Raw genomic sequence first — 54949 nt, 5'->3', positions numbered from 1 at the left:
GTGAGGGCGCCGTGCAGCAGCTCCTCCAGCGCGTCCTCGCCCATGTCGCGCATCCAGTCCGGGTGGGAGCGGGCCAGGTAGGCGCCGTACCCGGCGGCGATGTGCAGGCCGCAGGCGCGGGACAGGGCGGGCAGTTCGGCATAGCGGGGGCCCAGCCCCCAGGAGGTCAGGTCGACGACGCAGGACTGCCCGAGGGCGTGGGCGGGGCGCAGTTCCTCGGCCGCCGCCGTCGGGTCGTCGAGGACGAGGTTGTCCTGCAGGGCGAGCAGGTTCCAGCGGACGAAGCCGAGGTTCTCGATGGTCACCCGCCGGTCGGGTGGCAGGGGCTCGCGGGGCGGTCGGTGCAGGACGCGGCTGTCGCTGAGCAGGTGCTCGTGCATGGAGGTGGGCCCGACGGCCTGCGCCGGCACCGGTCCCAGGACGGTCTGGATCATGCGGGCTCCAGGACGGCCGCGCCGGCCGGGGCGTCGGTCTCGGGCGGGATGACGTGCACGGCCTTCGGGTCCCGGCAGCCGAGTCGTACGGGCGAGCCCTCGGCCAGCGCCGACACGTCGGTGTGCGGCGGTACGTGGGCGATGAGCGTGCCGAGGGCGGGGTGTTGCGCCTCCAGCCGGATCCGGGTGCCCTGGAAGCTTTTGAGCGTCAGCCGCCCTTCGACACATCCGCCGGACTCGTCGGCGTCGAGCAGCGTCAGGTCCTCGGGCCGCAGGACGGCCGTCCCGGCGGGCCGGCCGGCGGCGGTGCCGAAGCCGTCAAGACGGCCCTGCTGTACGGGGATCAGGTTGGCGTCGCCGAGGAAACGGGCCACGAAGGTGCTGGCCGGGGCACGGTAGAGGGCTTCGGGGGCGTCGTACTGGTCGATGCGTCCGTCCCGCATGACGGCGACGCGGTCGGACATGGTCAGTGCCTCGGTCTGGTCGTGGGTCACCGCGATCGTGGTGATGCCCACCTGCCGCTGGAGCCTGCGGATCTCGGTCTGCATCGACTCCCGCAGCTGCTTGTCCAGCGCCGCCATGGGCTCGTCGAGCAGCAGCAGCCGGGGGTCGGCGGCCAGCGCCCGGGCCAGTGCCACGCGCTGCTGCTGGCCGCCGGACAGCGCCGCAACTTTCCGGCTCTCCAGGTCGGGCAGCTGGACGAGCTCCAGCATCTTGCGTACGGTCTCGCGGCGTTCGGCCTTGGGCCGGTGGCGCGTGAGCAGCGGGAAGGCGATGTTCTCGCCGACCGTCATGTGCGGGAAGAGCGCGTACGACTGGAAGACCACCCCGATCCCGCGGTCCTGCGGCGGCACGCTTGCGACCTCGGCGCCGTCGAAGAGGACATGCCCGGCGCTGACCCGCTCCAGCCCGGCCACGACGTTGAGCGTGGTGGACTTGCCGCTGCCGCTCGGCCCGAGCAGGGTCACGAACTCGCCCGCCCGGACGTCCAGGCTCACCCCGCGCAGGACCTGGTTGCGGCCGAGTTCGACATGGACGTCCTCGATGGTGAGGGCAACGGTCATCGGGCGGTTCCCTTCCTGCGTACGGTCCGCCGGGCCAGCCCCGGCGCGCTCAGGACCACCACGGCGAGCAGCGACACCAGCGTCGAGGCGGCGGTGAGCTGGGGCGAGATCGCCTCGCGTGAGGCGTTGAGCATCTGCAGCGGCAGCGTCGTGTGGCCCACCGGCAGGACGAACACCGACAGCACGACCTCGTCGAAGGCGGAGTTGAACGCGAACAGCGCCCCGGCCGCGATCGAGCCGGTCAGCAGCGGCAGTTCGACCCGCCACACCGTCGTGAACCAGCCGGCGCCCAGCGTCGCCGCCGCCGGCCGCAGCCTCGGGTCCTGCCGGGCCAGGGCGCCGCTGACCACGACGAAGACCAGCGGGAAGGCGAGCAGCGCCTCGCCCAGGACCACGGGCAGGTACGTCAGCTGCAGGAACGGCAGCCGCTGGGTGAGGCCGTAGAGTCCCAGCGCGTACGAGATGTACGGGACCGCCAGCGGCAGCACGAACAGTCCGCGCACCAGCCGCCCCGACCGGGCGGCGCGCAGCCGGGACAGGCCGAGCGCGGCGGAGGTGCCCAGCACGGTGGCGATGAGGGCGGAGGCCGCCGACAGCCACAGGGAGAGCTGGAAGGCGTCGGTCCAGTCGCTGTCCGACAGCAGCGATGTGTACCAGCGCAGCGAGAACCCCTGCGGCGGGACGGTGAGGAATGCTCCGTTGGTCCATGAGGTGGAGACGAGCACCAGCAGCGGCAGCAGGAACAACAGGCCCAGCGCGGTGGTGAGGATGACCACCGGGCGGCGCGAGCGGCCGAGGGCCGCCGGCAGATCGTTGGTGGTGGCGGCCATGCTCATCCCCACCTTTCGCTGACGTTCAGCAGCCGGTCGGCCACGAGGTAGAGGATCAGGACGGCGGCGAGCAGCACCAGGCTCATGGCGGCGGCCGTGCCGGGTTCGTTGGCGGAGCTGAACTCCAGGTCGATCAGGCCCGCGACGGTCAGGTTGGAGGGGGAGCCGAGCAGTACGGGAGTGACGTAGAAGCCCAGCGACATCAGGAACACCAGCACCCCGCCGGACACTATTGAGGACCGCAGCTGCGGCAGCACCACCTTGCGCAGCACGACCGGGGTGGATGCCCCGAACAGCCGGGCCGCGCGGATCTGCAGCCCGTCCAGCCGGCCGATGGCGACGTGCACCGGCAGCACCGCGAACGGCAGCATCACCTGCACCATCGCCGGGTAGGGGGCCAGCGTGGTCTGGTAGATGTTCAGCGGCTCGTCGCGCAGGCCGACCGCGTGCAGCAGCTGGTACAGCGCGCCGGTGGGCAGTTCCAGCAGCACCCAGCCGAAGCTGCGCACCAGCACCGAGGTCCACAGGGTCAGGAACAGTGCCCCGAGGAGCAGGCCGGCCGCCCACCGGGGCGCTGCTGCCACGCCGATCGCGTACAGGGTCCCCAGCACGGTCGTGGCGGCCGTGACCACGCCCGCCATCAGCACCGTACGGGTGATGGCGGGCACGAACAGCCCGTCGCCGGACACCGAGCCGATCCCGCCCGTGCCGGTCACCGCGGTCATCGCCAGCAGCACCACCGGCACGGCCAGGAACGAGGCCAGGAACAGCAGGGGAGCCAGCAGCAGCCAGCCGGCGCCGGAGCCACCGCCCCACCGGCGCGCGGTGGGCTTCGAGGTGGCGGGAAGGTGTGCCGTCAGCCCTTGCTGAGCCATGCCGCGTACTTCTTGACGTAGTCGCTGTAGACCTTCGCCAACGCGGTGTTGTCCGGCGAGATGGTCTTGTCCTTGTTGGCGGGGCCGTTGGGGAGGGTGGCCAGCACCTTGTCGCTGATGTGCTCGAACGCCGACTCGTTGCCCGGCCCGTAGCCGGTCAGCGAGGCGAACGTGGCCTGCCGCTTGCCGTCGGTGCACCACTGGGCCAGCGCCCAGGCGCCGTCCTTGTGGGCGGCCTTCTTCGTGGTGACGCTGATGTTGGGCGACAGGAAGGCCTCGTTGAAGACGATCGTGACGTCCGTGCCCTGGTTCTGCAGTGCCCGGAACAGTCCGTTCGGGCCGACGGCGACCGCGGCGGTCTTGGAGGTCAGGAACTGCTGGATCTGCGGGTACGAGGTGAAGAAGACCATGTGCGAACGCAGTTCGTCGAGTTTGGCGAAGCCCCGCTCGAAGTCCAGCGGATACAGGTCCTCCGGCGCGACACCGTCGGCGAGCAGCGCCCGCTCGATCGAGTAGTCCGCGGATCCGGCCGTGCCGGGCCACGCGCGCTTGCCCGGGAACTTCTTGACGTCCCAGAACTCCGCCCACGTCTGCGGGCCGCGCCCGTCGAAGGTGCCGGGCAGATACGCCTGGGTGTTGGCGATGACGAAAGACGCCCACGCGTAGGGCTGGGCCCGCTTCTCCACCTGGTCGTTGCGCGTCACATCGGACGGCAGAGTGGCCATCGAGTCGTGCTCCAGGGCCCCGTACAGCTCGTACTGGCCCACCGGCAGCTCGTCGTACGGGCCGTCCTCGCCGTCCTCCATCGCGTACATCTTGGCGTCGGCCGGGATGGTCGTGACGACCTTGACCCCGGTCTCCTTGGTGAAGGAGTCGAAGTAGGCCGTCTGCCGGGCCGCCCGGGTCGTACCGCCGAAGTCCGCGAAGACGAGCGACTTGCTCTTGATCCGGGACAGTGGTCCGCTGGAGGCAGCGGCGGACGCGCTGCCCGTGGCCTCCGAGGCACACGCGCTGAGCAGGCCTGGGGCGAGCAGCGCTCCTGCGGTGATTCCGGCATTCCGCAGGAGAAGTCGTCTGGACAGCGGACTGGTGTCGGTCATGGTGCGCCCCATCTCGTGTCGCTCTCGTCGCCAGGCTTAACCCCCGCTTCGGATCCAGACATTAGCAATGTGGATCCAATCTTGGGTTTCGGTTGTGTCACGCACCGATGACACCCGCGCTTCCCGTTCGCCCGTCACGAGGCGCCGCCGTGAGGCGGTGGCGTGGCCTGAGGACCAGGTTCCTGGTCTTCACCGGGCGAGAGTGATCTGATCCAGCGCGGTGGCGAGTTCCACCTGATCGCCGTCTGCGAGGTACCCCAGAGCCCGCTCATCGAGGCCCCGTCCGGGTTCATCGGCGTGGACCTGGGGATCGTCAACATCGCTGCCACTTCCACCGGGCACCGTGCCGCGGGGCGCGGCCTGAACCGGCACTGCAAGCTGTCGTCGCGGCGAGGATGTCGGCCACCTCGTTGTCGCTGCCACCGGGGCCCTCTCCGGCGAGGGCCCCGTGCGTCGGATGACATCGGTTCGGACGATACGCCGCAGGGGAGACGGGAGCCGTCCCCCCTTCCTTCTCCTTCAGCTGCTGATCCGGCCGATCAGCGTGCCGACCGCGTAGGTCTCCTCGGGCTTGCCGATGATTTCGAGGGTGCCGGAGGCCGGGGACTCGATCTCGGTCTCCGTCTTGTCGGTGGCCAGGATGTACAGCACCTGCCCCTCCTCCACGGTCTCGCCGGAGGCCACCAGCCACTCGGTGATCTCGCCCTCCGTCATCGTCACACCGAGCTGGGGGATCTGCAGTTCGTGACTCATGTGCTCCGCTTTCTCGTTCTCAGGTCTCCGGGCCTCTTCGCCGGTCCTGCCTAGGACTTGGTCAGGCGCCGGACCGCGGCCTCGATACGGGCCGGTCCGGGAAGGAAGGCCTCCTCCAGCGACTTCGCGTACGGGACCGGGGTGTCCGGCGCGGTGACGCGGAGCACCGGCCCGGCCAGTTCGCCGAACAGCTCCTGCTGGATGATCGCCGCGAGTTCGGCGCCGAAGCCGTTGCGGCGTACCGCCTCGTGCACGACCACGGCGCGCTTCGTCTTTGCCACCGAACCGAGTACGGCGTCGGTGTCCAGGGGATTGAGGGTGCGCAGGTCCACGACCTCGGCGTTGATGCCGTCGGCCGCGAGTGTCTCGGCGACCGTCAGGCAGTCGCCGACCTGCCGTCCGTAGGTGAGCAGCGTGATGTCCGAGCCCGGGCGGGCGATCCGGGCCTTGCCCAGCGGAACACGGTAGTCACCCTCGGGGACCTCGCCCTTGCCGGCGAAGTACAGCTGACTCATCTCGACGAACACGCACGGGTCGTCGTCGAAGATGCACGACAGCAACAGGCCCTTCGCGTCTGCCGGATTGCTGGGGACGACCACCTTCAGGCCTGCGGCGTGAACCAGTTGGGCCTCCAGCATGTCCGAGTGCTGGGCGCCGAACCCGCCGCCCGTCCCGGTCGCGGTGCGCACGGTGAGCGGCACCGGGGTGCGCCCGCCGGACATGTAGCGCAACTTGGCCGCGTGGTTGATGAGTTGGTCCGCGCACACGTGCACGAAGTTCATCAGCATGATCTCGGCGACCGGGCGCATCCCGGAGATCGCCGCGCCGACGGCCGCGCCCATGATGGCCTGCTCGGAGATCGGAGTGTGGCGGACCCGGGTGGTGCCGTACTTGTTGCCCAGGCCCTTGTGGACCCCGAACCCCCCGCCATTGGGTTCCTGGATGTCCTCGCCGAGGAGGAAGACCGAAGGATCGACGCCGAGCGCGATGTCCAGCGCCTCGTTGAGGGCCTGGACCTGCCCCATCGTGCGGGTGCCCGTCGCTGTCCCTGTCGCCTTGAGCTGAGTAACCGTCATCAGACCGCCACCTCCGAGGAATTGGGCCAGGCGGAGCCTGCCGGTGAGGGGTGGTGGTCGGGCGACGGGTGGGAGTACACGTCCGTTGTGAGTTCGGCGATGTCCGGATAATCGGCGGCCAGCGCGTACGCGGCTGCGTCCGCGACCTCGTCAGCGGCCTGCTCCTCGATGGCCGCCAGTTCGGCCTCGGTCGCCACCTCGTCGGCGATCAGCCGGGCCCGGAAGCGCGGCACCGGGTCGGCCGCCATCGCCTCCTTGAGGAGCTCCTTGGGCATGTATTTCTGCTGGTCGCCCACCAGGTGGCCGTTGAAGCGGAAGGTGTTGGCCTCCAGGAGAGTGGGGCCCTCCCCTCGCCGGGCCCGGTCCACGGCCCGCCCTGCGGCCTGCCACATGGCGACCGGGTCGTTGCCGTCCACGCTCTCGCCGGGCATGCCGTAGGCGGCGGCGCGGTCGGCGATGCGTGCCACCGAGGTGCCCTCGCTCAGCGGGGTGTACTCGGCGAACTGGTTGTTCTGGCAGACGAAGATCACGGGCAGTTTCCACACGGAGGCCAGGTTGAGCGCCTCGTGGAAGGCCCCGATGTTGGACGCGCCGTCGCCGAAGTTCGTCACCGCCACCTGGTCGGTACCGCGCATCTGGGCGGACAGCGCGAGTCCGTTGGCGATCGGGATGCCGGAGCCCACCACGCCGGTGGTGACCATGAGCCCGTGCTCGGGCGAGGTGACGTGCATGGGCCCGCCCTTGCCCTTGCAGCTGCCGACCGCCTTGCCCAGGTACTCGGCCCACAGGTCGCGCAGCGGCACCCCCTTGGCGATCTGGTCGTGCAGACCGCGGTAGATGGTGACGACGTAGTCGTCGGGGCGCAGATGCTGGGCCACGGACACAGCCGCGAACTCCTGGCCGCGCGGCGAGTAGTACATCCCGCCGATCTGCCCCGCCTTCATCAGCGAGAGGTACTTCTCGTCGAAGAGCTTGATGCGGGTGGCGGTGGCGAAGAGTTCGACCAGAACCTTCGCGTCCGGTTCGACGGCCGGCTCGGTAACCTGCGCGGTCATGCGGTGCGCTCCTTCTTGTGCGCCCCGGCCGCAGCCCCGGCCCCGGAGCGAGCCACGCCCGCCGCGTGCTCGCCTGCGCGTCGTCCGGAGAAGACGGCGTCGGCCAGGGAGAGGCCCGACACGTAGCTGTTGCTGCAGATCCCGACCGCGGCGCGCCCGGCGGCGTACAAGCCGGGGATGGTCTCTCCGCTCTCGCGGACGGTCCCGCCGGTCCCCTCGTCCACGACGAGTCCGCCGAGGGTGATGTAGGGGAGCGGGTAGAAGGTCCGTGAGGCGTCCGTGCCGATGTTCACGGCGTAGTACGGTCCCTGGCCGAGGGAGTGCCGGAACTCGTCGTTCTTTCCGTACGCGTCGGGCTCGCCTGCGGCGAGGGCGGCGTCGTGCTCGGCGGCTGTCCTGATCAGCCCGGCGGGGTCGATCTGGCAGGATCGGGCGAGCTTCTCCAGGGTGTTCGCCTTGTGGTGGCCGAACGGGCTGAAGACATAGGCGAGTTGCGGTTTGTGGAAGAAGGCGGACTGGGTGCGGATCTGGCCCCGCGCCTTGCGCCAGGTGGCCGCGTCGGTGATGACGAACCCGCGACCGCCGTGCTCCTCGATCAGCGGCTTGGTCATCGTCGCGCCGTAGAGCTGCTCGTTGGCGAAGCGCTGTCCCGCGGCGTCCACCGCGACGCCTTCCATGAAGGCCGACGGCGGGCAGATGAAGCGCCATCCCGATATGGAGTCCATCCGGTCGGTGGCCGCTTCGACCTGCGCTCCGAGCTTGACGGCGGAGCCGTTCTCACCGCCCGGGCCGAGCGCGTTCAAGCCCGAGTACTGCGGCGCGTACGTGCTCATCAGCTCCTTGTCGAAGCCGAACCCGCCGGTGGCGAGGATGACTCCGCCGCGGGACCGGGCGCGGTGGACCCGGCTGCGGCGGCGCTGGATCGAGTCGGAGAGCTTGGTCATCCGGCTGCCGACCGGCCGGTAGTAGATCATCATCTTCCCGGCCGTCTTGGCGAGCTTCTCGTGCCAGCCCCCCGGTTCCCGGCCCTGTTCAGGGGCCGCGAACTCGACTCCCACGACGGCGCCGTCCTCGACGATCAGACGGCGCACGTCGGCCAGCGGGCGGACGGTGACACCTTTGCGGAGTGCCGCTTCGCGCAGCCGGGCGTAGAAGACGGCGCCCGTGAAGTTTTTGGCGTGGACCCGGTGGCCGCGCGCCGCCGGGCGGGCCACCGCGGCCGCCGCCGCGGTCAGTTCGTTGCCCGAGTAGTAGAGGTAGTGGCGGTTGGTGGGATACGACGTCTTGTAGTCGCAGAGGCTGCCGTCGAACTCCAGGCCCTGCGCGCGCAGCCAGTCGATCATCTTCGGGCTGCCCTCGGCGAACGTCCGCAGGGTCTCGTCCGAGACGACGCCCCCGCTCTCCTGCTTCAGATACGCGAGCATCTCCTCGGGGGAGTCGGAGACCCCCGCGGACTGCTGGACGTCGGTGCCTCCACCGGCGTAGACGACGCCGCCGGAGTGGGCGGTGGAGCCGCCGCCGTACGACCGTTCCAGAACGAGTACGGACGCTCCCGCATCCGCGGCCGCGATGGCGGCGCAGGCGCCCGCGCCGCCGAAACCGACGACGATCACGTCGTAGGTCTCGTCCGCGGGCACCCGGGTGTGCTGATGTGCCATGGTGTGGTTCCTAGCTACTGGTTCGGCGGCGGCTGCCGCTCGACGGGTTACCGGGAGCTCTCGTTCACCGGCTACGGAACGTGGCTCCAACGGCCACTGACATGCGGGGATCCTTCGTACGTCGACTACTGGACTCCCGGGGACGCCTCGCCCGGCGGCTTGACGCCCTTCTTCTCGACCGTGACCTCGCCGGTCACGGTCAGCCGGCAGGCCAGCCGGACGTTGCGGACGGAGCCCCGGCGGCGCTGCCCCAGCTGCCGCAGCACCGCCTGCTCCTCGGGCCCCGGCGGATCGGTCGCGGGGTGTCCGTCGGTCACCCGGAGCGCGCAGGCGGTGCAACGGGCCTGGCCGTAGCAGATGGTGGGCCAGCTCAGGCCCGCCCGAAGCGCCGCCTGGAAGACGGTTTCGCCGGCCCTTGGCGAGAGTTCGACGCCTCCGGGATCGACTCGTACGCGCCCCACCACGTCAGTCCCCACTGAGGTAGCGGTCGATGGTGAGATGGTTGTTGATGATCATCGCCTCGTAGCGCTCGGACATGATGAGGTCGTCGATGCCCGAGCCGCGCACGCCCTTCTGCTGGCCGATGACGTTCTGGAAGTCCTCGCGGAAGATCTGCGGCCATTCCTCGACGGGAATGGGGCCCTCCAGTACGGGGCGCTCGGGCTCACCCGCGTCGGCGCCGGGTATCTGCACGGCCCAGACCTCGAAGATGCAGCTCTGCGGGTCGTCCCCGTTCGGCCGGGACCGGTAGATGATGTTGTTGCCGTAGCCCGGCAGGAAGGTGAGGTTCGGGAAGATGTGCCCGTACCCGGTCGTCTCCGTCGTGGGCGGAGGCAGCGGAATCCCGGCTCCCTGCGCGTACGCGTACAGCGCCTCGAAGAACTTGGCGGGAAACTCCTCGTCCGGTATGTCCTTTTCCAGCAATCCCTGCTGGATGAACATCTCCCGCTCGGTCGTGAAGGCGTCGGTGCCGAAGTACAGCGCGTTGTTGAACTGGATGAAGTAGTCCGCCCAGGACATCCCCTTGACCGGGACTTCGCTGGTGGTGGGGGGCCGCGAGTGTGCGTGGCCGCCCTCGAAGCACTCGAAGTTGCTGGCGAGCGAGTCGACGTTGTAGTCGTCGTCGGCCGCCCCCATGGCGAGTGAGGGGTGCGCCTGCATGACGTGATAGGCCTCAAGGAAGGCCTCCTGCGCCATCTTCCAGTTGCACGGCAGGATCACGTGCCGCCACCAGCGCACCCGCATACGCTCGAAGGCGATGGGGTCCAGCACCTTGGCGATGCCGTCGAGGTACTGCTCCAGCGGTGGCGCTTCGGCGTCCATGTTGACGAAGACCATGCCGCCCCAGGTGTCGACCTGGACCTCGCGCAACCGCAGCTTGTCCTTGTCCAGACAGGCCGGCGTGAACCCTTGCTGGGCAGCGTAGACGTAGGTGTTCTCTCCGTTGAGGTCCCAACGCCATCCGTGATACGGGCAGACGATCTGACGCCCGTGGAAGGTCCCGGCGCCGTTCCCGAGGGCTGTGGCTCGGTGCCGACAGGCGTTGTAGTACGCCTTGATGCGGGAGTCGGACTCCCGGACGACCAGGATGGACTGGTCGTTGATCTCGTACTCGATGTAGTCCCCGGTCTCGGGAAGGTCCTCAAGCCGACAGGCGACCTGCCAGACGTGCTGCCACAGCTTCTCCTTCTCCAGCTGGGCGAAGTCGGCCGAGTAGTAGCGCTGGGCGGGGACTCGTTTGGGGTCGGTGATCGCATAGGGATGCGAGGCCAGGGCTGCTAGGTCAGGTGTGAGTGACACGTCGCTACCTCCTTTGGCGCAACGTAAATAACTGATCAGTTATTTAATTTAGGCAGTCCGACACTCCTGGTCAATAGTCGTGCTCGGGTAATTCCCCGGCTCCGGGCGGCCGCGGTGGCGGAGCGGTTCCCGGACCTTGTCAGCCGCTGCGCGGGAGCAGGGATCCGCTGGCGAGCAGGCCTTCCACCTGGCGGATAGCGGCGGCATGGCGCGCTCGGGGCACGGTCGCCCCGAGGCGGGTGAGCCCCCAGATGAGCGAGGTGAGCATGTCGGCGATCGCCTGCCGGTCCGCGTCGGCGGGAAGCTCGCCGCGCCGGATCGCGTCGTCGACGAGCCGCGTGTAGATCTCCTCCTCGGTGCGCACCCGACCGTCGATGACCGCGTGGAACTCCGGGATCCGCGCCGACTCCAAGTGAACGGCCTCGCTCAGCCGCGCGGCCGCCGGATGGTCACGGGTGCAGGCCAGCGACTCCTCCAGCAGGGAGACGAAGCGCTCCTGAAGGGTTCCCGGGACCTGCGTCGCCCGCTCCAGGCGGCCCATGATCTCCTGGACCAGCTCGTCGAAAATGACGCCCACCAGCTCCTGCTTGGTGGGGAAGTACCGGTAGATGGCCGCACTCGTCAGTCCGGCGCGCTCGGCGATGGTCTTCATGGTCGCGTTGCCGTAACCCACCTCGGCCACGTGCTCGGTCGCCGCGGCCATGATGCGGCGCCGCGTCTGCTCGCCGTCCACCCCCGCCGGACGCCCTAGCCGGGCTGCCTGTGCCATCCCGTACACCCTCCCGACTTCGCCGCTTGCCGGGACATCGTCCCATGACGTCCCGACCGGTTCTGCGGAGAGCGACTCCTTCTCTCGATGTCCGGTGGGCGTCCGTACGGACCGCATGCGTACGGACGACGCTGCTGCCGGCCGGGCGCAGCCCGAGCGCCCGCGGTGGACCACCAGCCCCCGGCACGGCGTCATGCGGACCAGGCCGGCCTCCGGGTCCTCGCAGGCCACACGCCAGGGTACGCGCAGCAGGCAGAGATCGGATTCGTCGCCCGGCCCGACGGCGGGGCGGGCGGCGAATCCGGCATTGCCGGAGTGCCGGGGCGTCCCGGCACTCGATGTTCCGCCGGTGCTCTCCCGGACTGGGCCGCTTCCGGGGCGCCGGCGCTGACCGTGCTCCACCGCAGGCGGTGGCGAACGCGCCTGGAACTGTCCACCGCGCTCTTCGAGTACCTGGAAATCCTTCACAACCGACAGCGCAGGCACTACGCGCCGGCGCTGGGCATGCTCAGCCTGATGGAGTACGAACTCCGCACCGTGGATACGAGACAGCAAACGGCCGGCGGCGGGGGTGTTGCCGTCGCCGAGGTACCAAGTGGAGCCCTCGTGGCCGCGCGCGAACCGCAGTCGGCGCAGCGTCAGGACGGTCTCGTAGGCGTTGCGAAGGGTCTGCCGGTAGATACCGGCTTCCTCGGCGGGCTGCCGTTCGCCGGCGTGGTGCGGACGACCACCCGCTGTTTTCGGCGACGTTCAGGTGTGCCCGGGGGACCCGCAGGGCGCTGCGGCCGCGTTCGCCGAACCAGGGAGTGGTCTCGATGCGGCCGCGCAGTGCGGCAAGGTCTTCGTGCGAGTGGCGGCGGGATTCCACCGTCACGGTGGTGCTGACCGCGGCGGTGACGCTGGTCCACACTCGGCGCCCGTAGTCGCGGACCCGGGCCTGGCCGGAGCGCAGGTCGATGCCACGGGCGTGCTGTCGGCCCTGGGCGGCCCGGTCGGGGAGCCGCTGCCGCGGCTTGAGGGAAGCGAGCAGCTGGTCTCGAACTGTTCACTGTCGAGGGGCTCGCCCCGCTTGTCCACGAGGCGTCGACGCAGTGCCGCGACCGGGGCGATGCCTGGAAGCGGATGCGCTCGAACGGTAACAAGTTCGGGGTCGCCGGCTGGGTGTTGAAGCCGGCCGGGGAGGTGAACACCCGGCCGGGCAGGAACGACGTCTCCAGGTAGCCGTTGACCCGCTCGACGCGATCACCTTCGGTGGAAACCGGAAGCGCCATGTACGACGGCGGCGCAACGGTGTCCACGAGCAAGCACTCCCAGAGACGAACAACCCAAAGATCATCCCGGGCAGCCACGATCACCAACCCGACAGTGCTCTGACATCCCTCAGGCCAGCCCGCGCGACTCCGCAGTGCGCCGCGCCAAGGAGTCGAATGCCACCGCGGCGAGCAGGACCCCACCGGTGATCATGAACTGGATCGGGGTGTCGACTCCCACCAGCGCCATGCCCGAAGCGATCGACTGGATGATGAGCACCCCCAGCAGCGCGGACCAGGTCGAGCCGCGTCCGCCGAACAGACTGGTGCCGCCGATGATGGCAGCGGCGATGGCGTTGATCAGCAGCATGCCGGACCCTGAGTCCTGGCTCGCCGAGGTGAGCCGCGACGCGATGAACAGGCCGCCGACCGCGGCCAGGGTCCCCGACACCGTGAACACCGAGATCCGCACGCGCGCCACATAGACGCCGGCCCGCCGGGCTGCCTCCACACCGCCGCCCAGCGCGAGGACCTGCCGGCCGTAGGGCGTGCGGCGCAGGAAGAGGTCCGAGGCGACGATGACTCCGAGGAAGATCAGGAGCGCCAGCGGCAGGCCCTGGAACCGGCCCAGCACGTAGACGGTGGCAAACGTGACCACTGCGAGGAGGGCCGTACGCGCCCAGATCCCGACCGCCGGGCGGTACGGCATCCCCGCGGCGCTGCGGCGCCTGCGGTCGCGGTAGGAGACCAGGAGGTACGCGGCCGTGCCGAGCCCCGCCAGGCCGTAGGTGGCGACGGCGTGGCTGAAGTAGCGGCTGGTCAGCGTGGCGACCAGCCCCTCCTCGCTGAAATTGATGGAGCTGTCCGGCCCCAGCAGGTAGAGCATCAGGCCGTTCCAGGCCAGCAGACCCGAGAGGGTGACGGCGAACGCGGGTACGCCGATCCTGGCGAAGAAGAACCCCTGGACGGCCCCGGCGGCCGCACAGCAGATCACCGCGATGATCACGGCGAGCCATTCCGGCATTCCGAGGTTCACGTTCAGCGCCGCGAACAGAGCGCCCGCCAGGCCGGCGAGCGAGCCCACCGACAGGTCGATCTCGCCGATCAGCAGCACGAAGACGATGCCGACGGCGACCATGCCGGTTCCGACGATGTCCACGCTGAGGACGGACAGGTTGCGCGGCGAGAGGAAGTTGTCGTTGAGGCCCTGGAAGACCATCCAGATCACGGCGAGAGCGAGCAGGGCCGGGCCCGGGCCGAGTTCACCTTCGTGCAGTGTGCGGCGCACCGCGCCGGCGTACGCCCTGAGACGTCCGGCGTACCACCCGCGTCCGCCGCAGCGCTGGCCGGCGGCGGACGCGGCATCGGCGGCGCGCGCCTGGCTCCCCCTCCTCCTCACGGCCATACCTCATCCGGATCGGTCGCACGGTGGGCCACGGCGTTGTCCGACGCGCCGGTGATGGCGGAGACGATCTGTTCCTGGGAGGTGATGTTCACGTCGAAGAGGCCGTTGTTGCGACCGAGGCGCAGGACGGCGACCCGGTCGGCGACGGCCTTGATGTCACCCATGTTGTGGCTGATGAGGAGCACCCCGAGGCCCCGGTCGCGCAGCTGTTCGATGAGGTCGAGGAGCTGACGGGTCTGCTCGACGCCCAGAGAGGCGGTGGGCTCGTCGAGCAGGAGCAGCTTGGGCGCTCCGAGGAACGAGCGGGTGATCGCGACGACCTGCCGCTGGCCGCCGGACAGCGCGGCGAGTGGCACGCGCACGTCGGGGATGCGGATGGACAGGGTATGCAGCAGTTCGCGGGTGCGGCGCTCCATCTCCACCTCGTCGAGAACGCCGAGCCGGTGGATTTCCCGGCCGAGGAAGAGATTGCCGACGACATCGAGGTTGCCGCACATCGCGAGGTCCTGGTAGACGGTCGCGATCCCCAGGACCTGGGCGTCCTGGGGACGCTTGATCTGGACGGCACCGCCCTGCCACTCGATGAGGCCCCGGTCGGCGGGACCGACCCCCGAGATCACCTTGACCAGGGTGGACTTGCCGGCGGCGTTGTCGCCCACCAGGGCGACCACCTCCCCGGCCCTGATCTCCAGCTCAACGTCCACCAGCGCCTGGACGGCAGCGAATCGCTTGGAGACGCCGCGCAACGCCAGCAGGGGCTGAACCGGCACGGGGCCACCTCCTTCCGCCTGTGAGGAAAGTTCATCGGGTGAGTCCGGCCTTGTCGCAGGCGGACCGGAGTTCCGGGGTACAGATCTGGTCGACTGTGTACATACCATCCTTTACTACAGTGTCCTTGATGTTGCCGACAGTCACCGAGACCGACTCGAGCAGGACGGCCGGGATGTTCTTGGTGGTGGCGTTGTCGACGGTGCCGGTGGCGATGGACTCGACCGACTTGCCGTGCCCCAGGGCGACGGCCATCTCGGCGGCGGCGTCGGCCGCGGGCTTGAAGGGCTTGTAGACGGTCATGTACTGGTCGCCGCTGATGAGGCGCCGCACGCCCGCGAGGTCGGCGTCCTGGCCGGTGACCGGGGGCAGTGGCCTGACCTCGGCGGCGTTGAGGGCGGAGACCACGGCGCCAGCGAGGCTGTCATTGGCAGCCAGAACGCCGTCGATGTTTCCCGCGCCCAGGCCGGCGACGGCGCTCTTCATGTTGACGAAGGCGTTCTCCGGCCGCCATCCGACGGTGTCGTACGACTTGCCGATCTTCACCTTGCCCTCGAGGACGGAGAGTGCTCCCCGCTTGAACCAGCCGGCATTGGGGTCGGTCGTGGCGCCGTTCATCATGACGATCTGGCCGCCGTGCGCCTTCGCGCCCATGGCCTTCAGGAGCGCCTCGCCCTGAAGCCTGCCGACCTTCGCACCGTCGAAGGTGACGTAACCGGAGATGGGGCCTTGCGCGAGCCGGTCATAGGCGACGACCGGGATACCGGCCCGGTGCGCGGCCTCGACCGACGGGCGCATCAACTGGGGGTCGACGGCGGCGAGGATCAGCACATCAACACCCCTGGTGATCATGGACTCGAGCTGCTGCTGCTGAACCGCCGGGTCAGGCGTGGCAGCGACGGTCGCTGCCGGGCAGTGCCGGCACAACTGCTTCAGCTTCCCCTCGATCAGGGGCCCGTCGAATTGTCCGAAACGAGAGGCCCCGCCGCCCGGGAGCAGCACGCCGACAGTGAGGCTGTCGCCTCCGCCTCCGCCGCCCCCGCTGCAGGCCCCGGCCAGGACCAGGCCGAAGGCAACCGCAATCGCCGCAGACGCACGGGCGAGGGACCTGTGCTTCACGGCCGGAAGCCCGGCACCGAGACCCATCTTCGGTTCCTTAGAGATTTGTCAGATATGCCCCGTAATAGGTGCTTAACGCCAAGCGTAGTCACGTCATCGGTGTCCCGTTCGGGCCCGGCCGCCCGCTTGACAGCGCGCCCTTCACCGGGCGAGTCCGACTCTGTCGCAGGCGGGCCGGAACTCCCGGGTGCAGATCTGGTCGATGGTGTACACGCCGTTCTTTACGAGTGTCTGCTCGATGTTGCCGACCGTCACCGCGCTCGGAGTGAGCAGGACGGAGGGGATGTGCCGTGTGGTGGGGCTGTCAGTCGTCGTAGTGACGACGGCGCCGAGATCCCCACCGCGCCCCAGGGCGACGGCCATGGCGGCAGCCGCTTCGGCCTCCGCCCCGAAAGGTTTGTACACCGTCATGTACTGCTCGCCCTTGACGATGCGTTGCACGGCGTCGAGGTCGGCGTCCTGGCCGGTGACGGGAGGGAGCTCCCTGACACGGGCGCTCTTGAGAGCGGAGATGACGCCTGCGGCGATGGCGTCGTTGGCCGCCAGGACGCCGCCGATCCGGTCCGGGCCCAGGGCCGCGATGGCAGCTGACATATTGGCGTGGGCGTTCTCCGTGCTCCAGCCCGGGGTGTCGTACGACCTGGCGACCTTCACCTTGCCTGTGATGACGGACAGCGTGCCCCTCCTGTACCACGCGGCGTTGGGGCTGGTCGGATCGCCGTTCATCATCACGACATTCCCACCGTTCGCCTTGTCGCCCATGGCCTTCAGGAGCGCCTCGCCCTGGAGCCTGCCGATCTGCGCACCGTCGAAACTGACATAGCCCGAGACCGGGCCTTCGGCGAGCCGGTCATAGGCGACGACGGGGACACCGGCCTTGTGCGCCTCCTGGATCGAGGAGCGGAGCGCCCTGGTGTCGGTGGCGTCGAGGATCAGGACCCTGACCCCCTTGGTGATCATGGAGATCATCTGTTGCCGCTGCCTCGTCGTATCGCCCTCGGCGTTGGCGTACTCCACGGTGCAGTGCGGACACAGCTTCTTCAGCCGCATTTCGATCAGCGGCTTGTCGGAATGCTCCCAGCGGGGGACCGTGCGGCTCGGAAGCAGAAGGCCGACGGCGAAGCTGTCCGTGCCGGACGTGTGGCCTCCTCCGCAGGCGGCCAGGGACAACATCATGAGCCCCGCGACGAGCGCCGCGATGACATGGCACGTACGGGGCCTCATCGCAGACCCCCTCGTTCCGTTCGGGGCCCCGAGCCTGCGGGAGCCGGCTCACGCTGCGGCACAACGATCTCGCTCCACACCTGCTTGCCGCCGGCCACCGGCACCGAGCCGGAGGATTCCGACATGGCTTCGACCAGAAGCAGGCCCCGGCCGCCGGTCGCCTCCCAGTCCACGAGTGGCAGCGCAGCGAGAGACGTCTCCGCTCGCAGCGGCGTCGGCACGCCTTCGGAGTAGGCGGCGAGCGCCGCGGGATCCAGCCACACTGGCCGGTCGGTGCGCAAGGCGTGCGTCGCCGCAGGTGAGCTGCGGGACAACAGCAATCGCTCCGTCAGCCCGAACTCGGACGTCGCGCATCCGGCAGTTTCCGCCAATCGAACGGCCTCCGGCACGGGAGCCCGCAGCGAACCGGTGTCCGCGGCGCCGGCCCCTGATGCCGGTGGCACCGAGACTCCGGTCCGGTCACGGCCGTCAGGAGGCATGTCCACGACGTACCTCCCGTCGATGCAGTGGATGCCGACAGGTCCAGATCAACCATCCCGTACCAGACTCGCACATATGGGACGGTTGGGTCCCCTGGGGTGGTGCAGCCGGGGGCTGAGGTGATTCTCGTGATGTGCACACACCTGACAACGGATCTTGTTGATCCTGGAAGGTTTGAAGTGCTCTCCCGGCTGAAGCCGGGAGATTCCTGCTTACCTTGCGGCAGCGGGTTTGGCGCGCTTCGCGCGCCTGACGACTGCCCTCCCGGCAGCCGGGATGAGCGCGAGGCCCATCCGGTACAGGTGCAAGACGTTCCGGGCCGCGTTGTGGTCGGCGTTGCCCGACCAGCCGCAGTCCGGGTTCTTGCACACGAACACGGCCTGGGATTCCCGGCTGCCGGGCGTGGTGAAGCCGCACGCCGAGCAGCGCCTGGAGGTGCCGGGAGCAGGGACCTTGACCAAGGTGCCGCCGAGCTGGGCGGTCTTGTACGCCAGCATGGTGACTGTGCGGCCCCATGCCTCCCCACTGATGGAGCGGTTCAGCCCGGATTTCTGGCCGACGTTCTTCCCCGGCTCTTCAACCGTTCCCTTGGCGGACTTGACCATGTTCGTGATGGTGAGTGCTTCGACCACTACGGTGCCGTAGGTGCGGGCGATGTCGGTGGTGGTCTTGTGCTGCCAGTCCAGGGCCCGGCGCTTGGCTTTCGCGCGCAGTCCTGCGATCTGGTCGTAGGTGCGGTGCAGCCGGCGGCTGGTGCGCTCGCCGGGCTTGCGGTGCCGCTTACGCTGCGCGGCGCGCTGCTCCAGGCGCACAAGCCTGGCCTTCTCCTTGTCGGTCAGCCATTCGCCGTGCTCGTACGTTTCACCGTCCGAGAGAGCTATGGGCACGATGACGCCCACGTCGATGCCGACGTCCGGCCCCTGGTGGGGATCGGGCTTGACCTCCAAGGTCTGAACACGGAAGGCGATGTGCCAGCCGAGCGCGTCCTTGATCAATCGTGCCCCGGTGATCCGGTTCTCCGCGTCGGCACGCTTGCCGACCGGAAGGTCTTTGGTCCACCGGAAGCGGACCCGGCCCACCTTGGGAATGTTGACCATGCCCCAGCGGCGGTGCACGCGGGTGATGTTCAGGTCCCGGCCCTGGGGGATGTCCACGGACATCACCGTGCGGAGGCGGCCCTTGAAGTTCGGGGCGTCGGCGCGGCCCTCCCAGCAGTTCTTCCACGCCTGGAAGTACGTCTTGAGTACCGCTTGCGCGGCCTGGGCGGGGAGGACGGCCAGGAAGTCGATGTCCTCGCGGGCTTGACGGATCGCGGCGTCCGCGTTCGCGAGCGTCCGCTTCTCCTTCGGCATCATCTGCCACCACGCGTGCAGCAGGTTCCACATCGTGCGGGCAGCGTGCGCCTGGTCGTCTGTCTTCAACACCTCGGCAGGCGACAGCGCAAGCCGGGCACGGTGCCCGAACTGCCGCTTGACCAGGGCGTTGTGACTCACCATCGAGAGCCTAGCATTGGTTTATGTCACCCCGCTGGGACCATAATCCCGATGTCAGAACCGGTCGCCATGTTGTCTACAACCTGCACGTTCACTTGGTTTTCGTCACGAAGTACCGGCGGAAGGCGTTCACCGACGCCATGCTGACCCGCACAGAAGAGATCATGCGGGAGGTCTGCGCCGACTTCGAGGCCGAGCTGAAGCAGTTCAACGGCGAACAGGACCACGTGCACCTGCTCGTGCACTACCCGCCCAAGGTCCAGCTCTCCAAGCTGGTCAACTCCCTCAAGGGCGTTAGCTCCCGCAGGCTCCGCCAGGAGTACGACAGCCACGTCCGCCGGTACCTGTGGGGCGGACATTTCTGGTCCGGCTCCTACTTCGCAGGATCATGCGGCGGGGCACCCCTGACCGTCGTCAAGCAGTACATCGAAAACCAGCAGCGCCCCGTCTGACCGTCACCCCGCAGACGCAGAGCACTCCGGCGCTCCGCGCCTCCGACCCAAGGATGGCCTTCACCCCTCGCCCTGAAGGGCGGAGCACTGGCCAAGATCAGAGGTAGATCTCTGTGGCACGGCCTCCGAAGTACAGTGCGGAGTTCCGGTCCGGCGCGATCGCTTGGGGCGGGCTTCGGCGGGCAGGCGGACGTTCAAGGACGTCGCGGCCGATCTGAACGTCAACCCCGAGACGCTGCGGACCTGGGTGCGCCACGCGGACGCACCGCCGGCCGTCGCTGGCGCGTCGGACGGCGCGGCCTCGCCCTCATCGCGGCTGGGGCGTTCCGCCAACACCGCTGAGGCCGGCGACCATCAAGGCCGGCGGCCCTGGGTCGCCGGCCTTGATGGGTCAGGTCAGATCAGGCGCAGCGCCGGCCGGTGTTGATGCACTGCACGGCCTGGTCCATCAGCTGGGTGCTCATGACCTCGATGAAGTCGTCGTGGTCGGTGACGGCCTTGTGCTGCTGCTCCTGGAAACCGTCCACCGCGTAGTTCGGACCCGCGGGCACGGTGTAGGTGAGCCGCATGGTCAGCTTCGGGACGGCCACGAAGGTCTGCGGGCAGACGCCGGTGGCCGCGTCCGGGAAGACGATGTGGGTGCGGTGGTTGGCGCTGTCGGTATTCCGGCCGTCCCAGCAGCTCTGGAAGGCGAAGGTGCGGACGACCTTGCTGCCGCTGGGGCAGAGCGGGTACTTGTCGGTCAGCTGGACCTTTTTCTCGAAGCCGGTGCAGCTCCAGTGGGCGTTGGCGTTGGCGATGCCGTTGGTGACGGCCTTCGCGTCGCCGGTGATGATGCGCAGGAACTGCGGCATGGCGATGACCTTGCTGGCCGCGTTGCCCTTGTAGGTAATGGTGACGGAGTTGGGCACCAGGATCGCGCCGACGTTGTTCTCCGCGCCGCCGCCGAGGGCCGAGTTGGCGTCGGCGCCCTGCTTGGTGAGGTCGCGGACGACCGGCCAGTAGTAGGCGGACTGGTCGCCGTTGGTGCAGGACGTCCCCTGAGCGATCAGCGACTCGTTGGTTGAGGCGCCGCTGACGTCCTTGTTGCCGACGTAGTCGTGGACGTGGTGCGCGCCGTCGACGACGCCGGGAGCCACGATGACGTTGTCGGAGTTGTGCTGGCCCTGCTTGTTGACGCCGCAGCGGGAGGTGAAGGTGCCGATGGAGGCCCCGGACTGGTTGCGGACCTTCGTCACGTTCGGCGCCACCGTCGTGATGTCGACGAAGTCGTCGGCCTGCGGGCCGGCCAGGCGGTTCACGGCGCCGCCGGCCTGGTTGTTGCCGCCCGCGGTCGCGGAAGCGGAAGCGGACGCGACCGCGGACGGGTTCACGGAAGCGGCTGACAGGCTGCACGGGGCGAGCGCGTCGAGCCCGGTGGGCTTGGCCGCGTTCCGGCCGATCGCGATGGCGATGCGGTCGATGGTGGCGATCCGCTTGTCCTTCAGCGGGCCGAGGATGGCGTTGTTCACAAAGTTCGGGCCGCCCTGGCCCTGGGTGGTCACCAGCCGGGTGTTCGCCTCGGATATCTGCGTCTCCAGCAGAGCGAGGTTACGGTCCACCTCGGCCTTCGCCTGCGATGGCAGCGCCGGCAGCGCCGGAGCGACGGCCGGACAGACGATCTGCTGCGTTGACGCTGCCTTTGTGGTGTTGCCCTGGTTGCCCTGCCCCGCCATGGCGGTGCCCACGACGGCGGCTGCGCACACTGCGCCACCGGCCACCGCTATGAGCATGATCCGCCGGCTGAAGAGGGCCGGTCCGGCGTGCGACATCTGGGTCTCCTCGTTGACGTGCGTACGACCCGCCCGCCCTGGCCCCTGCGACGGACAACTGCCTGGCCCCAACCTCGACTTACGGATGGGGCCGCAGGGACGTTCAACGAACCCTGTGAATTTCCTCAGCAGGATCTGGCGAGGATCCCCAGGCCTTTGGGTCTGGGAGGAATCGCTTCCTGACTCACGGTGGTGCGGTGCGCCGCCGCCGTACGATGCTGCGAGGTACGAGGGAGACCAGAAGTGATCCCCCCACAGGTACGTGCGGATGTGTTCTGGGTGCTCCTGGCGGAGGCGGCGGGCGGAGACTCCCTTGAGTGAGCCGACCAGCCGGGACAGGGCGACCTTGGGTGGGCAGTGCACCAGCAAGTGCACGTGGCCGGTGTCGCCGTTGAACTCGACCAGGTCGGTGTCGAAGTCGGCGCAGACCGCCCGCATGACCTCTTCGCAGCGTCGAAGAATCTCGTCGGTGAACGGTCCGCGCCGGTATGTGGGTGGGAAGACCAAATGGGCGTGGCGGGTGTAGACGACCGTTCGACCCCTGCGGATGTTGGGGTTTGATTCCCATCTGGATGACATGGATCAATGATGCGATTTCGGGCACGAAGATCGCGACGCGGGTCAAGCTCCTGCCACCGCCCGAACAGGCGGCTGCACTGGAGTGCACCCTGCGCACGGTCAACGACGCGGCGAACTGGGTGTCTGGGGTGGCTTTCGAGCGCGGTGTTCCGCGTGAGTACGGGCTGCGCAAGCACGCCGGCGCTGGACCAGACGCGTCCGAAGTAGTCTTGCGGGCGGCGCGGGTCGAGTTTGAGGGCCTCGTCCAGGAGGCCGATGGCGAAGAGGGCCTTTCCCACGTCGATGGCGCGGGCGGTGGGCTCGAAGACTTCGTGCAGGTAGTCAGCCGTGGCGCTGTCGGGAGCGCGTTTAGCCCCGGATGCTCCGGGTTCCTTCGCGAGTTCGTTGATCAGGCAGCCGGCAGGTGCTTGGCCGGGGGAGCGATGTAGGTGGTCGGGTCGGCCGGGGTGCCGTCGTGGCACTCCAGGCAGCTGCCGAGGCTCTTGAGCGGTACGGGCGGAGTGCACTTGTTCCGGGAGATGCGGTATTCCGGTGCGGAGTCGCCGCAGAAGCCCACCTAGCCTCGATCTTTCGTGATGGCTGCCAGTTCATCTGGTGGGTCGTTTCGGCTTGTTGGGTGGGGTGCGGGAAGGCCGGTGGCCCCGCTGTCGCGTCGGGTGGGCGCCGGGTTCCACGGCTCCGGCGTGCGGGTTCTGGTCGTAGGGGTGGGTTGTCGCTTCTGGTCAGCCGGGGTTCGGGAGGGCCTGCAGTCGTTCGATCGCGTCGGTGATCACGTCGGTCCAAGGCCAGTGCGTCGCGAATTTCAGGTGCCGGCGGCGGGCTGTGGTGACGAGCTGGGCGGCGGCGGAGAACAGACGGATCCGCAGGCGGCGGGGCTCCCAGAGCCGGACCTTGCCGGTCAGGGCGAGCATCGGCATCCAGGCGAGCAGGTCCAGGGCGAGCTGGACGATCTCCAGCCAGATCTGGTTCTGCGCGGTGGCGTGGAGGGGCAGGTTACGCAGGCCGGTGGCGCGGGCGGCGCGGATGCGGTCCTCGGCTCTCGCCCGCTGGCGGTGGCGCAGTTCGAGAGCGGCGATCGCCGTGCCGGTGGTGTTGGTAGCGAAGCAGGTCAGCCGCAGTCCGTCGGCGTCGGTGAAGCGCAACTGGGCGCCGGGATGCGGGCGTTCTTTGCGGACGATCAGCCGCATTCCCTTCGGCCATCCCTTGAGGCAGTCGCCGTCGAGCTCGGCGACCCAGGCGCCGTCGCGGATCTCTCCGTCGGGTTCGGTGGCCGCCGTCCAGGCCGAGCCGGGAACCTTCAGGACGGCCTGGTGGATGGCGTCGGTGATGGTCATGCCGACCGAGTACGACAGCGACCGGCCTCGCTGGGCCAGCCAGGCCACGAACTCGTGGGTGCCGCCGCCGGAATCGGTCCGGATCAGTGTCTGACGCCCGCGCCGGTACTTCTTTGGTAGCTGGGCCAGGGCGAGTTGAGCGGTGGTGATGTGGTCGACGGCGGTGTTGCTGCCCGCGTTGCCGGGCCGCAGCAGAGCGGCGACCGGCTCTCCGCTGCCGCCTCGGCCGTGATCGACGAAGGCCATCAGCGGGTGGTGCCCGAACGTCTTCTTCCAGGTCGCGGCGGCGCCCTGCTTCTCGGAGTGAGCCAGCACGAGCACCCCGTCGATGTCCACGATCACCTGTCCGCCGGCGTCCGGCCCCGCTTGTCCGGCCAGCTTCCAGACGTGTTCGCGGACATGGGCCCGTGCGGTGCGGATCGTCGCCAGGGCCTTCGGCCCGGCCGAGGCTGGGACATTGATGAGGCGGGAGACCGTCGGGTCGGAGGCCACCGGGCCGAACACGGCCGGCTCGGCCCGCAGCATGCCCACATCGGCCAGACAGTCCCCGCCGAACGCGACCGCCAGGGCCACATCCAGCAGGATCTTCCCCGGATCGTGCACCGCCCGTGCCTTGCACCACGGCACCAGAGCCGCCGATATCGCCTGGTCCAGCCCGGCCTTCCGGGCCGTCTCAACCAACAGGACGCCCCCCGCCTGCGAGACCACCGCCCGGCCACCACCCTCGACGCGGACACGCGGGTAGGACCCGATACGCTTCTTCACCTGGGAAGTGCCTCCGACGATGGCAGGAATAAGGACCTCGACAATCCTCATTGTTGCAGGTCAGAGGCGCTTCCTGGTTTTCTGACCACACGTCGGACAGCTACTCGTGACTCACAGCGCCTCGCACTGTGAGCCTGCTCCTCAGGGCAGTTGGCCAGAGGTATGAAGCACGTCGAACACCATCTGGTCCACTGCCGAGACCCGCGCACGATCGCCATAGCCGAACCAGTCCGACTCTGCGATCTCCCTTGAGGCAACCAGCGGACCGGTGTACTCGGCGGTGTAACAGATCATCCGGAACTCGGTGCCTCCGTCGTCATCCCTCCGCGTCTCGAAGGTGCCAACGTGCACCATCGTGGCCGTATCGACCCGGGACTGGAGTTCCTCGGCGATCTCGCGCGCCAAGGTCTCGGCATCGGACTCACCCGGCTCCCGCTTCCCGCCCGGGAAGTAGAAGACATTCACACCACGGTTGCGCGTCACCAGCACCCGCCCGTCACGCACCAGAACCCAGGCCACCTTCTCCGGAACGACCTCGATCTTCCCCATCCCCGGACCCTACCCACCCCCACCGACACAACAGCAAGACCACCAGGTTCCAGCACCACCGCAACCGCACGAATCGATCACCAAGCCAACGGACGACGATCCCTACAACCCTGCAACGATCCAGATCAGACTCACCCGTCAACACCCCGCGGTCGCGGTACTCACCTGGGAGGTGACTGCGATCAGGTTGGCCAAGAGAACCGACCAGTCCCCGTCTGCGCTGATCAGATGCCTCCCCTACGCACCTGACTGCCCTCCTCAGCGCCGCCCGGACGAAAGCCCGAGGCTAGGCAGGAAGTCGTGACTTCCTGCCGGAGGGTGGGGTCTTGGACCGGGCTGGTGCCGCGGAATTAACCTTGAGGGCGTAGAACTACGCGGCCCGCCGCAGGGTGCGGCGGGCCGTGACGGGCCGTGCTCAGGCACCCTGCTGTCGGGGGCAGGCAGGGTGTCGCTGGCCGGATCGGCCAGGGTATCCCTGGCTTTCGCTACTCCTCGCCGGATAGCGGCCGGTCGACGAACGCTCGCAACTGACGGCCTGAAGATGTCTCGACGAGCCGGAGGATCCCAGGGTCCTTGACTGCGAGGGCGTTCCTTGCCGTCTCGCACCAGTCATCACGCTCGAGAAGTGCCAGATAGTCGTCCCGATAGGGCTGCCAACGCTGAACAGGACCGATCGAACCTGAGTCACCGTGCTCACCCAGGCTGCTCGCCAGCCACGCAGCAAGGCAGTAGCGGCTGGCGGTGGGCCCCAAACGCTTGAGGTGGCGCAGATGCGCAGCCAGTACCTCCTCGGCTTGGGGATAGCGCGCGAGGGTCATGCCCATGCCCTGGCTGTAGGTCATCACCAGAAGCAGCCTGCCGGTGTGGTCAGTGACATCGGCATCTACGCAAGGTTTGGTGATGGCTTCATGGAGGCCAGCGGTCTGAGCGACGTTGCCGACGAAGTACGCGTTGAGGAAAGGGTCTGCTGCACGATCGGGTGACAGGTTCGGTCACGCGGCCTGGAGGGCCGGTGTGGTCATGACGGCCTCGAATTCGACGGGTGTCAGCCGGCCGAGTGCGGCTTGTCTGCGGCGCCGGTGGTAGGTCCTCTCGATCCAGGACACGATCGCGATCCGCAGTTCTTCACGGGTGGCCCAGGTCCGGCGGTCGAGGACGTTCTTCTGCAGCAGGCTGAAGAAGGACTCCATGGCCGCGTTGTCGCCGGCAGCCCCGACTCTCCCTATCGATCCGGCCATCCGGTGGTGGTCGAGGGCTCGGACGAACTTCCTGGACCGGAACTGTGATCCGCGATCGCTGTGCAGAATGCACCCGTCGACGTGTTCACGCCGGGCCACGGCGTTGTCCAGGGCGGCTACGGCGAGGCGGGACTTCATCCGCGCATCGATGGAGTAGCCCACGATCCTGTTGCTGAAGACATCCTTGATCGCGCAGAGGTACAGCTTGCCTTGGCCGGTGGCGTGTTCGGTGATGTCGGCGAGCCACAGCCGGTTCGGGCCGGTCGCGGTGAAGTTGCGGCTCACGAGATCGTCGTGCACCGCCGGCCCGGCCTTCTTGCCCCGGCCGCGCTTCTTCCCGAAGACACTCCACCAGCGGTTGTCCCGGCAGATCCGCCACGCGGTGCGCTCGGCCATGCCGGCCCCGGCGCCTCGCGCTTCATCGGCCAGGAAGCGGTAGCCGAATTCCGGGTCGTCGCGGTGGGCGTCGAACAACGCGTTCGCGCGATATGCCTCCTCCAGCACGGCGTCGGCAACCGGCTTGACCAGCCAGCGGTAGTAGGGCTGTCTGGCGAGCTTGAGCACCCGGCACGTCACCGTGACGGGCACCCCGTCCACGGCCAGCTCTTTCACGAGCGGGTAGATCCTTTTCCCGGCAGATGCGCCTGCGACAGATAGGCTGCGGCCCGGCGCAGGACCTCGTTCTCCTGCTCCAGCAGCTTGATCCGCCGGCGTGCTTCCCGCAGTTCCGCGCTCTCCTGACTGCTCACCCCGGGCTTGGTCCCGTCGTCGATATCCGCCCGGCGCATCCACTTCCACAACGTCATCGGGTGGACCCCGAAATCGGTGGCCACCTGCTCCACCGTGACACCCGGGCCGCGGTTCCTCGCGACCCGCACGACGTCCTGGCGGAACTCTTCCGGATAAGGCTTGGGCACAGCGACATCCTTCCCACCCGCCCTACAGGGCAAGCCAGTTCAGATGTCACCCGATCGTGCAGCAGACCCACATGGTCAGGCTGACCCATCGGTTGCTGATGGTCGAGAGCAAGGCCACCGCGGGGCAGTCATGCATGTATGCCTCGTACGTGCCGGGCTCGATCTGGCGCGCCGGCTTCGCCGTGGTGGTCATCCATCTCTCCTGTCAGGAGCGCAGCGCACTGAAAAGTACCTACTTACGAATCGATCGTAACCCACCTAGCGTTCGTGGCATTCGAAAACGCAAACGGAAGAGCGAAGATCATGCGAGCAGTTGTTTACCGGTCTGTCGGCGCACCAGACGTCATCGAGGTGGCGGACGTCGACCTGCCTGAGCCGGGGATGTTCGAGATACGTATCAAGGTGGATGCCGCCGCCCTCAACCCGGCTGATGTGGCGGCCTGGAGCGGTCTGTTTCCGGCTCCCGAGCAGGGCAGTCACTTCGGGCTGGGCTGGGACGTGGCAGGCACAGTCGACGCCGTGGGCCCCGGCGCGGCGTGGGAGGTCGGTACGCCCGTGATCGCGATCGTGCAGGGCGCAACCGGTGTCGTGCGGGCCCAGGCCGAGTACACGATTGTGCCCAGTAACACCCTGGCCCACGCGCCGAGCGGGATCGACGCCGTGCACGCGTCCACCATCCCGCTCAACGGCCTGACCGCCGCGCAATCGGTGGAGCTTCTCGGCCTCGGTGAAGGGCAGAGCGTCTTCATCACCGGCGCGGCCGGTGCGGTCGGCGGCTACGCCGTGCAACTGGCCAAGCGACGCAGGCTGACGGTGATCGCCAGCGATTTCGCCCACGACGAGAGCTTCGTCACCAGCGTCCTCGGCGCCGACGCCTTCGTGCCCGCGAGTGACGACCCCGCCGCTGCGGTGCGCCGGCTCTACCCGCACGGCGCGGACGCGGTGCTGGACACCACCACGCTTGGCGTCATCGCCGCAGTCAGGGATGGCGGAACCTTTGTCACCACCCGGATGGATGCTCTGCCTCAGGCGGAGCGCGGCATCCGGGTAAGGCTGACCCAGGTCTCCCCCGACGCGGCGATGCTCACCACCCTCTCCGACCTCGCCACCTCAGGTGCGCTCACCCTTCGGGTCGCCCAGACGTACCCACTGGATGAGGCGGCGCAGGCCCACGGACGCCTCGCGGAGGGCGGCCTGCGAGGCCGGCTCGTCCTCACCCCCTGACCACTGGATACAACCGCAGATCCGGCCGACGCCCTCGGACCGAGCCGCCTGCTTCGACCATGCCGACAAGCAGGCGGCCTGGTCCGGGCCCGTCCGGGCGGCTCACTGCAGTGCACCTACGGAGGAAGGCAATCATGACCGTCATCGGCTTTATCGGCAGCGGCAACATCGGACAGGCCATTGCACGACAGGCGATCGCCTCCGGCCACGACGTCGTGATGAGTAACTCCCGAGGCCCACACACCCTCACTCGGTTGATCGACGCGCTCGGCCCAAGGGCCTATGCTGCAACCTCCGAACAAGCCAGCGCGGCCGGCGACCTGGTCGTTGTGGCGATCCCGTTCCGCAATGTGCTGCAGATTCCGGTGCAACCCCTGGCCGGCAAGATCGTCATCGACGCGAACAACTACTTCGCTCCACGTGATGGACAGGTCCCCGCCATCGACAACGGAGATACCGCGCCAAGCGAAATACTCGCCGCACACCTCACCGCCACACGCGTCGTCAAGGCCTTCAACGCCATCATGGCCACCCATATCATCGAGCACGCCCGCCCTCCAGGCACACCTCACCGACGCGCCATACCGATCGCCGGCGATGACGACCAAGCGAAGCGAGCCGTCACCGAATTCATCGACCGGATTGGCTTCGACGTTGTCGACGCCGGATCACTGGTCGACGGTCGACGTATCGATCCGATGGATGCCTGGGGCCCGGTTCTCGACGCGGACGCACTGCGTGCGGCCATGGCCGCACGCACACAGCACTGACTGAGCGTTTGGCAACGAAGTACAGGCTGAGGCGGTAGCAGAGTCGTGAGGCTGACACATCTCATCGAGAAGCAGGGCGCTGAGATCAACGTTGCCGCCCCGGCGCGATTGACGGGTATCTCGCGTCAGGCCCTGCACCCCCGCCTGCTTGAAAGCGCGCGAATCTTGACAACCGGGCGCGCCCGAGGCCAACGAGATCCGCTCCTGTCGTAGTTCACAGAACCGGCCACCGCCGCCCACGCTACGCTGCACCGGCACGGCCTGCACGGCCCACTCCTCCGGCGGCCGATGCGGGCGGGATCAGGCCGGGCAGCGCCAGCCGGGCGAGCCGGTCGACCGGCATGGCGACGCTCCCATTGGAGGTGAAGGTCTCCCGCACCCACCCCACGCCCGCGTCATCGGCTTCGAGCGCCAGGCGGTGCGTGCAGGCCCGCGCAGGCCGCCACGGCCGCCGGCAGCCGGGCCGCCGGCAGCCGGTCCGCCAGCACCTTCCCGCCCACACCCACCGCTGCGCCCGTCCGAAAGGGGGCACGGCGGCCCTGGGGACGTCGACGGGCAGCAGCTCGCGCTCGCCGGTCACCTTCAGCGCCAGGACCCCGGGGCTGGCCTCCTAGCCGATCCGCTGGATCGTGTCGGCGCGCACCAGCTGCTGTCCGGCCCGCACCCACACGTCGCTCTTCGCCATCGTCGACCGCCTCCCTCTCGCCACGCCCAGCATGGCCCGCCCGCCATTGTTGAGGCGGCCAGGCCGTGTGTTCTGCCCGCCGCGATGGTGAGCGGTCGGTTTCTGCCGGGGCCCGGTCTCCTGCCTTGCTGACGTGTCGTCTGCCGCTGCCTGGTCTGCGGGGAGAAGTGCGGCAGGTATCGCAAGCGGCGTACACGGGTCCCAGGGGCGGGCGTGGCGCGGATCGTGCGCCGGGTGCCTGCGCACTTCCAGGGAATCCGTGCCCAACTGCGCTCCCGACCGGGCGGCCCGCCCTACCTTCACCGATGCTGGCCCGCCCCTCACAATCGGGGAACGAGTCCGCACTGGCGCATCGGAGGCGATAGTGGCGATCAGGGACGACGTTCGCAGGTGGTGGGCTTCCCCTGCGGCACGCAGCATGATGTTCGTGCTCCTCGCGGCACTGGTCTTCAACGGTCTGGTGCTCTTCGGCCGGCTCAACTCTCGCGACGACGCCTTCGTCGAACACGAGTTTCGGTCGTGGGCAGCTATGGCGACCTTCTCGTTAGCGGTCTGGTTCGCACTACTCGGCAGGGGCGTCGCGGCGGCCCGTGAACTGCCGGCGTCGTGGCGGCGCGGGCAGAGGTGGTGGCTGGCGCCGCTCGCCTCATACACGCTGCTCATGCTGGCCGCGAGCACAACGCTCGGGGGGATCAGCCGGGGCGACTCCTTCGACGTGCCGATCCGTCACTTTCCGGCGCTGATCGGCGTGCTCACCGCGCTCGGCGCGGGGGCCGCGGCTCCCTGGGTGCTCTCCGTCTGGCTGGCGCAGGAACGGATGCGGGAAAGGACCGAGCAGGAGACGTCCCTCGATGTTCCGCCCAATCCTCCGCTCATAGCCGCGGCCGTGACCGACATCCTGGCCGTGTGGCGGGTCATCGAGTCAAGCGGACTCGCGCTGTCCCTGATCGTGTCGACGTCCGTGTTCAACACCGGCGCGTTACGCTTGGCGCTTATCGGTTCCGGCGCTGTCGAGCCGGCCGACTTCCCTCCGGAGTTCGTCCTGGGGTACGGCGCTTTCTTCACCGCCATCCTGGCGGCGGTCCTGCTCCCGTTCGTTCTTACCTGGCGTGCGCAGGCGTTCGCACTCATCAAGCGGGCACTGCCCGCGCCGGACTCGGGGCTCCTCGACGAGGACCTGCTCGCGGCCAGGGCCCGAATGGAGACGCAGCTCCATGTGAGCGCCCGCTTCCTGAGGAACCCGATGGCTACCCTGAGCGTTCTGTCACCCTTCGTGACCGCGCTGATCACCGCTCTCGTTCCCAACAGTGCTTGACCGAGGATGCCGCACGGAGGAGCAACCCATGGTGCCCCGGGCGGCCAACTGTGACGCTCAGAGTGGCCTACCAAGGCGCTCCTTACCTTGTTTGCGGGTTGATTCCGGTCTTCGTACATTCGGGAGGCCCCGGGGCCTGGGTGTGGCTGAAAGCGCTCATGCCGTCCGTGTGGCTTTGACTGAGAGGCAGCCCAGCGGCCGGTCTGTACCGGTTGCGGGAGCAAGTTCACCGACGCCCGCTGGGATCAGGTCCGCCAGGACCGCTGGGAGCTGTGCGAGCCGTGCGTGGAAGTGCGAACGCGGATGTATCCATCGAGCGGGAGTCTCCGTACCTGCGGGAGTGGCTAGGCAGGCTTCAACGGTGCGCGCCGAACCCCCTGCACACCACGCTCGTGACAGCGGACAAGATCCCCAGCCTGTTCCACGCGTGCGTCAAAGATGACACGTACAGCCCGTCGGCAGTGGGCGGATCAGGCTGTGTCTGCTACCGGACCTTCATGGACCCGGAGTTCGCGCTGACCGTCGTGGCGCACCACCACCGCACCGTCAGCGGAAACGTCGACCGCTGGACCTACAACACGTACGCCCCGCTCGATCTCCGGCCGAACGATGAGTTCGCCCGTCTGATCATCGACCGGGCTGGCCCTTTCTGGGTCCGGACGGCCAACGGCCTGCTGTCGTTCCTGCCAGAGGAGCAGGCACGCGGGTACAACATCGGCTACGGCGGGGGAGGCCCCGCCGAACTCGCCCGGTAAATCGCCGGGCTCGTCGCCTCGGGTGGCGAGGAAACCGCTGCCGGCACGGGGACCGAAGACCGCCCGAACCCACAGATCCTGGCCTGGGCGTCGACCAAGGACACAAAACGCGCCCAGGAGTGGACGCTGGAGGACCTGAAGTCCTCCAGCGCGGCTGCCCCCTGGTGAGGTCGGTGACGGTGAGGTCGACGCCGTCGCCGTCGTGGCCGATGTCGGCCCGTACGTGGTCCGGGTGCTGTCCGTAGCGGTGACGGGGTGACCGTGGTCGTCCCGGTGCGCCGATCCTCCGGGGCGATCCGTACGTCGGCGTGGAGAGCGTCGTCGATGCGGCCGGCGCCCAGGGCGGCCTTATGCGGTCTGTTCGGCCACTGCGCCGCGGCTGGCCCGTTCGGCTTCCACCCTCGTGGTGAACCACCCCGGGTTCGGTAGGGACTCCGGACTGTCCCGAGTTGGGTGGAGCCGAGTCACTTGGTTTCACGCTACCGGCGGGGTGCGGAGTTCGTACTCCACCGGGCTGAGCATGCCCAGCGCGGAGTGCGGAAGAGCGCGGTGGACAGCTCCCGATGGTGAGGTGCCGCCGGAACTGGACTTCCGACCGGGCGGCGGCGCTGTCGTCAGCGAGCGAACTTATCGATGGCTGCTGGGGTGACAGGGGTGAAGAAGTTGACGAGGTTGCCGTCGGGGTCACGGAACAGGAGCGACCGGTTGCCCCAGGGCATCGTGGTGGGCTCATTGACGAAGTCGGCGACGAAGCCGGCCAGGTTCCGGTGCACGTCGTCCACGTCGTCGACGAGGAATTCGATGATCACGGTGTTGTTGTCGGCCGGCCGGGCGGCGCCGGGCGACAACAGCGCCACGGTGCGGGTGCTGCCGATCGCGACGGTGCCGCAGGTGGTCCGAAGCTCGGCGAAGTCCTCGGTGGACCAGTTCGCCCGCACTCCGGTGGCTCGCTCGTAGAAGTCGACGAGGCGCGCGACGTCGTCTGTGATGATGCGGATCGAGACGAAGTCCATGGTGATCTCCTTGGGGTCGGGGAACCGTTGCATCTCGCACGCTAGAACAAATAGTGGACAGAAACGGTCCGGTATTCACGCTAGGCTCCGTACATGGCTCGACCCACTGGCCGCGTGCTCACACTCCTGGAGCTCCTGCAGTCGGGCGGCATCCGGACGGTGGCCGAACTCGCCGACAGGCTCGGCGTCGACGGGCGCACCGTGCGACGGTATGTGGACCACTTGGTCGACCTCGGGGTGCCCGTCGAGTCGGTGCGCGGCCGCTACGGCGGGTACCGGCTCGCCCCCGGGTACCGCTTGCCTCCGCTCATGCTCAATGACGACGAGGCGCTCGCCGTTCTGCTCGGCCTCGTCGCCGGCCGCCGAGCAGGGTTGCTGACGACGGCAGAGACGGCGAGCGAGACGGCAGCGGCCAAGATCCGCAGGGTACTGCCCGAGCGTCTCGCCCGGCGGCTCGATGCCGTCCTGGAATCCCTCGCCTTCACGGCTCCGCCTGGCGAGTTCGCCACCCCGGAGACCGGGGTCCTGCTCACCATCGCCGATGCGGTACGCCATCGCCGACCGATCTCGATCAGGTACACCGCCCGGGACGGCCGACGCAGCGAACGTACGCTGCACCCGTACGGGATCGTCACCCATTCGGGCCGGTGGTACGTCACTGGCACCGACCCCGAAATCGGCCAGGACCGAACCTTCCGGCTCGATCGCATCGCAGACGCGAGGACCCTGCCAGGCTCATTCGAGCCGCCCGCCGGACTCGACCCGGCACAGCGCGTCCTGTCAGGGCTCGCCAAGACTGCGTACCGGTACGAAGTGACCCTGCGGATCCACGGGACGGTCGAGCAGATCCGCGCCCGACTTCCCGCCGGCGTCGCGAGCGTGGAGGAGCCCTCGCCCGCAGGAGGCACAGATCCGCACACCGAGCGCTGGCTCCGCGTCGAACTACGAGCGGAGCGGCTCGACTGGTTGCCCCCTGTACTCGCCTCGCTCGACCGTCCGTTCGTCATCGAGCGACCGGACGAACTCCGAGACCTGGTCGTCGCGCTCGCCGACCGGCTCACAACCTCTGCCCGCCAAGCCTGATGGAGCCATCCACTGCGAGAACCCCAGCCGCGGATTCCCAACGACTTCGTGAGCGAACCCGGATGCCGATGGCCACAGTGTGCCGCTTCGGCGTCGGGTTCGCCTCTGTGGGGTGCCGGTAAGAACTGTGTCACCGATCCTGCTGGCTTATTCCGTGCCCAGCGGGGCTGGCGGCTCGTTGGTCGGGACAGCAGCGGCCGTCTTGGCGTTCCCGGTCGCGGGTGGGGTGTTGAATGTCGTTGCGGCCGAGGCCGTGGCCGAAGGTGCCTGGGCTGACCGCAGGTGGCGCGGGCGGTGGCGGCACGGGGCCCGTATCCGTTGGCGATGCGGGTCCGTGACGAGGTGGGCGAGTTGTTTGCGGACGCCGAGTTCGCCGAGGCGTTCGGATCCAGAGGGCGGCCGGGCTGGTCACCGGGCCAGCTGCCGCTGGTGACGGTGTTGCAGTTCGCCGAGAACCTCACCGACCGGGCGGCAGCGCATCGGGTGCGGTACGGCATGGATCTGACATACGCGCTCGGCCTGGAGCTGGATGATCCCGGGTTCGACGCCTCGGTGCTGTCCGGGTTCCGCACGCGACTGGTCGAGCACGGGATGGAGGAGAAGGCGCTCGACCTGCTGCTGACCGCCCTCAAGGACCGGGGCCTGGTGAAGGCAGGAGGCAAGCAGCGTACCGACTCCACCCGCGTGCTGGCGGCGGTACGCGATCTGAACAGGCTGGAGCTGGCCGGGGAGACGCTGCGGGTCGCGCTGGAGGCGCTGGCCTGCGCAGCCCCGGACTGGCTGGCCGAGGCGGTACCCGTTCGGGAATGGGCCGAACGCTACGGCCCGCGGATTCACTCCTGGCATCCGCCGGCTTCCACGAGCAAGCGCGAGGAGATGGCCCTGGTCTACGGCCGGGACGGGTTCGTGCTGCTTGAGGCGGTGCATGCCCTTGATGCCCCGGCCTGGCTGCGCGAACTCCCGGCGGTGCAGGTCCTGCGCACGATGTGGGTACAGAACTACCACCGCACTGTGACCGAGGCCGGGGCGTCGGTGAAGCGGCGGGAGAGCAAAGACCTCCCGCCCGGAAGACTGCGGCTGGCCTCTCCGTACGACACCGACGCGCGCTACGGCCTCAAACAGGGCTCCTGGTGGATCGGGTACAAGATCTACATCAGTGAATCCTGCGACGATACCGATGACCAGGACTCGGCTCCCGGCGGCCAGACGCTGATCCCTTGAGCCGACGGACCGCCGCCGCGCTTGATCACCGGCATCGCGACCACCGACGCCACAGTGACCGACGCGGAGATGACCGAACCGGTCCATTACATGCTCGCCGCCCGCGATCTCCTGCCCGCCGAGCACTTCCTCGACTCCGGTTACGGCTCCGCTGAGTTGATCGTGGGCATGAAGAAGAACTTCGGGGTCACCCTGGTCACCCCGGTCCTGATGAACAGCTCACCCCAGGCACGTGCCGGCGCCGGCTTCGACCGCACCGCGTTCACCAGCGACTCGGGGCAAGCGGCAGGCCACCTGCCCGCGCGGGGACACCAGCACCTGGTGGAGCCCCGCCACCCAGCGCGGCACCAAGGCCATCGTCATCAAGTTCGACAAGGAGACATGCCGCCCCTGCCCAGTGCGCGACCAGTGCATCCGCTCGACGACCGGCGGTCGGACCCTCTTCCTGCAACCCCGCGAGCTGCAGGAAGTCCTAGGCCATGCCCGCCTCCAGCAGGGCGATGAGCAGTGGCGAGCCACGTACGCAACCCGCGCCGGCATCGAGGGAACCATCCACCAGGCCGTCGCGGTTACCGGGATGAGACGTGCCCGCTACCTCGGTCTCCAGAGGACCCACCTGGAGCGCGTCTTTTCCGCCGTTGCGCTCAACCTCATTCGCCTCGATGCCTGGTGGAACGGCCACCCGCTCGACCGCACCCGCGTCAGCCACCTAGCCCGCCTTGACCTCTCCCTCGCCGCGTGAGAACCCGTCTTTGAACCCTTGATCAGGGCGAATCAGCTGAACGGCTGGTCCTCGTTGAGTGCCGGCCAGCCTTTTCAGCCGCCCCGAGTGGGCCCTGGCGTCACCTTCGCCAGAACAGGTGGTGCGTCACGCCGCTCGGGCTGGGCACGACCTCCAGGTGGAACCGGTCGAGCAGTTCATCAGGGGACTCCCACAGCCGTAGTCCGGACCCGAGCTTTACCGGCGAGACCGCCACATGCATGGTGTCGACGAGGTCAGCATCAAGGAACTGCCGGATGGTGGTAACCCCGCCACCGAGTCGGACATCCTTGCCCTGCGCCGCTTCCCGCGCCCGTTCGAGGACCGAGGCCGAGCCGCCGTCGACGAAGTGGAACGTGGTGTCGGAGAGCGTGAACGACGGACGCTCGTGGTGGGTCATGACGAACACCGGCGTGCGGAACGGGGGCTCCTCCCCCCACCAGCCGCGCCACTCATGGTCCTGCCAGGGACCGCGCTGGGGCCCGAACTTGTTGCGGCCCATGATCTCGGCACCGATGTTGCGTGCGAAGTCTCGCGTGAAGTAGTCGTCGAGGCCCCGGCTCCCGCCGGGTTCCGTGCGCATGGGCCAGCTCGCCGTGGCTCCGGCCCAGGCGAACAGCCTCTCGGGATGGTCGTGGCCGAACGGCCGCTCGAGACTCTGGTGTTCACCGGCACCGATACCGTCACTCGAGACGTTGAAGTTCATGACTCTCAGCAGTTGATCCACGTGTTTCCTCGTCAGGTCCTGTCGCGTCATCGTGTGGCGAGGCGCCGCACATCATGACGTCGAACGGGACGTGGCCGGATCGACAGCGGCCCGCAACTTTTTTCCAGGCACGTCAGGAAGCAGCCCCGCTGGCCGTGAGGCCCGTGGCGCGGACCCACCCCATGTCCCGATTCCTGGGCCGCCGCCGGGCGGATTCCCGGAACATGGCACATTGGCCACTCTCCGTCCGCGAATCGCGGGCCTCAATCCCGCGAGACCGGGTCGGGCATGGGCAGGACGGGGATCTGCGGCTCCTCCCAGGCGAGGAGCCGAGCATCGTGTCACTTTTCCTGCTTTCAAGCCAACTTGAAGCTGTCTCGTTGTCGCCATTCCCCCTCGCCGCTCAGACTGTCATCGGTCACTACTGGGGTGGCCCTGGCAAGCCGGACGGAGCGGGGCAATGGCGTTCTTGGACGTGTCGAAGATCGATCGTCGTGTGCGGGATGAGGTGAAAAAGCGGGGCTTGTTCCTCGTCTCACCCGACGAGATGCCTGGCGGAGTGGACGTCTTCGTCTTCGTGTGTACCGACCCGAACCCGAAAGACTGCGGGTTCACCAGGGTGGGGCAGGTGGTCGGGACTGGGACGTCGGGCAATTTCTGCAACCCTTACGTGATGGACGGTGTGCGTACGGAGCAAGCGGTGTCGCTCACGAAGATCCGGGGGTTCTTCGCGAGCTGGGAAGACGGGATCAACGCTGTACTCGTTGCGTACGACGAGTGGCACTGACGTGAACCACGTGTAGGGGTCCGAGTAGGAACGGACCAGGAAACCGGTGTTGCTGTCAGAAGTTTTGACAGGTCGTGATGCGGGACCGTGTCGCGCCATGGCGCACCAGTCCGAGTCCGCCACCGTATGCCGTTGATCAACTGCCGCTTGGACCACACCGGAGGCCGGCCCGGCTTGACGCCAACCGGCAGCAACAGCTTCAACCGAGACCACTGCTCGTTCGTCAGATCACCACGCCCACATGGTGATCATCGCAGACCTTGATCAATTTCTGAAACAGGCCCTGGTATCCCGAGGCTTGCGCCCCCACAACATCAGCAGCAGGTCCTCGGCAGTGCCCAAGACCTCCGCGATCGGCTCACCGGGCCCATAAGTCCAGCAGCGGTCAGAATCGGTAGCGGTGATCCTCACAGCCTGCTCGGGACGGGTGGCGGCCCCCTTGGAGATCATGCGGAGCGCCATGGTGTCGAAGACCCACGTACTCCTTCGAACCGCACCCGCACGGTACTCTCGCCGCCATCCGCGGACGGGGAGGACCCGGCGGCCTCCTCCGTCTGGACGCACCTCTGTTCTCCGGCCAGGTCCGCTTCTCCCCAGCCAAGGACCTGCGCGACCTCGAACGCAGGCTCACCGAGCAGCAAGGAGGCGCCTGATGGCGTACGACGAGGGACTGGCCGAGCGGATCCGCGAGCGACTCGGCGCGGATCCCGGTGTCACTGAAAAACGCATGTTCGGCGGGATCGCCTTCCTGTATCGGGGCAACATGGCCGTTGGCGTGACCGGCGACGATCTCATGGTCCGCGTCGGACCCGACGCCACCGACGCGGCGCTGGCCCGGCCGGGGGCGCGGATCTTCGACATGACGGGCCGCCCGATGCGCGGCTGGGTCGTGGTCGCGGGCTCCGCCGTTGCCGAGGACGACGCCCTTGGCGCGTGGATCGACGAGGGACATGCCTTCGCAGCAACCCTCCCGCCCAAGTAGGAGTCGTTTCGCTGCGCAAAGCGTACCGACCGACCGTGATGCTCGTCCTCGGCGCCGGCACCGCTGCCGTGCCGGCGCTGATTCCGATACGGCCGGCGTTCTATCCGCTCATGCTCATGCTGCTGACCGCTGTCCTGGGGGGTCAGTCCGAGGAGTCGAGGGCGGCCAGGATGTCGGCCGGTTCGGCGCGCTTGGTGTAGTCGGTGTCGACGAAGGCCCAGCGGATCGTGCCCTCGCGGCCGATGACGTACGTGGCGGGCAGCGGGAGTGTGCGCGGGTGGCCGGCGTTGACGCGTTGGAGGTCGAAGCCGAGTTCGTCGTAGACGGCGGCGAGGTCTTCGGGGAGGTCGAAGGCGAGGCCGTACTGCTTGGCGGTGTCGGAGCCGAGGTCGCTGAGGACGGGGAAGGCCAGGTCGTGCTTCTCGGCCAGCGAGAGGGACTCGTCGGGGATCTGCGGGGAGACTGCCACCAACTGCCCACCGCGCGCCGCGATGTCATCGTGGTGGTGCTGGAGGGCGCGTAGCGCGATATTGCAGTACGGACACCAGGCGCCCCGGTAGAAGGTGAGGACGACTGGCCCTTCGGTGAGCAGCGCGTCAAGGCTCACGGTCGCTCCGGTTGCCGTCGGTAGGCCGAAGTGTGGGGCCGGCGCACCCACGGAGAGGGCTCGGTGTGCCTGCCCCGAGTCGGCGAGTTCCTGGCTTGCCCTGTTCATGATCTCCCGTACTTCGGCGGGGATCTGTTGCTGGCGGGCCTGGTAGAAGGCGCTCAGTTCGGCGTTGAGGGTCATCGGGGCCGTACCTCCGGATCGGGGCGGACAGGGGCGCCGAGCCATGAGACAGCGGCACGACGCCCTTTATCTTGGAACGCTCATTTCAAGATAGTGGCAGAAGTGAGCCTGTGCCAACGGGCTGGCGCTGTGGCGCTGTCAGAGGCTGGTGAACGGGTGGTGGTCGGCGAGGGCCAGCGCCCGGACGAAGGCGGCAACGCGGACGGCCCGGCGGGCGAAGAAGCGCGTGAGGGGCGAGCTGTGCGACCCGTAGGCCGCGGTCCACAGGGGTGGTATGCGATTCATGCGGCAGGGGATCGCGGGGGCGCGCCTTCCGCCTGACGGATCGTGGATGAAACTGGATACGGGTCGCCGCTCACGGGTGCCGGGCCCCGGGCCCTTTGCGTTGGATGGAGTGGAGGTTATCTTGGAATTGTTATTTCAAGATGGCGGGGTGAAACATGGCGGACATCAAGCACTTCGATCCGGACGCGACCCTGGAGACGGTGGTCCGGCTGTTCTGGCAGCAGGGCGTGGCCTCGACCGGAGTCCAGGACATCGTGACGGCGACCGGACTCAACCGCTCCAGCCTGTACGCGACCTACGGCGGTAAGCAGGAGCTCTACCTGGCTGCTCTGCGCCGCTACCTGGAGCTCCGCTCCCAGCCGATGTTCCGCGGCCTCGCCGAGGACGAGCGGGGCCTGCCCGCGATCTCCGAGTTTTTCGCCGGACTGATCAAGGCTCGCTGCTCCGGGGAGCACGCCCGATGGGGCTGCATGGTCTCCAACGCGCACGCCGGCGCCGAAAACAGCGACCCCGCGGTCCGCGCTGTCCTCGACCAGCACCACCAGGAGCTGCGAGACGCGCTGTACGCGGCCCTGACCACCGCCCAGGCCCAGGGACAGCTCTCCTCGGGCGCCGATCCCGGCGCCTCCGCCGATCTGCTGGCCCTGCTCGCCTACGGCGTGAACCTGCGGTCCCGTGCCGGGGCCGATGCCGGGGCGCTGACGAAGACGGTGACCGCCGCGCTCGACGCGATGGGCGCCAAGACCGCCGCGTGATGCACGAGGTCGGCACCGGCGTGCCTACGCCGGTGCCGACCGTTGGCCGCTTCAGCCGGTTGTCGGACTGAGCGCCGTGTGCGGCCGAGGGCCCGTGCGATCTCCGGCTCCTTCGGCGTCCGCCGTGTAGTCGGCCGGGCTCGTCTCGTCCACACCTTCTGGCGCGTTGAGCGCCTTCAGTACGAAGGTCAGCACCACCGTGACGACCACGTTCAGGACGAACGCCGTGAGGCCGATGTAGCGATGCGCTTCGCCGTGGACGAGGAACGGCTTGGCGACCTGCTGCATCCACCGCGTTCCAATGAGGGGTTCCGTGCCTGGGCGCAGGAGCAGGCCGTTGCCAAGTCCGACGGCGACTGCTTCCAGTTAGCCGTTGAAGCCCTCGAAACAGGGGAACTAGGGCGTGTTGTGAAAGTGGATCAAGGTCGTGGATGATCACTGGCTGTGGGGCGTGGTGACCTGACGGACGGCCAGTGGGCCCGGCTGAAGCCGTTGCTGCCGCATGGCAAGAAGCCGGGCCGGCCACCGACGTGGACGCGTAGGCAGTTGATCGACGGCATAAGGTGGCGGACCCGGACCGGTGCGCCCTGGCGGGACGTGCCCGAACGCTACGGGCCCTGGGACCGGGTCTACGACTTGTTCCGACGCTGGCAACGGGACGGCAGCTGGAAGCGGATCTTCGTGCAGCTCCAGGCCGAGGCCGACGCGAAGGGCTTGATCACGTGGGACGTGAGCGTGGACTCCACAATCGCCCGGGCCCACCAGCACGCCGCTGGCGCGCGTAAAAAGGGGCACTGCAGAAGGAGCCTCCCGGCGGCGTCTTCACCGAGCCCGACGACCACGGCCTCGGGCGGTCGCGCGGCGGGCTGACCACGAAGCTGCACCTGGCCGTGGAGCAGGGCCAAAAGCCTCTGTCGCTGCTGGTCACCGCTGGGCAGCGGCACGACAGCCCGCAGTTCCAGCCGGTCCTGGAGGGCATCCGGGTGCCCCGCATAGGCCCGGGCCGGCCACGGACCAATCCGGACAGGGTCCGCGCGGACAAAGCGTACGGGTCCCGCGCAAACCGGGCCTACCTGCGCAGACGCGGGATCGGATGCACGATCCCGGAGAAGGCCGACCAGGTCCGCAACCGCAAGAAACTCGGCACCCGCGGCGGCCGCCCGCCCAAGTTCGACAAGGACGACTACAAGGAGCGCCGCGCGGTGGAGTGCGGCATCAACCGGCTCAAGCGCCACCGGGCCGTGGCCACGAGATACGAGAAACTTGCGTCCGCTACGAAGCGACGGTGCTGGTCGCGGCCATCAACGAATGGCTGTGACAGCACGCCTACGACTGGCACGACGGCGTCGAATCGGTCAGCGACTTGAACAGGTGCACGTCCGCGTGCCCTCCAGGGATACCCAGGGTCCGACCGGTCTCGGCATAGCCGTGGCGCTGGTAGAAGCCGGGAGCCTGGAAGGTGAAAGAGGAGGCGGCGACGCGATCGCAACCGCGTCGCCGTGCCTCTGTCTCAGCTGCCTGCAGGATCCTGCTGCCCCACCCGTCCTTGCGGCTGTCCTCGCGAACCCACAGCAGCTCGATGCCACAGAGGCCGCCCCAAGTCCACGCGGCCAGCCCGCCGATCAGTTCACCTGCTTCATCGGTGACCTTGACCGAGAACGTTTCGCGGTCAGTCGCACCTGTGGCGGCTGTGTTGAAGGCGACCAATTCCTCGGTCAATCGGTCGTTGAGGTCGGTGTCGCGCTCGCCGATGGTCAGAGCCGGGCCGGGGCCGTGGTCAGTCGTCACGGCGCGGAGTATGTCAGTCCGTCCGACTCCACAGCACGCGATTACTCAGGACCTTGATCCACTTTCACAACAGACCCTAGGAGTTGTCTTCAAATGTCACGCCCACATCAGGAGCGAGGCGAGGGTGACGGCTGCCTGGTAGGACTCGGCGGTCTTGTCATAGCGGGTCGCGATGCCACGCCACTGCTTGAGACGGTTGAAGCACCGTTCCACGACGTTGCGCCGCTTGTCGAAGGCCGGGGGGCGCCCGCCACGGCTGCCGCGCCGGAGCCGGTTGCGGACCTGGTCGGCTCGCTCGGGGAGCCCTTGTCGCCCAGCACGTGGGCGGGCCGCACCCGGGGCCGGCCCGGGCCGAGGCGAGGCACCCGGATCGCCTCCATCAAGGTAGTGAACTGGGTGCAGTCGTTGGTGTTCCCGCCCGTGACCACGAAGGCGAGTGGGCGACCGAAGGCGTCGCAGGCCAGGTGGATCTTGCTGGTCAGGCCGCCCCGGGAACGTCCGAGGCCGGGGCTGCGGGCCCCCCTTTTCGGGCTCCGGCGGCATGCTGGTGGGCCCGCACGACGGTGGAGTCGACCGACACCAGCCAGTGGATCTCCCCAGCCGCATCCGCCCGGGCCTGGGCGGCCTCGAGCATCCGCTCGAAGGTGCCGTCCAGAGCCCACCGGCGAAACCGTGTGTGCAGCGTGGCCCATGGGCCATACCGCTCGGGCACATCCCGCCAGGCCGTGCCCGTCCGGAACTTCCACACGATCCCGTTGAGCACGGTTCGGTCGTCCAACCGCTTCCGCCCCCGCAAGGACTCAGGCAGCAGCGGACGGACGAACTCCCGTTCCTCATCAGACAGTTCATGGCGACGTATCACCCGGCCGTGATCCAACAATCAAGATCATTTGACGGACCCTGCTCCGGTGTGTGCCGCAGGAACTCGTCGCAGGCGGACCGCCGTCAGCGGTGGCGGGCGGGCCTGCGGCGCTGCTCGGAGTCGGTCAGCGCCGGCCGCCTGTAGTCGATGTCCGCGGGGTTGAGCGTGACGCCGGGGGCGACGATCTCGTCGATGCGGTCGAGGATCTCGTCGTCGAGCCGGACCTCGGCGGCGGCGAGCTGGTCAGTGAGTTGCTCGGCCGTGCGGGCACCGAGGATCACCGAGGTGACGCCCGGGTGGGTCGACGCGAAGGCGAGCGCCAGGTGCGTCAGGGAGATTCCCGCCTCGTCCGCCAAGGCCGACAGGCGCTCGACGGCGTCGAGTTTGCGCTGGTTGCCCGGCAGGTCGAGGTTGAACTTGTGGGCGACCGCCTGCCGGAACCAGTTCATCTCGATCGGCTCGCCGCGGCGGAATCGCCCGGTCAGCCAGCCGCTGTTGAGTGGACTCCAGGTCAGCACGCCGAGTCCGTACTTCTGCGCGGTTGGCAGCACGTCCGCCTCGATACCGCGCACGAAGACGGAGTACGGGGGCTGCTCGGTGCGGAAGGGGATGTGGCTCCGGCGGTCGGCGGTCCACTGGGCCTCGACGAGCTGTTCGGCGGGGAAGTCCGAGGTCCCGATGGCCATGATCTTGCCCGCGCGCACCAGGTCGGACAGGACCGAGAGCGTCTCGTCGATGTCCGTGCTCGGGTCCGGGCGGTGCACCTGGTAGAGGTCGATGCGGTCGGTTCCCAGGCGGCGTAGGCTGTCGTCGACGGCCTTGGTGAGCCAACGGCGGGAGTTTCCCTGCCGGTTGGGGTCCTCGTCCTTGAAGCGGACTGGGAAGTGACCCTTCGTCGCGAGCACGACCTCGTCGCGGCGGTCTCGGATTGCCTTGCCCACGATCTCCTCGGCTTCGCCGCCCGAGTACTGGTCGGCGGTGTCGATGAGGTTGATCCCGGCGTCCAGGGCCGTGTGCATCAGCCGGGCCGCATCGTCGTGATCCGTGTTCCCCCACGCGCCCAGGCGCAGGGTGCCCAGCGCGAACTTGCTGACCGATATGCCGGTGCGGCCCAGCTTCCTCTGTTGCATCACTCGCTGCTCCTTGATGTCGCCTCTCCCCGCGGACGGGGTGCAGAGTTGATACCTCTTTGACGCGATGAACCTATGACATGCAACAATAATGTTGCAAGTAGATCCTTTGAGGGAGTGCGGATGTAGCATGTTGGTGTGACAGTGCAGCAGCAGCAGACGGAACCGCAGGCGAAACGGCCCCTCCGAGCCGACACTGAACGGACCGTGCAGACGATCCTGGAAGCGGCCGAGCGTGTCCTGGCCACCAACCCGGCGGCGACCATGGAGCAACTCGCCCGGGCCGCCGGCGTCGCCCGAACCACGGTCCACCGCCGGTTCGCCACCCGTGAGGCGCTCCTGGACGAGCTCACCGACTGGGCCGCCCGCCAGTTCGCGGCCGCCGTCGACACCGCCCGCCCGGACGCCGCCCCGCCACTCGTCGCCCTCTACCAGGTCACTGCCAACGTCCTCCGCGTTAAGACCGACTGGTCGTTCGCCATGAACCGCGCGGCCGACGACGCCCACCCCGAGGCGGCCCGCATCCACGCCGAGGTCCGGACCACCTGCGTTCGGCTCTTCCGCCGCGCCCAAGAGGCGGACGTGCTCCGCCCCGACATCGACCTCGACTGGACCCGGCGCGTCTACTACGCCCTCATCCACGAGGCAGCCAAGGAGGGCGCGGGAGGCGGCGACACGGATGCGCTCGCCACCCGCGTCGTGGACACGCTGCTGCGGGGCGCCGGGGCTCCGGCCGGACTCGCGGGGCAGACGGGAATTTGAAGACAGGCCCTAGAGCCGTCGGGGCCTGTCGCTGCTGCATTTCCCGGGTCGATGATCAGGGGGGCATCGGCCCCGGGCGCGGTCGCGGGCGTGGCCGGGGTGACCGGAGCGGTGGTGCTGTCGGCGGTGGCCTGCGAGCGGGTGCTCATCGTCATGGTCGACGGGCTGCGCTCCACCTGATCGCTTCGGCGGCTCGGCTGGCGCAGCGTGTGACATCCCCCGCGCCGGCTTCGCTTTTATGTGGCCTGGGCGCGTTGGCGGGCTCGGGCAGCGCGAAGGTTGATGAGGTTGCCGCAGGCCGAGGTGTTATGCCACACCCGGGACTGGTTCTTCGAGCTGTCATAGAAGGCCACCGAGCAGGGCGGATTCCGGCAAGCTTTGAGGCGGGGCCACAGTTCGTGCTGCTGGGCGAGCAGGATGTCGCCGAGCAGGGTGCTGGCGACCAGGCGCCAGCCATCGCCTTCGGCTGAAAGGACGAGCCGCCCTTCCTCAAGGGTCATTCCCCAGCGGAGCTTCTCGAGGTGGGGTGCCAGGTCAAGCTGGAGGGGGGATTCCGATGGCGTTCGGACGGCTTCGAGTTGGGTTTGGAGGGCTTCGCGCAGCTCGTAGAGCGGGGGCAGGTCGTCCGTTGTCAAACGGGGACGGGTGGGCCACTGGAGCGTGCGCAGCCAGCTGTTCGCCGACGCGGGACTCGCCAAGAGGTCGGCCTCGGGCGGGCTGCCTGTGGAGCGGGTGTTCAGGAACGACTGCACACGCCGCAACAACGCCGGCGCCGGGGCCGCAGCGTAGCGCTCGGTGGCAAGATCGGACATGATCGCCATCGTACCTGGTCCGACTATTATGAAGCAAGTATAAGACTTAGACTTATGTTCTTGTGGTTCTCGAACCCGCCGGATTCCGGGGCACAACGCCGCCATCGCTTCGACCGGTGAATCTCTTGGACCGCTGCGCCCCCGGCGCGGCGCGCAGCGATCAGGGAGCCCCGCCGGTCCGGGCGGCGTGTTCGGCCTCAGGTCAACTTCTCGACCGGCTCGAACTCGAACCGAAGCAGCCCCTTGCTGACGAACGGCAGGCGTCCGACCTGCTTGCGGGCGTCCTCCAGGTCGACGGCCTCGAGGATGAGGTGGACCACCGGACGATCACTGAGCCGGAAGAGGCTCTTCGCGACGCCCTCGGCGTGGAGCGCGGCCAAGACCCGCGACTCTTCGTCCCGGTACGGGGCGAGCTTTTCGACATCCGGGCTGGTGCCTGTCGCATGCAGGTACAGGAGTGATCCTCCGATTTCCGGGGCGCCGCAGAGCGGCGAGGAGGTCGCGCTTCCCTTCGCTGATCGGTCAGTGGTTCTCGCCGGGTTCACCGGTCCGACAGGTGGGCGGGTGGACGTGTCGTCGTGGCCGTCCGGTTGACGACCTCCGTGAAGATGGCGGCATGGCGGGGGTATGCGAGTTCACGCACATGTCGGCGCGTCTTGCGAGCGCGGAGTCGTGGCGCGTGGCGAAGACCTCGCCGCAGCCTTGGCTTCCCCGACGCGAAGACCATCGCGCATCGTGCCTCCGGCTCGCCGCACGTCGACGTGGGCAATCCGGCCGCTCGGCCACTTCGGCCGTGTTCGGGTGCAGCTGGTCAGCGTGACGCTGATCAGCAGCTGGGCGCCTCCGCTCTGCGACTCCGGCGGCGCCGACGCAGGGATGCGAACAGAGGTAAAATGTGTTTGACTATGTCGCAGTACCGGCTGTCTCTCACTGGGAGTCCCTATGCGTGCCATCCAGATCGCCCAGTTCGGAAAACCAGAGGACGTCGTGCGCGTCGTCGATCTCCAGGAGCCGAACGCTCCCAGCGCCGGCGAGGTCAAGGTCGTGGTCGAGTTCTCGCCGCTGAACCTGCACGACCTCTTGGTCGTCAGTGGCGCGCTCGTGCGGCCGCCGCTCCCGCTGGTCCTCGGCAACGAGGGTGTCGGCCGGATTATCGAGGTAGGCCCCGGCGTCGACAGGCTCGCAGTGGGCGACCTGGTGGTTCTGCCACTGTTCGGCGGCGCTTGGCGCGAGCGGCTGCTGCTGCCCGCCGACGGGCTGTTCCGGCTGCCGGAAGGCAGCGTCGAGCAGTTCTCGATGCTGGGCAGCAATCCGCCCACGGCCGGTCTGATCCTGAGCGAGTACGCCGACCTGGGGCCCGGGGACTGGATCGTGCAGAACGCCGCGAACTCCGGCGTCGGACGTTGCTTGATTGCCCTGGCGAAGGCGCGTGGATTGCGGACGATCAACCTTGTCCGAGACGAGTCCGTGTTCGCCGAGCTGACCGCGGCCGGCGCGGACATCGTCCGCCTCGACGGCGCGACGGCGGTCGAAGAGGTTCGCAAGGCGATCGGCGATGCCCGGGTCGCGCTCGCCGTTGACTCGGTGGGCGGCGACGCTCCCGCCCGCCTGCTCGACCTGCTGTCCGAGGGCGGTTCCCTCGTCACCTACGCCTCGGCGACCGGGCAGCCGATGTCCGTCAACGCACTGACCCTGATCGGCAAGCGCGCGACGGTACACGGATTTTTCGCCGGACATTTCGACTACGCAACGAAGGTGCTACCCGTCATCCGCGAGGCCGCGCCCCTGGTCGCGAGCGGAGCCCTGTTCGTTCCGCCCGCCGCCGTGTTCGACCTCGATGACATCCATACGGCCATCGAGCAGGTCGTGCGCGGCGGAAAGATCCTGCTCAAGGTGGCCCGGTCATGACCCCGCATGATTCGAACGGGACCCACCACAGGGGAACGGGCGCCGGTCACCACCGGTCGCGACGATCTCCGGAGGAGCTCGCGCCGTCGCGGGTCCCGCGTCGGCGCCTGGCGTGACCTGCTGGAACTCTCCGGACCACCGTGTGCATGCCGGCAACGCGCGCTACGGGTTCCAGCGGTATCGCATGTAAATCTACTCATTAATCGTGCTCACCCTCCGCCGGGCAGGCCGCCACTCATTTGCGAGTCCGGTGAGGGGCAGGCCCTGCTACGAGAGAAGCACCGAGATGTCCGAACTGTCCCACGAGGTCCTCGTCTCTGGCGGTGTTCCTCGGAAGATCGATCTTCAGCTGCCGAACGGCGACGGGATCGTGTCCTCGCCGATCTCATCCACCCTGATCACCGGGGAGCACGACGCGGTCCTGGTGGACCCGCCACTGACTCACGCTCAGATCGCGCAGGTCGCCGAAGGCCTGGCGCGCTCTGGGAAGCGCCTGGCGTTCGTGTACATCACCCACGGCCACCCCGACCACTGGTTCGGCACCGCGACGCTGCTGGAACGGTTCGGCGACGCCGACAGCGTGGTGTACGCCACCGAGGGCACCCTCCGGCAGATGCGCAGGCAACTGGAGAGTAAGGACAAGGGGTTCGCGAAGACCTTCCCGGGGGTCCCGGAGAACACCCCGGTCCTCGCCGTGCCCGTGCCGGCCGAAGGATTCCGACTGGAGGGCCGCGTTCTTCAGGCCGTCGAGACCGGTCACACCGATACCGACGACTCCAGCGTCCTGCACGTGCCGTCGATCGGTCTCGTCGTCGCCGGGGACGTCGTCTACAACGGCGTGCATCTGATGATGCTCGAAGGCGGTGGCGGCGGCCTCCAGGCGTGGCTGGACGGTATCGACCGGCTCGCGGCACTCGACCCGCGCCACGTGGTCGCCGGCCACAAGAACGCAGACCTGCCCGACGACCCGAAGATCCTGGACGAGACCCGGCAGTACCTGCGTGACGCGATCCGGCTCCTGGCCGGCAAGCCGAAGCCGCTGGAGTTCTTCGAGGAGATGTTGAAGCTCCACGGTGATCGGCTCAACCCGGGGCCGCTGTGGTACAGCGCCCTGGGCCTGCTCGCCTGAGCCATGCCGGGTCGCCGCCCTGCGAAGACAGGCGAATCGCCTCGACGAAATACGGAGGTTGCCCATGATGGCCACCCGCATGAAGATCGCGATTCTCGACGACTATCAGAACGTCGCGACGAGCCTGGCCGACTGGGGGTCGCTCGTTGCCGAGGTGGTCGTTTTCACCAAGCCGTTCGCCGATGCCGATGAGGTGGTCCGTAGCCTCGCCGGGTTCGACGTGCTCGTGGCCATGCGGGAGCGCACGCGATTCCCGGCCGAGGTCCTGGAGCGGCTGACCGACCTTCGACTCCTGGTCAGCACCGGCCCGGCCAATGCCGCCATCGACCTCACGGCCGCGCACAGACTCGGCATCACGGTGTGCGGGACCCGCTATGAGTCCCACCCCACCATCGAGCACACCTGGGCGCTGATCCTCGGTGTCACGAGAAATCTGGTCGTCGAGGCGGAGTCGATGCGCGCCGGCGGCTGGCAGGTATCGGTCGGCGAGGGCCTGTACGGCAAGACTCTCGGCATTCTGGGCCTGGGCCGCGTCGGCTCCGGAGTGGCACGGGTTGGACAGGCGTTCGGAATGAACACCGTCGCATGGAGCCGGAACCTGACCCCCGAAGCCGCCGCCGAGCACGGCGTGCGGGCGGTGACGAAGGATCAACTGTTCACCGAGAGCGACGTGCTCTCGATCCACGTACTGCTCAGCAAGCGAACACGCGGACTGGTCGGCGCAGCGGAACTACGGTCGATGAAGCCCTCGGCCCTCTTGGTCAACACCTCACGCGGACCGGTCGTCGATGAGGTCGCCTTGATCGACGTCCTGGGCGAGGGCGCGATCCGAGCGGCCGCCCTCGACGTGTACGACACCGAGCCGCTGCCCGCGGACCATCAGTTGCGGGCGCTGCCGAACGCGCTGCTCACGGGGCACGTCGGATATGTGAACCGTGACTTGTACGAAATTTTCTATCAAGACTCTGTCGAGGATATCGCCGCATTCCAGGCGGGTTCTCCCGTGCGGCTGATGACGTAGGAGTTGAAGATGACGACCCGACCGACCCACACACCGCTTCACTCCCATGTGACGGCTCCGACGCAGTTCGTTTCGGCGAACGGGATTCGGTACGCCTACCGGCGCTTCGGCGCCGAGACCGGCACGCCGCTGGTGTTCCTGCAGCATTTCCGTGGCGGCATGGATCACTGGGATCCGGCGGTCACAGATGGACTGGCCCCGAACCGTCCGGTCATTCTGTTCAACAACACAGGCGTCGCAAGCTCCAGCGGCCAGACCCCGGACACCGTGGAAGCGCAGGCTGATGACGCGGCCGCGTTCATCCACGCGCTGGGCCTGACCCGCGTCGACATCCTCGGCTTCTCCATCGGCGGCTATGTCGCGCAGGCCCTCACACTCCGCCACCGAAAATTGGTGCGCAGGCTCGTTCTCGCCGGCACCAAGCCCCGGGCCGGCGATGATACGGACCGGCACCCCGACGTGAACAATGTTGCCACCCGGCATGAAGTACTGACTCTCGAGGACTTCCGGTTCCTCTTCTTCGAGCCCACACCGACCAGCCAGGCCGCCGGTGAAAGATTCTGGGCGCGTCGCCACCAGCGCACCACCGACATAGACCCGCCGACGTCCAAGCAGACCATGCAGGCGCAGACAGCCGCGATCGTCGATTGGAAGCTTCCGCACGGCGAGCCTTTCGCCGAGCTTCAGACGATCACTCAGCCGACCCTGGTGGTCAACGGCCGGCGCGATGTCATGGTCCCCACCATCAACTCTTACCACCTGGCCCAGCACATCCCCGGCGCCCAGCTCATCGTCTACCCCGACTCCGGCCACGCCTCGCTGTTCCAATACCCGGAACTGTTCGTCGCCGATGTGGGGCGCTTTCTGGACCGGCCGGTTGCCTTTTCCTGAGCGCTGTCTCGATGGATTTCCGCTGATCCGTGAACCGTACCGGGTTCCGTCCATAACTCTGAACCAGGACAACGAGGCCGCGCTGACGTACATCGTGAACATGGTCGTGCCGCGCCGGCAGAACGTTTAACAGGCGAAACGACCGTAGTACGTCGCCCTCGGCCAAAGCAGTGCCTTGATCTCCGCTCGCCCCCCGTGCTCAGCAGCCTTGTCGACAGCCAGGCGCTGACTCCATCCCGTTCCGCAGACGATGCTGCCGAGCTTGCGTGCAGCCTTGACATCGATGGCGGCATTGAACGGGCCGGGGTGCACGAGGAGCCGAAGGTTGGTCAGCCGCGCTCAGACCTGGGCGGGGCGCGGAGTGCGTTCCCGCATGGCCACGAGCACGCCGAATCCCAGGCGTCGGACCGTATCTTTGACATAGGTGTAATCGGTACGGCTATGCCGCAAATACACTCCAGCACGCGCCCGTGCGCTGCATCCAGCCAGAACCTGCCCTGCATCAACATTGTCTGTCTCATCTTGTTCAACAGTAGTAAACGATGTATGGTTGTGTCAGGCGGGGATCGGCTGACACCGCAGAGCCCGGACGGGATCGCCGTGCAACGGCTTCCCTCCCGTCGGCGCCGCGCCTGGGTCGGCATCCACTCGTTCAGGCAAGGAGCCCTCATGGCGACCTCGGCAATGATCCCGAACGGCGACATCGTGTTCCGCCGCGACGGCGTAGGCGACAGTGCGGTTGTGTTCATGCACGGCTGGATCGATGACCTGCACGTCTGGGACCCAGTCATCGCGGAACTGTCAGGCTCCGGGTTCGAGACCGTGCAGTTGGACCTAGCCGGCTTCGGAAACCGCACGCAGGCACATGGGCCGTTCACGTTCGACCGGTTCGCCGCCGACCTGTTGGCCGTCGTCGACGCGGTGGACAAGCCGTTCGTGCTCGTCGGCCACAGCATGGCGGCACCCGTCGTCGAACTTGTCGCCGAGGCGCGCCTCGAGCGCGCGTTGGGCCTGGTACTTCTGGCACCCATTCCGATGGCCGGAGCCCGGTTGCCCGACGAGGTCATCGAGACCTTCCGCTCGTTGGCTGGTGGTGAGGCGTCATTGATTCAGGCCATGCGCCAGCAAGCGGGGCCAGCGGCTCCCGAAGCCGAGTTGGCGCGAATCGCCACGGTAGCCGCGAAGGCGCGCCCCGAGGTGGTACTGGCCACAGCAGACCTATGGAACAACGGTTACCCCATCCAGCGGCCCAGTGGGTTCTCCAAGCCGGTGTTGATCCTGTCGGGAAGCGACGACCCGATCGTCACCTCGGAGGTCGTCGCCTCTGCGGTCGTGACGCGATTCGACTCGGCGAAGACGGCCACGACCGAGATCGAGAAGTGCAGTCACTGGCCGCACATCGAGCAGCCCTCCCTCGTCGCCGCGCAGATCAGTCGCTTCCTGGCCAGCAGCCCAGCAACCGAGGCAGTCCTTGCGGACGCAAGGCACAGCTAGATCGGTGGGCCGACCCGCGACCGACCGGTACGCGATCGATGGCGTACGGCCTCGGGGGTGGGCGGGCGGCAGCGGTGTCCTGCGTTCCCGCAGTTCATCGGGCGCCGGGTCGGCAGGCGCACGGGGAATCGTGTCGGCTCGGCACGCAACTGCCGGGCTTCACAGGGAAGTTCCGAAGTGATCTGGTGGGTCGCGATCGGGGCTGAGCTGCAGCGGGCCGTCGTACGAAGCTGCGGGTGCGGACCCGGAATGAGCGTCAATTACAAGTTGACGATCCTCGATCGTCAATTTAAGATTGACGCATGAGTCCACTCGACATCAGCCTCGCCGACCTGATTGCCCGTCTTGACGAGGAACTCCCCGGCGCCAATGAACTGGCCCGCATCAGCGAGGCGCGACTGCGCGCCCAGACGCTGTCCGACCTCGGTGACCAGCTCATCGACCACTACGTCAGCAGGGCCAAGCAGACCGGCGCGTCGTGGACCCAGATCGGCGATGCCATCGGGGTGTCCAAGCAGGCCGCCCAGCAACGCCACGCACCTGGCCCTTTCGAGCAGTACACCAACCTGAACCGGCACAGCATCGTGCTGGCGCAGGAGGCCGCCCGAACGCACAAGCACGACTTCATCGGCACCGAACACATCCTGCTCGGCCTGCTCGGCGAACCGCGGGGCCTGGCATACGAGGTGCTGGTCGCGAAAGCGGAGTCGGAGCAGCGCGTCCGCGACGCAATCGAGGAAGCGATGCCGCCGGCCGGGGAGAAGGCGCTGCGGGGTCACATCGCGTTCCGGCCGGAGAGCAAGGAGGCCATCGAGCAGGCACGCCGCGCGTCGGCCGACCTCGGCCACGACTGGGTCGGCACGGAACACACCCTGCTGGGCCTGATCCGCACCGAGGAGAGCCCAGCCGCGCAGATCCTGCGCAACCTCGGCTTCACGTCGGACGAGCTGCGCGAGACGATCAAGACCGAGATCACCAAACGGTTGGCCGCGCGCGGCAAGCAGGAGTGAAGCGATCAGTCGCCGCGCAGGACCGGGCCGGCACAGCCTTCCCATCCGACACGGGACGGTGCGCTCGTGCCGTCTGCCCCCACCCGACGTCGCCAAAAACCTTGTCGTGCACGGTGGGTGAGAGGCAGTCGTGCACGACGACTCATTTCGCAACCGTCGGTTGGTGGGTGGGTGCAAGGTGTGCGAGACCGAGCCGGCCGACGCCGTGTGGGTCGTGATCGAGTCGTTGGCCGCGCCGTGGTGGGCGCGGCATCCCTCGGTGTCGGGCCACCGGGGGTGTTGCCAGATGCGCGGTGTCGTCGCAGCGCTGCGCTGCGGTTCCGGAACCGGACCGGCTGCCGGTGGGGCCTGCTGCCGCACGGCCGGCCGGCCGGCGCGGTGCGCTGCTACTTCGATGTCCGGGGGCGCGACGAGCCAGATCGGCGGATCAACGGTGTACTGCGGATGATGGTGCGTGAGAAGGCCGGGCGCAGGGCGGATCCGAGCCCGGTGGTGTTTGATTCGCCGTCGGTGCGCGCGGTGGCCGGGGTGCCGAGGAGCACGACGGTCATGGATGCGGCCGGTCGAGAAGGCCCCGGGCTGTCGGCGTGGGCCGGCCGTGGACGTCATGGGGTTGATCATCGTGGTGGTGGTCACCGCGGCGTCGGTGCACGGCAGCGCGATGGGCGTGAGGCTGCTCGATACGATTGCCGGTTCGGGATACGGCCGGGCGGCCGGGTGAGCCAGGGTGCTGGTGGACCAGGGGTTCAGGACCGGCGTGGTCGAGCACGGCGCGGGGCTCGGCGTCGAGGTGGAGATCGTGGAGTGCAACCGGGCGAACTCCGGGTTCGTCCCCAGCCGGTCCGCTGGAGGGTCGGACAGGTCGACGGCCTGAACATGCTGGAGAGTCGGCTGGTGCGTGATGATGAGGATGCCCCGTCCTCGGCGGATTCGAGGATCTGCTGGGCGTCGGCCGGGCGGATACTGTGTCGGCTCGGGGGTGGGGCCGCCTGGTGGCGGGGGGTGTAGATGACTCCTACGGTCCTTCAGCAGCTCCTGGACGGTTTCGGGCGGCGGGAACGGCAACTGGCCGGGGGCAGGCGGGTTCGCCGCGTGTCTGCGCGAGGTGGAGGCCGAACGTGAAGCACTGCGGATCACGGCCGAGACCATCCACGCGATGGCCGCCGGCCTCGAATTCGAGCAGTCACCGGCCCCGGCCCTGCCGGGCGGCGCCGCCTGCCGGCAGTTCATGGGCGTGTTCGGCTACGAGCAACGGCCGCTGCGCGGCCGCGACCTGTGCCAGGCGTTCGGTCTCCCGGTCCTGCCCGAGCGTGTCGAAGGCACCCGCGCGAAGCTCGAGCGCCGGGTCAGCCTTGGTTTCCTTGATGAGACCGGGCCCGGATTGTTCGCGCGGCCCCGCGCCCAGGCGCAGATCGCCCCCGCCGGCCAGGGGTCCTGATCGAAACCAGTGCGGAAGACGGGCATCGTGGCGCTTGTTTCCCTCTCACGGCTGTCGAACGCAGGTGGATGTCGGCCGCGGTGACGAGCGGTGGGGCGATGCGCAGGTAGCCGATGAGCGGGTGAGGTTGTCCGGTCAGCCCAGTGATGCGCCTGCCGCGCGCAGTTCGTCCAGGGCCGCCAGGATGTACCCGGCGAGCTCGTCCTTGGCGTCACGGTCGCCCTCGGACCATTGGGCGTACCCCCGTTTGAAGGCGAGGACGCCCAGCTCGCCCGCGAGAGCCGCGGTCGGATCAGGTACGCCGCGGGCGACCAGGGCGATTGTCATCGCGGCCGCGAGGCTGACGCTTTTGAGGGCGTCACGCTCCTGAAGTTCGGCGCTGGCGGCGACGGCCGCCTTCAGGCGAGGGGCGAGCTCGCGGTTGCTGGGGCCCATCGCGCTCGCGGCGCGTTGGAGACCGGCAGCGACCGCCTCGAGCGGGCCGGCGTTGCCGGGCGCCTCGGCGATTCCCTCGGCCAGCAGCCGGCTCAGCGTCTCCTGCCCGGCCACCAGCAGCTCGCGCTTGTCGGGGAAGTGCCGGAAGAAGGTGCTTTTGGTGACCCCGGCGCGCTCGGCGATCTGCGCGACCGTCGTGGCGTCGTACCCCTGCTCGGTGAACAGGTCGACGGCAGCCACGACGAGGCGTTCGCGCGCCCCTGGTTCCCACCGGCTCATGGGCCCATCCTATGCGATGGGACTCTTGTCCCGTCACCCTGCTAGGGTGACGGGACAAGAG

General features: G+C 68.3%; 55 protein-coding genes and 6 pseudogenes (1 of these 61 cut by a window edge). 23 read left to right on the top strand and 38 right to left on the bottom strand.

The features are described from left to right. From ACFXJ5_RS35095 to ACFXJ5_RS35010, 18 genes and pseudogenes are all read right to left on the bottom strand, one after another. On the bottom strand, positions 1 to 434 hold the 5' end (the start) of the coding sequence (locus tag ACFXJ5_RS35095) for a phosphotriesterase family protein (RefSeq protein ID WP_384640457.1). Its footprint begins 571 nt before the window's first position; 434 of the gene's 1005 nt are visible here — the first part of the coding sequence; it begins with the start codon at positions 432 to 434; its stop codon lies off the left edge, out of view. Beyond that, the gene (locus ACFXJ5_RS35090) at positions 431 to 1498 is read right to left on the bottom strand and encodes an ABC transporter ATP-binding protein (protein WP_384640455.1); all 1068 of its coding nucleotides are present in this window, start codon (positions 1496 to 1498) and stop codon (positions 431 to 433) included. The genes ACFXJ5_RS35095 and ACFXJ5_RS35090 overlap by 4 nt, the downstream gene beginning before the upstream one ends. After that, positions 1495 to 2328: an ABC transporter permease gene (locus ACFXJ5_RS35085; protein ID WP_384640452.1), complete on the bottom strand. Its 834-nt coding sequence runs from the start codon at positions 2326 to 2328 to the stop codon at positions 1495 to 1497. Before ACFXJ5_RS35085 ends, ACFXJ5_RS35090 begins: the two co-directional genes overlap by 4 nt. Before the next feature lie 2 nt (positions 2329 to 2330). Next, on the bottom strand, positions 2331 to 3203 hold the full coding sequence (locus ACFXJ5_RS35080; RefSeq protein WP_384640450.1) for an ABC transporter permease: 873 nt from the start codon (positions 3201 to 3203) through the stop codon (positions 2331 to 2333). Then, the gene (locus tag ACFXJ5_RS35075; RefSeq protein WP_384640447.1) at positions 3185 to 4303 is read right to left on the bottom strand and encodes an extracellular solute-binding protein; all 1119 of its coding nucleotides are present in this window, start codon (positions 4301 to 4303) and stop codon (positions 3185 to 3187) included. Before ACFXJ5_RS35075 ends, ACFXJ5_RS35080 begins: the two co-directional genes overlap by 19 nt. 519 nt (positions 4304 to 4822) lie before the next feature. Then, the gene (locus ACFXJ5_RS35070) at positions 4823 to 5056 is read right to left on the bottom strand and encodes a biotin/lipoyl-containing protein (protein WP_384640444.1); all 234 of its coding nucleotides are present in this window, start codon (positions 5054 to 5056) and stop codon (positions 4823 to 4825) included. A 50-nt stretch (positions 5057 to 5106) separates the two neighbouring features. Next, on the bottom strand, positions 5107 to 6132 hold the full coding sequence (locus ACFXJ5_RS35065; RefSeq protein ID WP_384640441.1) for an alpha-ketoacid dehydrogenase subunit beta: 1026 nt from the start codon (positions 6130 to 6132) through the stop codon (positions 5107 to 5109). Next, positions 6132 to 7187, bottom strand: a complete 1056-nt coding sequence (locus ACFXJ5_RS35060; protein WP_384640438.1) for a thiamine pyrophosphate-dependent dehydrogenase E1 component subunit alpha — start codon at positions 7185 to 7187, stop codon at positions 6132 to 6134. Before ACFXJ5_RS35060 ends, ACFXJ5_RS35065 begins: the two co-directional genes overlap by 1 nt. Next, entirely contained in the window at positions 7184 to 8845 is a 1662-nt protein-coding gene (locus ACFXJ5_RS35055; protein WP_384640434.1) for an FAD-binding protein, read from the bottom strand. Before ACFXJ5_RS35055 ends, ACFXJ5_RS35060 begins: the two co-directional genes overlap by 4 nt. Positions 8846 to 8970: 125 nt before the next feature. Continuing rightward, positions 8971 to 9306, bottom strand: a complete 336-nt coding sequence (locus ACFXJ5_RS35050) for a 2Fe-2S iron-sulfur cluster-binding protein (protein WP_384640431.1) — start codon at positions 9304 to 9306, stop codon at positions 8971 to 8973. A 4-nt stretch (positions 9307 to 9310) separates the two neighbouring features. Continuing rightward, positions 9311 to 10645 (bottom strand): SRPBCC family protein, encoded by a 1335-nt coding sequence (locus tag ACFXJ5_RS35045; RefSeq protein WP_384640428.1) that lies wholly within the window; start codon positions 10643 to 10645, stop codon positions 9311 to 9313. A gap of 139 nt (positions 10646 to 10784) precedes the next feature. Further along, positions 10785 to 11414 carry a TetR/AcrR family transcriptional regulator gene (locus ACFXJ5_RS35040; RefSeq protein ID WP_384640425.1) on the bottom strand — a complete coding sequence of 210 codons (630 nt, stop codon included), beginning with the start codon at positions 11412 to 11414 and terminating at the stop codon, positions 10785 to 10787. A 1380-nt stretch (positions 11415 to 12794) separates the two neighbouring features. After that, positions 12795 to 14069: a sugar ABC transporter permease gene (locus ACFXJ5_RS35035; RefSeq protein ID WP_384640422.1), complete on the bottom strand. Its 1275-nt coding sequence runs from the start codon at positions 14067 to 14069 to the stop codon at positions 12795 to 12797. After that, positions 14060 to 14839 carry an ATP-binding cassette domain-containing protein gene (locus ACFXJ5_RS35030; RefSeq protein WP_384640420.1) on the bottom strand — a complete coding sequence of 260 codons (780 nt, stop codon included), beginning with the start codon at positions 14837 to 14839 and terminating at the stop codon, positions 14060 to 14062. The genes ACFXJ5_RS35035 and ACFXJ5_RS35030 overlap by 10 nt, the downstream gene beginning before the upstream one ends. 31 nt (positions 14840 to 14870) lie before the next feature. After that, entirely contained in the window at positions 14871 to 15983 is a 1113-nt protein-coding gene (locus tag ACFXJ5_RS35025; protein WP_384640417.1) for a sugar ABC transporter substrate-binding protein, read from the bottom strand. 114 nt (positions 15984 to 16097) lie between these two features. Further along, the gene (locus ACFXJ5_RS35020) at positions 16098 to 17180 is read right to left on the bottom strand and encodes a sugar ABC transporter substrate-binding protein (protein WP_384640414.1); all 1083 of its coding nucleotides are present in this window, start codon (positions 17178 to 17180) and stop codon (positions 16098 to 16100) included. Next, positions 17177 to 17356, bottom strand: a pseudogene (locus ACFXJ5_RS35015) (ATP-binding protein); the annotation flags it as partial. The pseudogene ACFXJ5_RS35015 and the gene ACFXJ5_RS35020, both read right to left, overlap by 4 nt. A 516-nt stretch (positions 17357 to 17872) precedes the next feature. Beyond that, on the bottom strand, positions 17873 to 19156 hold the full coding sequence (locus ACFXJ5_RS35010; RefSeq protein WP_384640412.1) for an RNA-guided endonuclease InsQ/TnpB family protein: 1284 nt from the start codon (positions 19154 to 19156) through the stop codon (positions 17873 to 17875). Between the two features lie 20 nt (positions 19157 to 19176). Between ACFXJ5_RS35010 and tnpA (ACFXJ5_RS35005) the strand changes: the two genes are divergently transcribed. Continuing rightward, positions 19177 to 19605, top strand: coding sequence for an IS200/IS605 family transposase (tnpA, locus tag ACFXJ5_RS35005; protein ID WP_384640409.1), 429 nt, complete (start codon positions 19177 to 19179; stop codon positions 19603 to 19605). Between the two features lie 401 nt (positions 19606 to 20006). Here the strand turns inward: tnpA (ACFXJ5_RS35005) and ACFXJ5_RS35000 are convergent, their stop codons facing one another. Further along, positions 20007 to 21416, bottom strand: coding sequence for a DUF1996 domain-containing protein (locus tag ACFXJ5_RS35000; protein WP_384640471.1), 1410 nt, complete (start codon positions 21414 to 21416; stop codon positions 20007 to 20009). Between the two features lie 213 nt (positions 21417 to 21629). Continuing rightward, positions 21630 to 21995, bottom strand: a pseudogene (gene tnpA / locus ACFXJ5_RS34995) (IS200/IS605 family transposase); the annotation flags it as partial. Between tnpA (ACFXJ5_RS34995) and ACFXJ5_RS34990 the strand changes: the two are divergent. Continuing rightward, entirely contained in the window at positions 21989 to 22423 is a 435-nt protein-coding gene (locus tag ACFXJ5_RS34990; RefSeq protein ID WP_384640406.1) for a hypothetical protein, read from the top strand. The pseudogene tnpA (ACFXJ5_RS34995) and the gene ACFXJ5_RS34990 sit on opposite strands and share 7 nt — an antisense overlap. A 294-nt stretch (positions 22424 to 22717) precedes the next feature. Here the strand turns inward: ACFXJ5_RS34990 and ACFXJ5_RS34985 are convergent, their stop codons facing one another. The 5 genes from ACFXJ5_RS34985 to ACFXJ5_RS34965 form a co-directional block, all read right to left on the bottom strand. Continuing rightward, complete coding sequence (locus ACFXJ5_RS34985; protein ID WP_384640403.1) at positions 22718 to 24094, bottom strand: IS1380 family transposase; 1377 nt, start codon at positions 24092 to 24094, stop codon at positions 22718 to 22720. A gap of 141 nt (positions 24095 to 24235) precedes the next feature. Then, the gene (locus tag ACFXJ5_RS34980; protein WP_384640400.1) at positions 24236 to 24643 is read right to left on the bottom strand and encodes an NUDIX domain-containing protein; all 408 of its coding nucleotides are present in this window, start codon (positions 24641 to 24643) and stop codon (positions 24236 to 24238) included. A 485-nt stretch (positions 24644 to 25128) separates the two neighbouring features. Beyond that, entirely contained in the window at positions 25129 to 25488 is a 360-nt protein-coding gene (locus ACFXJ5_RS34975; protein WP_384640398.1) for a hypothetical protein, read from the bottom strand. A 147-nt stretch (positions 25489 to 25635) separates the two neighbouring features. Next, positions 25636 to 26798, bottom strand: a protein-coding gene (locus ACFXJ5_RS34970; protein ID WP_384640394.1) for an IS3 family transposase whose coding sequence is annotated in 2 segments (ribosomal slippage) — positions 25636 to 26511 and positions 26514 to 26798 — 1161 coding nt in all. Because the reading frame shifts where the segments join, the coding sequence is not laid out codon by codon here. Between the two features lie 46 nt (positions 26799 to 26844). After that, the gene (locus tag ACFXJ5_RS34965; protein WP_384640391.1) at positions 26845 to 26991 is read right to left on the bottom strand and encodes a hypothetical protein; all 147 of its coding nucleotides are present in this window, start codon (positions 26989 to 26991) and stop codon (positions 26845 to 26847) included. A gap of 110 nt (positions 26992 to 27101) precedes the next feature. On the opposite strand from ACFXJ5_RS34965, the gene ACFXJ5_RS34960 reads away from it, so the two are divergent. Both ACFXJ5_RS34960 and ACFXJ5_RS34955 read left to right on the top strand, forming a co-directional pair. Next, a complete protein-coding gene (locus tag ACFXJ5_RS34960) occupies positions 27102 to 28022 on the top strand; it encodes an NADP-dependent oxidoreductase (RefSeq protein ID WP_384640387.1) in 921 nt (306 codons plus the stop codon). 134 nt (positions 28023 to 28156) lie between these two features. Beyond that, the gene (locus tag ACFXJ5_RS34955) at positions 28157 to 28792 is read left to right on the top strand and encodes an NADPH-dependent F420 reductase (RefSeq protein ID WP_384640384.1); all 636 of its coding nucleotides are present in this window, start codon (positions 28157 to 28159) and stop codon (positions 28790 to 28792) included. 241 nt (positions 28793 to 29033) lie between these two features. On the opposite strand, the gene ACFXJ5_RS34950 is transcribed toward ACFXJ5_RS34955, so the two are convergent. Beyond that, entirely contained in the window at positions 29034 to 29372 is a 339-nt protein-coding gene (locus tag ACFXJ5_RS34950) for a hypothetical protein (protein ID WP_384640381.1), read from the bottom strand. Between the two features lie 532 nt (positions 29373 to 29904). Here ACFXJ5_RS34950 and ACFXJ5_RS34945 point away from each other — a divergent pair. Beyond that, positions 29905 to 30792: a hypothetical protein gene (locus tag ACFXJ5_RS34945; protein WP_384640378.1), complete on the top strand. Its 888-nt coding sequence runs from the start codon at positions 29905 to 29907 to the stop codon at positions 30790 to 30792. 392 nt (positions 30793 to 31184) lie between these two features. Then, positions 31185 to 31547, top strand: coding sequence for a hypothetical protein (locus tag ACFXJ5_RS34940; protein ID WP_384640375.1), 363 nt, complete (start codon positions 31185 to 31187; stop codon positions 31545 to 31547). A 614-nt stretch (positions 31548 to 32161) separates the two neighbouring features. Here the strand turns inward: ACFXJ5_RS34940 and ACFXJ5_RS34935 are convergent. Continuing rightward, a complete protein-coding gene (locus ACFXJ5_RS34935) occupies positions 32162 to 32560 on the bottom strand; it encodes a VOC family protein (RefSeq protein ID WP_384640372.1) in 399 nt (132 codons plus the stop codon). Positions 32561 to 32653: 93 nt separating this feature from the next. On the opposite strand from ACFXJ5_RS34935, the gene ACFXJ5_RS34930 reads away from it, so the two are divergent. From ACFXJ5_RS34930 to ACFXJ5_RS34920, 3 genes are all read left to right on the top strand, one after another. After that, positions 32654 to 33643 carry a helix-turn-helix transcriptional regulator gene (locus ACFXJ5_RS34930; protein ID WP_384640369.1) on the top strand — a complete coding sequence of 330 codons (990 nt, stop codon included), beginning with the start codon at positions 32654 to 32656 and terminating at the stop codon, positions 33641 to 33643. A 324-nt stretch (positions 33644 to 33967) separates the two neighbouring features. Next, positions 33968 to 34864 (top strand): transposase, encoded by an 897-nt coding sequence (locus tag ACFXJ5_RS34925; protein WP_384640468.1) that lies wholly within the window; start codon positions 33968 to 33970, stop codon positions 34862 to 34864. Positions 34865 to 35096: 232 nt separating this feature from the next. Beyond that, positions 35097 to 35606, top strand: a complete 510-nt coding sequence (locus ACFXJ5_RS34920) for a transposase (RefSeq protein ID WP_384640366.1) — start codon at positions 35097 to 35099, stop codon at positions 35604 to 35606. 100 nt (positions 35607 to 35706) lie between these two features. On the opposite strand, the gene ACFXJ5_RS34915 is transcribed toward ACFXJ5_RS34920, so the two are convergent. After that, positions 35707 to 36351, bottom strand: a complete 645-nt coding sequence (locus ACFXJ5_RS34915) for a dihydrofolate reductase family protein (RefSeq protein ID WP_384640363.1) — start codon at positions 36349 to 36351, stop codon at positions 35707 to 35709. A gap of 439 nt (positions 36352 to 36790) precedes the next feature. Between ACFXJ5_RS34915 and ACFXJ5_RS34910 the strand changes: the two genes are divergently transcribed. Continuing rightward, the gene (locus ACFXJ5_RS34910) at positions 36791 to 37117 is read left to right on the top strand and encodes a hypothetical protein (RefSeq protein WP_384640360.1); all 327 of its coding nucleotides are present in this window, start codon (positions 36791 to 36793) and stop codon (positions 37115 to 37117) included. Positions 37118 to 37206: 89 nt separating this feature from the next. Here the strand turns inward: ACFXJ5_RS34910 and ACFXJ5_RS34905 are convergent. Further along, positions 37207 to 37344 (bottom strand): annotated as a pseudogene (locus tag ACFXJ5_RS34905) (transposase); the annotation flags it as partial. A 425-nt stretch (positions 37345 to 37769) separates the two neighbouring features. Here ACFXJ5_RS34905 and ACFXJ5_RS34900 point away from each other — a divergent pair. Then, positions 37770 to 38099, top strand: coding sequence for a TfoX/Sxy family protein (locus ACFXJ5_RS34900; protein ID WP_384640357.1), 330 nt, complete (start codon positions 37770 to 37772; stop codon positions 38097 to 38099). A 142-nt stretch (positions 38100 to 38241) separates the two neighbouring features. Here the strand turns inward: ACFXJ5_RS34900 and ACFXJ5_RS34895 are convergent, their stop codons facing one another. After that, on the bottom strand, positions 38242 to 38889 hold the full coding sequence (locus tag ACFXJ5_RS34895) for a peroxiredoxin-like family protein (RefSeq protein WP_384640354.1): 648 nt from the start codon (positions 38887 to 38889) through the stop codon (positions 38242 to 38244). A 138-nt stretch (positions 38890 to 39027) separates the two neighbouring features. Beyond that, positions 39028 to 39174 (bottom strand): hypothetical protein, encoded by a 147-nt coding sequence (locus ACFXJ5_RS34890; protein ID WP_384640351.1) that lies wholly within the window; start codon positions 39172 to 39174, stop codon positions 39028 to 39030. Positions 39175 to 39329: 155 nt separating this feature from the next. Here ACFXJ5_RS34890 and ACFXJ5_RS34885 point away from each other — a divergent pair, with 155 nt between their 5' ends. Further along, positions 39330 to 39929, top strand: coding sequence for a TetR/AcrR family transcriptional regulator (locus ACFXJ5_RS34885; RefSeq protein WP_384640348.1), 600 nt, complete (start codon positions 39330 to 39332; stop codon positions 39927 to 39929). A 51-nt stretch (positions 39930 to 39980) separates the two neighbouring features. Here the strand turns inward: ACFXJ5_RS34885 and ACFXJ5_RS34880 are convergent. Continuing rightward, positions 39981 to 40169 (bottom strand): annotated as a pseudogene (locus ACFXJ5_RS34880) (sodium:solute symporter); the annotation flags it as partial. A gap of 204 nt (positions 40170 to 40373) precedes the next feature. Here ACFXJ5_RS34880 and ACFXJ5_RS34875 point away from each other — a divergent pair. Next, positions 40374 to 41247 (top strand): annotated as a pseudogene (locus ACFXJ5_RS34875) (IS5 family transposase). Positions 41248 to 41255: 8 nt separating this feature from the next. On the opposite strand, the gene ACFXJ5_RS34870 reads toward ACFXJ5_RS34875, so the two are convergent. From ACFXJ5_RS34870 to ACFXJ5_RS34860, 3 genes and pseudogenes are all read right to left on the bottom strand, one after another. Next, a complete protein-coding gene (locus ACFXJ5_RS34870; protein WP_384640346.1) occupies positions 41256 to 41717 on the bottom strand; it encodes a GNAT family N-acetyltransferase in 462 nt (153 codons plus the stop codon). Positions 41718 to 41813: 96 nt separating this feature from the next. After that, positions 41814 to 42576, bottom strand: a pseudogene (locus ACFXJ5_RS34865) (IS5 family transposase). Between the two features lie 86 nt (positions 42577 to 42662). Beyond that, positions 42663 to 43709, bottom strand: coding sequence for an aldo/keto reductase (locus ACFXJ5_RS34860; RefSeq protein WP_384640342.1), 1047 nt, complete (start codon positions 43707 to 43709; stop codon positions 42663 to 42665). 138 nt (positions 43710 to 43847) lie between these two features. On the opposite strand from ACFXJ5_RS34860, the gene ACFXJ5_RS34855 reads away from it, so the two are divergent. Beyond that, on the top strand, positions 43848 to 44471 hold the full coding sequence (locus ACFXJ5_RS34855; RefSeq protein ID WP_384640339.1) for a TetR/AcrR family transcriptional regulator: 624 nt from the start codon (positions 43848 to 43850) through the stop codon (positions 44469 to 44471). 51 nt (positions 44472 to 44522) lie between these two features. Continuing rightward, positions 44523 to 44651, top strand: coding sequence for a hypothetical protein (locus tag ACFXJ5_RS34850; RefSeq protein WP_384640336.1), 129 nt, complete (start codon positions 44523 to 44525; stop codon positions 44649 to 44651). A gap of 56 nt (positions 44652 to 44707) precedes the next feature. On the opposite strand, the gene ACFXJ5_RS34845 is transcribed toward ACFXJ5_RS34850, so the two are convergent. Continuing rightward, entirely contained in the window at positions 44708 to 45283 is a 576-nt protein-coding gene (locus ACFXJ5_RS34845) for a CGNR zinc finger domain-containing protein (protein WP_384640333.1), read from the bottom strand. A gap of 197 nt (positions 45284 to 45480) precedes the next feature. Continuing rightward, positions 45481 to 45663: a hypothetical protein gene (locus ACFXJ5_RS34840; protein WP_384640331.1), complete on the bottom strand. Its 183-nt coding sequence runs from the start codon at positions 45661 to 45663 to the stop codon at positions 45481 to 45483. A 562-nt stretch (positions 45664 to 46225) separates the two neighbouring features. On the opposite strand from ACFXJ5_RS34840, the gene ACFXJ5_RS34835 reads away from it, so the two are divergent. The 8 genes from ACFXJ5_RS34835 to ACFXJ5_RS34800 all read left to right on the top strand — a co-directional run bounded on the left by ACFXJ5_RS34835 (position 46226) and on the right by ACFXJ5_RS34800 (position 54174). Then, positions 46226 to 47191, top strand: a complete 966-nt coding sequence (locus ACFXJ5_RS34835; protein ID WP_384640328.1) for a zinc-dependent alcohol dehydrogenase family protein — start codon at positions 46226 to 46228, stop codon at positions 47189 to 47191. A 286-nt stretch (positions 47192 to 47477) separates the two neighbouring features. Further along, positions 47478 to 48320: an MBL fold metallo-hydrolase gene (locus ACFXJ5_RS34830; protein ID WP_384640325.1), complete on the top strand. Its 843-nt coding sequence runs from the start codon at positions 47478 to 47480 to the stop codon at positions 48318 to 48320. A gap of 67 nt (positions 48321 to 48387) precedes the next feature. Next, on the top strand, positions 48388 to 49341 hold the full coding sequence (locus ACFXJ5_RS34825) for a D-2-hydroxyacid dehydrogenase family protein (RefSeq protein WP_384640465.1): 954 nt from the start codon (positions 48388 to 48390) through the stop codon (positions 49339 to 49341). A gap of 9 nt (positions 49342 to 49350) precedes the next feature. Beyond that, positions 49351 to 50232 carry an alpha/beta fold hydrolase gene (locus tag ACFXJ5_RS34820; protein WP_384640323.1) on the top strand — a complete coding sequence of 294 codons (882 nt, stop codon included), beginning with the start codon at positions 49351 to 49353 and terminating at the stop codon, positions 50230 to 50232. Between the two features lie 669 nt (positions 50233 to 50901). Further along, a complete protein-coding gene (locus ACFXJ5_RS34815; protein WP_384640320.1) occupies positions 50902 to 51726 on the top strand; it encodes an alpha/beta fold hydrolase in 825 nt (274 codons plus the stop codon). A gap of 302 nt (positions 51727 to 52028) precedes the next feature. Continuing rightward, complete coding sequence (locus ACFXJ5_RS34810; protein WP_384640317.1) at positions 52029 to 52736, top strand: Clp protease N-terminal domain-containing protein; 708 nt, start codon at positions 52029 to 52031, stop codon at positions 52734 to 52736. Between the two features lie 727 nt (positions 52737 to 53463). After that, the gene (locus ACFXJ5_RS34805) at positions 53464 to 53610 is read left to right on the top strand and encodes a hypothetical protein (protein ID WP_384640314.1); all 147 of its coding nucleotides are present in this window, start codon (positions 53464 to 53466) and stop codon (positions 53608 to 53610) included. Positions 53611 to 53841: 231 nt separating this feature from the next. Next, the gene (locus ACFXJ5_RS34800; RefSeq protein WP_384640311.1) at positions 53842 to 54174 is read left to right on the top strand and encodes a hypothetical protein; all 333 of its coding nucleotides are present in this window, start codon (positions 53842 to 53844) and stop codon (positions 54172 to 54174) included. Between the two features lie 135 nt (positions 54175 to 54309). Here the strand turns inward: ACFXJ5_RS34800 and ACFXJ5_RS34795 are convergent, their stop codons facing one another. Continuing rightward, a complete protein-coding gene (locus ACFXJ5_RS34795) occupies positions 54310 to 54888 on the bottom strand; it encodes a TetR/AcrR family transcriptional regulator (RefSeq protein ID WP_384640308.1) in 579 nt (192 codons plus the stop codon). Between the last annotated feature and the right edge of the window lie 61 nt (positions 54889 to 54949).

Origin of the sequence: Streptomyces sp. NPDC059373, assembly GCF_042751495.1 — a bacterium.
GTDB lineage: Bacteria > Actinomycetota > Actinomycetes > Streptomycetales > Streptomycetaceae > Actinacidiphila.
Note: the sequence above shows the minus strand (reverse complement) of the source record. Positions and strands in the feature narration are given on the sequence as shown.

What these genes read in the sequence shown, in the direction of transcription:
- ACFXJ5_RS35065 (WP_384640441.1), bottom strand. Translation starts at nt 6,132, where the DNA reads ATGACGGTTACTCAGCTCAAGGCGACAGGGACAGCGACGGGCACCCGC.
- ACFXJ5_RS35070 (WP_384640444.1), bottom strand. Translation starts at nt 5,056, where the DNA reads ATGAGTCACGAACTGCAGATCCCCCAGCTCGGTGTGACGATGACGGAG.
- ACFXJ5_RS35000 (WP_384640471.1), bottom strand. Translation starts at nt 21,416, where the DNA reads ATGTCGCACGCCGGACCGGCCCTCTTCAGCCGGCGGATCATGCTCATA.
- ACFXJ5_RS34960 (WP_384640387.1), top strand. Translation starts at nt 27,102, where the DNA reads ATGCGAGCAGTTGTTTACCGGTCTGTCGGCGCACCAGACGTCATCGAG.
- ACFXJ5_RS34955 (WP_384640384.1), top strand. Translation starts at nt 28,157, where the DNA reads ATGACCGTCATCGGCTTTATCGGCAGCGGCAACATCGGACAGGCCATT.
- ACFXJ5_RS35060 (WP_384640438.1), bottom strand. Translation starts at nt 7,187, where the DNA reads ATGACCGCGCAGGTTACCGAGCCGGCCGTCGAACCGGACGCGAAGGTT.
- ACFXJ5_RS34990 (WP_384640406.1), top strand. Translation starts at nt 21,989, where the DNA reads ATGACATGGATCAATGATGCGATTTCGGGCACGAAGATCGCGACGCGG.
- ACFXJ5_RS34830 (WP_384640325.1), top strand. Translation starts at nt 47,478, where the DNA reads ATGTCCGAACTGTCCCACGAGGTCCTCGTCTCTGGCGGTGTTCCTCGG.
- ACFXJ5_RS34885 (WP_384640348.1), top strand. Translation starts at nt 39,330, where the DNA reads ATGGCGGACATCAAGCACTTCGATCCGGACGCGACCCTGGAGACGGTG.
- ACFXJ5_RS35055 (WP_384640434.1), bottom strand. Translation starts at nt 8,845, where the DNA reads ATGGCACATCAGCACACCCGGGTGCCCGCGGACGAGACCTACGACGTG.
- ACFXJ5_RS35025 (WP_384640417.1), bottom strand. Translation starts at nt 15,983, where the DNA reads ATGGGTCTCGGTGCCGGGCTTCCGGCCGTGAAGCACAGGTCCCTCGCC.
- ACFXJ5_RS34795 (WP_384640308.1), bottom strand. Translation starts at nt 54,888, where the DNA reads ATGAGCCGGTGGGAACCAGGGGCGCGCGAACGCCTCGTCGTGGCTGCC.
- ACFXJ5_RS35020 (WP_384640414.1), bottom strand. Translation starts at nt 17,180, where the DNA reads ATGAGGCCCCGTACGTGCCATGTCATCGCGGCGCTCGTCGCGGGGCTC.
- ACFXJ5_RS34820 (WP_384640323.1), top strand. Translation starts at nt 49,351, where the DNA reads ATGACGACCCGACCGACCCACACACCGCTTCACTCCCATGTGACGGCT.
- tnpA (WP_384640409.1), top strand. Translation starts at nt 19,177, where the DNA reads ATGTCACCCCGCTGGGACCATAATCCCGATGTCAGAACCGGTCGCCAT.
- ACFXJ5_RS35085 (WP_384640452.1), bottom strand. Translation starts at nt 2,328, where the DNA reads ATGGCCGCCACCACCAACGATCTGCCGGCGGCCCTCGGCCGCTCGCGC.
- ACFXJ5_RS34925 (WP_384640468.1), top strand. Translation starts at nt 33,968, where the DNA reads ATGCGGGTCCGTGACGAGGTGGGCGAGTTGTTTGCGGACGCCGAGTTC.
- ACFXJ5_RS34935 (WP_384640372.1), bottom strand. Translation starts at nt 32,560, where the DNA reads ATGGACTTCGTCTCGATCCGCATCATCACAGACGACGTCGCGCGCCTC.
- ACFXJ5_RS34810 (WP_384640317.1), top strand. Translation starts at nt 52,029, where the DNA reads ATGAGTCCACTCGACATCAGCCTCGCCGACCTGATTGCCCGTCTTGAC.
- ACFXJ5_RS34890 (WP_384640351.1), bottom strand. Translation starts at nt 39,174, where the DNA reads ATGAATCGCATACCACCCCTGTGGACCGCGGCCTACGGGTCGCACAGC.
- ACFXJ5_RS35040 (WP_384640425.1), bottom strand. Translation starts at nt 11,414, where the DNA reads ATGGCACAGGCAGCCCGGCTAGGGCGTCCGGCGGGGGTGGACGGCGAG.
- ACFXJ5_RS34835 (WP_384640328.1), top strand. Translation starts at nt 46,226, where the DNA reads ATGCGTGCCATCCAGATCGCCCAGTTCGGAAAACCAGAGGACGTCGTG.
- ACFXJ5_RS35090 (WP_384640455.1), bottom strand. Translation starts at nt 1,498, where the DNA reads ATGACCGTTGCCCTCACCATCGAGGACGTCCATGTCGAACTCGGCCGC.
- ACFXJ5_RS34900 (WP_384640357.1), top strand. Translation starts at nt 37,770, where the DNA reads ATGGCGTACGACGAGGGACTGGCCGAGCGGATCCGCGAGCGACTCGGC.
- ACFXJ5_RS34930 (WP_384640369.1), top strand. Translation starts at nt 32,654, where the DNA reads ATGGCTCGACCCACTGGCCGCGTGCTCACACTCCTGGAGCTCCTGCAG.
- ACFXJ5_RS34825 (WP_384640465.1), top strand. Translation starts at nt 48,388, where the DNA reads ATGGCCACCCGCATGAAGATCGCGATTCTCGACGACTATCAGAACGTC.
- ACFXJ5_RS34910 (WP_384640360.1), top strand. Translation starts at nt 36,791, where the DNA reads ATGGCGTTCTTGGACGTGTCGAAGATCGATCGTCGTGTGCGGGATGAG.
- ACFXJ5_RS35035 (WP_384640422.1), bottom strand. Translation starts at nt 14,069, where the DNA reads ATGGCCGTGAGGAGGAGGGGGAGCCAGGCGCGCGCCGCCGATGCCGCG.
- ACFXJ5_RS34845 (WP_384640333.1), bottom strand. Translation starts at nt 45,283, where the DNA reads ATGTCCGATCTTGCCACCGAGCGCTACGCTGCGGCCCCGGCGCCGGCG.
- ACFXJ5_RS35075 (WP_384640447.1), bottom strand. Translation starts at nt 4,303, where the DNA reads ATGACCGACACCAGTCCGCTGTCCAGACGACTTCTCCTGCGGAATGCC.
- ACFXJ5_RS34895 (WP_384640354.1), bottom strand. Translation starts at nt 38,889, where the DNA reads ATGACCCTCAACGCCGAACTGAGCGCCTTCTACCAGGCCCGCCAGCAA.
- ACFXJ5_RS34815 (WP_384640320.1), top strand. Translation starts at nt 50,902, where the DNA reads ATGGCGACCTCGGCAATGATCCCGAACGGCGACATCGTGTTCCGCCGC.
- ACFXJ5_RS34980 (WP_384640400.1), bottom strand. Translation starts at nt 24,643, where the DNA reads ATGGGGAAGATCGAGGTCGTTCCGGAGAAGGTGGCCTGGGTTCTGGTG.
- ACFXJ5_RS35080 (WP_384640450.1), bottom strand. Translation starts at nt 3,203, where the DNA reads ATGGCTCAGCAAGGGCTGACGGCACACCTTCCCGCCACCTCGAAGCCC.
- ACFXJ5_RS35010 (WP_384640412.1), bottom strand. Translation starts at nt 19,156, where the DNA reads ATGGTGAGTCACAACGCCCTGGTCAAGCGGCAGTTCGGGCACCGTGCC.
- ACFXJ5_RS34965 (WP_384640391.1), bottom strand. Translation starts at nt 26,991, where the DNA reads ATGACCACCACGGCGAAGCCGGCGCGCCAGATCGAGCCCGGCACGTAC.
- ACFXJ5_RS34860 (WP_384640342.1), bottom strand. Translation starts at nt 43,709, where the DNA reads ATGCAACAGAGGAAGCTGGGCCGCACCGGCATATCGGTCAGCAAGTTC.
- ACFXJ5_RS34850 (WP_384640336.1), top strand. Translation starts at nt 44,523, where the DNA reads ATGATCAGGGGGGCATCGGCCCCGGGCGCGGTCGCGGGCGTGGCCGGG.